The 51,257-nt window shown below is 52.4% G+C and carries 47 protein-coding genes (1 of these 47 only partly in view); 23 read left to right on the forward strand and 24 right to left on the reverse strand.

Annotated features, from left to right (window positions below):
• Together KKG35_05200 and argB are read right to left on the reverse strand one after the other, a co-directional pair.
• A protein-coding gene (locus KKG35_05200; GenBank protein ID MBU1737516.1) for an aspartate aminotransferase family protein crosses the window boundary here: on the reverse strand, nt 1-993 show its 5' portion. It extends 162 nt beyond the left edge of the window; only the first 993 of its 1,155 coding nucleotides appear in the window; its start codon is at nt 991-993; the stop codon falls past the left edge of the window.
• A 38-nt stretch (nt 994-1,031) separates the two neighbouring features.
• Nucleotides 1,032-1,913 (reverse strand): acetylglutamate kinase, encoded by an 882-nt coding sequence (argB, locus tag KKG35_05205; GenBank protein ID MBU1737517.1) that lies wholly within the window; start codon nt 1,911-1,913, stop codon nt 1,032-1,034.
• Nucleotides 1,914-2,474: 561 nt separating this feature from the next.
• Here argB and lptA point away from each other — a divergent pair.
• From lptA to rpoN, 3 genes are all read left to right on the forward strand, one after another.
• On the forward strand, nt 2,475-3,026 hold the full coding sequence (lptA, locus tag KKG35_05210; GenBank protein MBU1737518.1) for a lipopolysaccharide transport periplasmic protein LptA: 552 nt from the start codon (nt 2,475-2,477) through the stop codon (nt 3,024-3,026).
• A complete protein-coding gene (lptB, locus tag KKG35_05215; GenBank protein MBU1737519.1) occupies nt 3,023-3,763 on the forward strand; it encodes an LPS export ABC transporter ATP-binding protein in 741 nt (246 codons plus the stop codon). Before lptA ends, lptB begins: the two co-directional genes overlap by 4 nt.
• Nucleotides 3,764-3,838: 75 nt before the next feature.
• A complete protein-coding gene (rpoN, locus tag KKG35_05220; GenBank protein ID MBU1737520.1) occupies nt 3,839-5,305 on the forward strand; it encodes an RNA polymerase factor sigma-54 in 1,467 nt (488 codons plus the stop codon).
• A gap of 249 nt (nt 5,306-5,554) precedes the next feature.
• On the opposite strand, the gene KKG35_05225 is transcribed toward rpoN, so the two are convergent.
• On the reverse strand, nt 5,555-6,151 hold the full coding sequence (locus tag KKG35_05225) for a histidine phosphatase family protein (GenBank protein MBU1737521.1): 597 nt from the start codon (nt 6,149-6,151) through the stop codon (nt 5,555-5,557).
• 119 nt (nt 6,152-6,270) lie between these two features.
• Between KKG35_05225 and KKG35_05230 the strand changes: the two genes are divergently transcribed.
• On the forward strand, nt 6,271-6,915 hold the full coding sequence (locus KKG35_05230; GenBank protein MBU1737522.1) for a DUF3786 domain-containing protein: 645 nt from the start codon (nt 6,271-6,273) through the stop codon (nt 6,913-6,915).
• Nucleotides 6,916-6,967: 52 nt separating this feature from the next.
• On the opposite strand, the gene KKG35_05235 is transcribed toward KKG35_05230, so the two are convergent.
• From KKG35_05235 to KKG35_05265, 7 genes are all read right to left on the reverse strand, one after another.
• The gene (locus tag KKG35_05235) at nt 6,968-7,639 is read right to left on the reverse strand and encodes a hypothetical protein (GenBank protein MBU1737523.1); all 672 of its coding nucleotides are present in this window, start codon (nt 7,637-7,639) and stop codon (nt 6,968-6,970) included.
• A gap of 13 nt (nt 7,640-7,652) precedes the next feature.
• A complete protein-coding gene (locus KKG35_05240; GenBank protein ID MBU1737524.1) occupies nt 7,653-9,737 on the reverse strand; it encodes a hypothetical protein in 2,085 nt (694 codons plus the stop codon).
• Between the two features lie 70 nt (nt 9,738-9,807).
• Nucleotides 9,808-10,962, reverse strand: a complete 1,155-nt coding sequence (locus tag KKG35_05245; GenBank protein ID MBU1737525.1) for a tetratricopeptide repeat protein — start codon at nt 10,960-10,962, stop codon at nt 9,808-9,810.
• A 19-nt stretch (nt 10,963-10,981) separates the two neighbouring features.
• A complete protein-coding gene (locus KKG35_05250) occupies nt 10,982-12,247 on the reverse strand; it encodes a GAF domain-containing protein (protein ID MBU1737526.1) in 1,266 nt (421 codons plus the stop codon).
• A gap of 224 nt (nt 12,248-12,471) precedes the next feature.
• Nucleotides 12,472-12,858 carry a response regulator gene (locus KKG35_05255; protein MBU1737527.1) on the reverse strand — a complete coding sequence of 129 codons (387 nt, stop codon included), beginning with the start codon at nt 12,856-12,858 and terminating at the stop codon, nt 12,472-12,474.
• A 4-nt stretch (nt 12,859-12,862) separates the two neighbouring features.
• The gene (locus KKG35_05260; GenBank protein MBU1737528.1) at nt 12,863-14,080 is read right to left on the reverse strand and encodes a response regulator; all 1,218 of its coding nucleotides are present in this window, start codon (nt 14,078-14,080) and stop codon (nt 12,863-12,865) included.
• Nucleotides 14,081-14,915: 835 nt separating this feature from the next.
• Nucleotides 14,916-16,337 carry an MFS transporter gene (locus KKG35_05265; protein MBU1737529.1) on the reverse strand — a complete coding sequence of 474 codons (1,422 nt, stop codon included), beginning with the start codon at nt 16,335-16,337 and terminating at the stop codon, nt 14,916-14,918.
• A 283-nt stretch (nt 16,338-16,620) separates the two neighbouring features.
• On the opposite strand from KKG35_05265, the gene KKG35_05270 reads away from it, so the two are divergent.
• A complete protein-coding gene (locus KKG35_05270; protein MBU1737530.1) occupies nt 16,621-17,547 on the forward strand; it encodes a mechanosensitive ion channel family protein in 927 nt (308 codons plus the stop codon).
• Between the two features lie 33 nt (nt 17,548-17,580).
• Here KKG35_05270 and guaA read toward each other — a convergent pair whose 3' ends face one another.
• The 3 genes from guaA to KKG35_05285 all read right to left on the reverse strand — a co-directional run bounded on the left by guaA (nt 17,581) and on the right by KKG35_05285 (nt 21,676).
• Nucleotides 17,581-19,152, reverse strand: a complete 1,572-nt coding sequence (gene guaA / locus KKG35_05275; protein MBU1737531.1) for a glutamine-hydrolyzing GMP synthase — start codon at nt 19,150-19,152, stop codon at nt 17,581-17,583.
• Nucleotides 19,153-19,188: 36 nt separating this feature from the next.
• Nucleotides 19,189-20,655, reverse strand: coding sequence for an IMP dehydrogenase (gene guaB / locus KKG35_05280; GenBank protein ID MBU1737532.1), 1,467 nt, complete (start codon nt 20,653-20,655; stop codon nt 19,189-19,191).
• A gap of 91 nt (nt 20,656-20,746) precedes the next feature.
• Nucleotides 20,747-21,676 carry a hypothetical protein gene (locus KKG35_05285; GenBank protein ID MBU1737533.1) on the reverse strand — a complete coding sequence of 310 codons (930 nt, stop codon included), beginning with the start codon at nt 21,674-21,676 and terminating at the stop codon, nt 20,747-20,749.
• Between the two features lie 79 nt (nt 21,677-21,755).
• Between KKG35_05285 and KKG35_05290 the strand changes: the two genes are divergently transcribed.
• Nucleotides 21,756-22,397, forward strand: a complete 642-nt coding sequence (locus KKG35_05290; protein ID MBU1737534.1) for a threonylcarbamoyl-AMP synthase — start codon at nt 21,756-21,758, stop codon at nt 22,395-22,397.
• Nucleotides 22,398-22,427: 30 nt separating this feature from the next.
• Here the strand turns inward: KKG35_05290 and KKG35_05295 are convergent, their stop codons facing one another.
• From KKG35_05295 to KKG35_05320, 6 genes are all read right to left on the reverse strand, one after another.
• Nucleotides 22,428-22,712, reverse strand: coding sequence for an integration host factor subunit beta (locus KKG35_05295; protein MBU1737535.1), 285 nt, complete (start codon nt 22,710-22,712; stop codon nt 22,428-22,430).
• Between the two features lie 61 nt (nt 22,713-22,773).
• Nucleotides 22,774-23,697, reverse strand: a complete 924-nt coding sequence (gene sppA, locus KKG35_05300; protein ID MBU1737536.1) for a signal peptide peptidase SppA — start codon at nt 23,695-23,697, stop codon at nt 22,774-22,776.
• 18 nt (nt 23,698-23,715) lie between these two features.
• Nucleotides 23,716-25,446 (reverse strand): 30S ribosomal protein S1, encoded by a 1,731-nt coding sequence (locus tag KKG35_05305; GenBank protein ID MBU1737537.1) that lies wholly within the window; start codon nt 25,444-25,446, stop codon nt 23,716-23,718.
• Nucleotides 25,447-25,883: 437 nt separating this feature from the next.
• Nucleotides 25,884-26,819: a diguanylate cyclase gene (locus tag KKG35_05310; GenBank protein MBU1737538.1), complete on the reverse strand. Its 936-nt coding sequence runs from the start codon at nt 26,817-26,819 to the stop codon at nt 25,884-25,886.
• The gene (locus tag KKG35_05315) at nt 26,785-27,216 is read right to left on the reverse strand and encodes an NUDIX hydrolase (GenBank protein MBU1737539.1); all 432 of its coding nucleotides are present in this window, start codon (nt 27,214-27,216) and stop codon (nt 26,785-26,787) included. The genes KKG35_05310 and KKG35_05315 overlap by 35 nt, the downstream gene beginning before the upstream one ends.
• 19 nt (nt 27,217-27,235) lie before the next feature.
• Nucleotides 27,236-27,805 carry a hypothetical protein gene (locus tag KKG35_05320; GenBank protein ID MBU1737540.1) on the reverse strand — a complete coding sequence of 190 codons (570 nt, stop codon included), beginning with the start codon at nt 27,803-27,805 and terminating at the stop codon, nt 27,236-27,238.
• 298 nt (nt 27,806-28,103) lie between these two features.
• On the opposite strand from KKG35_05320, the gene KKG35_05325 reads away from it, so the two are divergent.
• From KKG35_05325 to bioF, 4 genes are all read left to right on the forward strand, one after another.
• Nucleotides 28,104-29,096 carry a nitronate monooxygenase gene (locus tag KKG35_05325; GenBank protein MBU1737541.1) on the forward strand — a complete coding sequence of 331 codons (993 nt, stop codon included), beginning with the start codon at nt 28,104-28,106 and terminating at the stop codon, nt 29,094-29,096.
• Nucleotides 29,097-29,217: 121 nt separating this feature from the next.
• Complete coding sequence (locus KKG35_05330; protein ID MBU1737542.1) at nt 29,218-30,528, forward strand: poly(A) polymerase; 1,311 nt, start codon at nt 29,218-29,220, stop codon at nt 30,526-30,528.
• Complete coding sequence (gene bioB, locus KKG35_05335) at nt 30,503-31,423, forward strand: biotin synthase BioB (protein MBU1737543.1); 921 nt, start codon at nt 30,503-30,505, stop codon at nt 31,421-31,423. The genes KKG35_05330 and bioB overlap by 26 nt, the downstream gene beginning before the upstream one ends.
• Nucleotides 31,411-32,598 (forward strand): 8-amino-7-oxononanoate synthase, encoded by a 1,188-nt coding sequence (bioF, locus tag KKG35_05340; protein ID MBU1737544.1) that lies wholly within the window; start codon nt 31,411-31,413, stop codon nt 32,596-32,598. Before bioB ends, bioF begins: the two co-directional genes overlap by 13 nt.
• Before the next feature lie 18 nt (nt 32,599-32,616).
• On the opposite strand, the gene mutM is transcribed toward bioF, so the two are convergent.
• Nucleotides 32,617-33,441: a bifunctional DNA-formamidopyrimidine glycosylase/DNA-(apurinic or apyrimidinic site) lyase gene (gene mutM, locus KKG35_05345; protein MBU1737545.1), complete on the reverse strand. Its 825-nt coding sequence runs from the start codon at nt 33,439-33,441 to the stop codon at nt 32,617-32,619.
• 344 nt (nt 33,442-33,785) lie between these two features.
• On the opposite strand from mutM, the gene KKG35_05350 reads away from it, so the two are divergent.
• Nucleotides 33,786-34,658 (forward strand): RDD family protein, encoded by an 873-nt coding sequence (locus tag KKG35_05350; protein MBU1737546.1) that lies wholly within the window; start codon nt 33,786-33,788, stop codon nt 34,656-34,658.
• 18 nt (nt 34,659-34,676) lie between these two features.
• Here the strand turns inward: KKG35_05350 and KKG35_05355 are convergent, their stop codons facing one another.
• Nucleotides 34,677-37,055: a methyltransferase domain-containing protein gene (locus tag KKG35_05355; protein MBU1737547.1), complete on the reverse strand. Its 2,379-nt coding sequence runs from the start codon at nt 37,053-37,055 to the stop codon at nt 34,677-34,679.
• A 251-nt stretch (nt 37,056-37,306) separates the two neighbouring features.
• Here KKG35_05355 and KKG35_05360 point away from each other — a divergent pair, with 251 nt between their 5' ends.
• On the forward strand, nt 37,307-37,900 hold the full coding sequence (locus KKG35_05360; GenBank protein MBU1737548.1) for a 5-formyltetrahydrofolate cyclo-ligase: 594 nt from the start codon (nt 37,307-37,309) through the stop codon (nt 37,898-37,900).
• Here the strand turns inward: KKG35_05360 and KKG35_05365 are convergent.
• On the reverse strand, nt 37,888-39,186 hold the full coding sequence (locus tag KKG35_05365) for a diguanylate cyclase (protein MBU1737549.1): 1,299 nt from the start codon (nt 39,184-39,186) through the stop codon (nt 37,888-37,890). The two genes, KKG35_05360 and KKG35_05365, sit on opposite strands and share 13 nt — an antisense overlap.
• Nucleotides 39,187-39,381: 195 nt before the next feature.
• Between KKG35_05365 and KKG35_05370 the strand changes: the two genes are divergently transcribed.
• The 11 genes from KKG35_05370 (at nt 39,382) to KKG35_05420 (ending at nt 49,051) form a co-directional block, all read left to right on the forward strand.
• A complete protein-coding gene (locus KKG35_05370) occupies nt 39,382-40,446 on the forward strand; it encodes a histone deacetylase (GenBank protein ID MBU1737550.1) in 1,065 nt (354 codons plus the stop codon).
• A 166-nt stretch (nt 40,447-40,612) separates the two neighbouring features.
• Complete coding sequence (locus tag KKG35_05375; protein MBU1737551.1) at nt 40,613-41,668, forward strand: response regulator; 1,056 nt, start codon at nt 40,613-40,615, stop codon at nt 41,666-41,668.
• A gap of 117 nt (nt 41,669-41,785) precedes the next feature.
• A complete protein-coding gene (gatC, locus tag KKG35_05380; GenBank protein MBU1737552.1) occupies nt 41,786-42,070 on the forward strand; it encodes an Asp-tRNA(Asn)/Glu-tRNA(Gln) amidotransferase subunit GatC in 285 nt (94 codons plus the stop codon).
• Between the two features lie 100 nt (nt 42,071-42,170).
• On the forward strand, nt 42,171-43,631 hold the full coding sequence (gatA, locus tag KKG35_05385) for an Asp-tRNA(Asn)/Glu-tRNA(Gln) amidotransferase subunit GatA (GenBank protein ID MBU1737553.1): 1,461 nt from the start codon (nt 42,171-42,173) through the stop codon (nt 43,629-43,631).
• A gap of 62 nt (nt 43,632-43,693) precedes the next feature.
• Nucleotides 43,694-44,845, forward strand: coding sequence for a histidinol-phosphate transaminase (locus KKG35_05390; protein MBU1737554.1), 1,152 nt, complete (start codon nt 43,694-43,696; stop codon nt 44,843-44,845).
• A gap of 4 nt (nt 44,846-44,849) precedes the next feature.
• The gene (gene cmk, locus KKG35_05395) at nt 44,850-45,524 is read left to right on the forward strand and encodes a (d)CMP kinase (GenBank protein ID MBU1737555.1); all 675 of its coding nucleotides are present in this window, start codon (nt 44,850-44,852) and stop codon (nt 45,522-45,524) included.
• A gap of 70 nt (nt 45,525-45,594) precedes the next feature.
• Nucleotides 45,595-45,939 carry a PilZ domain-containing protein gene (locus KKG35_05400; GenBank protein MBU1737556.1) on the forward strand — a complete coding sequence of 115 codons (345 nt, stop codon included), beginning with the start codon at nt 45,595-45,597 and terminating at the stop codon, nt 45,937-45,939.
• 42 nt (nt 45,940-45,981) lie between these two features.
• Nucleotides 45,982-46,914: a carbohydrate kinase family protein gene (locus KKG35_05405; protein ID MBU1737557.1), complete on the forward strand. Its 933-nt coding sequence runs from the start codon at nt 45,982-45,984 to the stop codon at nt 46,912-46,914.
• 42 nt (nt 46,915-46,956) lie between these two features.
• On the forward strand, nt 46,957-47,961 hold the full coding sequence (locus KKG35_05410; GenBank protein MBU1737558.1) for a hypothetical protein: 1,005 nt from the start codon (nt 46,957-46,959) through the stop codon (nt 47,959-47,961).
• Nucleotides 47,945-48,544, forward strand: a complete 600-nt coding sequence (locus tag KKG35_05415; GenBank protein ID MBU1737559.1) for an AAA family ATPase — start codon at nt 47,945-47,947, stop codon at nt 48,542-48,544. The genes KKG35_05410 and KKG35_05415 overlap by 17 nt, the downstream gene beginning before the upstream one ends.
• Before the next feature lie 75 nt (nt 48,545-48,619).
• Nucleotides 48,620-49,051, forward strand: a complete 432-nt coding sequence (locus tag KKG35_05420; protein MBU1737560.1) for a 4Fe-4S binding protein — start codon at nt 48,620-48,622, stop codon at nt 49,049-49,051.
• 4 nt (nt 49,052-49,055) lie between these two features.
• Here the strand turns inward: KKG35_05420 and KKG35_05425 are convergent, their stop codons facing one another.
• Both KKG35_05425 and KKG35_05430 read right to left on the reverse strand, forming a co-directional pair.
• Nucleotides 49,056-51,014, reverse strand: coding sequence for a DUF4445 domain-containing protein (locus KKG35_05425; GenBank protein ID MBU1737561.1), 1,959 nt, complete (start codon nt 51,012-51,014; stop codon nt 49,056-49,058).
• A partial coding sequence (locus KKG35_05430) for a hypothetical protein (GenBank protein MBU1737562.1) occupies nt 51,011-51,257 on the reverse strand: 247 nt, incomplete at its 5' end. The genes KKG35_05425 and KKG35_05430, both read right to left, overlap by 4 nt.

Here is a 51,257-nt window from a genome sequence, read left to right on the forward strand (position 1 = left end):
GATATACTCCGGTGAGAGGACCAGCCCCTGGATCAGGCCGAGGCCGCGAACGCTGATGGCGATTTCCGGGTAGCGGGAGACCAGGTCGGCAAGCCTGGCGGCAAGATATCCGCCTTTTTCTCGAACCTGTTCAAGGAAATCTCCGGCCAGCAGGGTTTTTACCACCACCGTGGCTGCCGCAGAAGCAATGGGGTTGCCACCGAACGTTGAAGCGTGGCTTCCCGGATCAAATGATGCCGCCACCTCTTCTCTGGCAAGCACTGCGCCGATGGGCAGGCCGTTGGCCATGGCTTTGGCAAGGGTCATGACATCGGGAGTGATTCCGAATTGTTCATAGGCAAAGAGGGTCCCGGTTCGGCCCATGCCGACCTGCACCTCATCAAAGATCAGCAGCAGGTTATGCTTGTTACAGAGGGCACGGATCGCCGCAAGATATTCTTTCTCCAGGGGGCGAACCCCGCCTTCTCCCTGTAAAGGCTCACAGAGGATAGCGCAGGTTTTCGCGGAAACAAGATTCGTCAGAGCTTCGATATCACCAAAGGGAGCATGGATGAAGCCGATCGGCAGCGGTTCGAAACCTTTGTGGAATTTTGGTTGGCCGGTGGCGGCAATGGCTGCCAGGGTCCGGCCGTGAAAGGAACTCTCAAGGGAAATAATCTCATACCGGCCTTCACCGCCGTGTTTGCGGGCAAGTTTAATGGCGGCCTCATTGGCTTCGGCGCCGCTGTTGCACATGAAAACCCGGTCGGCAAATGAGTGTGCGATCAGCAATTCGGCAAGCTCTGTCTGCGGCAGCGTGTGATAGAGGTTCGAAACATGAGCCAGTTTCCCGGCCTGGTTGCAGATGGCCTGCGTGACTGCCGGGTGGCAGTGGCCGAGGCTGCAGACCGCAATCCCGGAGAGAAAGTCGAGGTATTCATTGCCTTCGGCATCTTTGAGCCGACAGCCTTTTCCTTCGACCATCGCCACCGGATAGCGGCTGTAGGTATTCATGAAAAGGCGGCTGCTCTTTTCAATGATGTCGATATTTTTCACGCCACTATCTCCGTGCCGATTCCTTCATTGGTGAACAGTTCCAGGAGAACGGCATGTTCAAGCCGGCCGTCGATGATGTGGGCTTTGGGGACTCCCGCCCTGACCACGTCACGGCAGCAGGAGACTTTCGGGATCATCCCGCCGGTGACCAGGCCGGATTTAATTGCCAGGTCAACTTCACTGCAGGTCAGCGTTGAGATCAGGTTGCGATCCGTGTCCAAGACACCGTCGACATCGGTCAGGAGAATGAGCTTTGCGGCATTCAGGTTCGCGGCCAGGGCTCCCGCCACCAGATCGGCGTTGATATTGTATGACTGGCCATCCGGGCCGACGCCCACCGGGGCGATTACCGGAATGAAATCGCGTGCATCAATAGTGTTCAAGATGTCCGGGTTCACCTCGGTTACTTCACCGACCCGCCCGAGGTCAATGAGCTCCGGGGGGGCAGTGTCAACCTGGTCTTTCATGATCTGCATTTTTTTGGCCTTGATCAGATCGCCGTCGCGGCCGGAAAGGCCCACTGCCTTGCCGCCGTAGTAGTTGATCAGACCGACAATCTCCTTGTTGACCTTGCCGACCAGAACCATTTCAACCACATCCATGGTGGCGCCGTCGGTGACCCGCATCCCCTGAACGTAATCGGACTTGATGTTCATTTTGGCCAGAAATTTGTTGATCTGCGGGCCGCCACCGTGAACAATAATCGGATTCAGACCGATGTATTTCATCAGGATCATGTCCAGGGCGAAGTTTTTTTTCAGTTCTTCATCGACCATGGCGTGGCCGCCGTATTTGATGACAATTTTGCGACCTGAAAACTCCTTGATATAGGGAAGGGCCTCGATCAGGATTTTGGCTTTTTCGATAATCTTTTGCATGGTAGACGTTCTGTATCCGTTTGGATTTATCTTTTCCGCATCTGGTCACATCTTCCGGGTATTGAGACCGCCGGATGTTGCACGGGGAACAACAATGTTTCCGAGACCGGTGATTCTTGCCCGGCAATCATAATTACCTCCCATATAGATGTAAAGAATATGTTGGAGGGAGAGTTGTTTTTGCCGGAGAAAGGCGGTGTTTCTTAAAAGGTGTTATTCGGGTGTGTTGATGGCTGTCGAGCTGGTTGAACATTCATAGCGAAAGGCATTCCCCGCAGCTCATGGAAGCGACTGCAAGGAGACTCGGAGTGTCGCAGCTCCCCTTACCGGAGTCTCACGCTGTTCGCTATCTGCTGGGGGGATAGTGAGCGAATTTGATGTAAGTAGCTTTCCATACGGAGATTCCCCGTGGCTGAAGTCACACTCCGTTTGCTATCTGCCGCGGGGAGCTTCAATTGAAGCGCGGTCACAGAAGCGGGAAATAGCAGTTGCCCTGTTTACATTTATCGGTTCAGGAAGTAGATTGGGGCATTGTCCGGCAAGCAATTCTGGAGAGTGATAATGGGTCTGGTGAACAAAAAAATATGTATCCCGGTGCTGCTTACGGCCTGTTTTCTGGCAGTCCAGAATGTGAGAGCGGTAACCGCCGGCGACAAGGGTTCCAGCGGACCGATTCATATCGAAGCTGATCGGATGGAGTCGGAGCAGAACAAGAGCACCGTTCGTTTTTTCGGCAATGTTGAAGCGCGGCAGGTTGATCTTGTCATTCGTTCTGACGAAATGACCGTCCAGTATAAAAAGGATGAGGCCGGAGATGAGGCTCCTGTTGCGGCTGCAGCAACCAAGTCCATTGAAAAGTTGCTGGCAACGGGGCATGTCGAGATTATCAGGGAGGGTTGGGCGGCCACCGGTGACAAGGTGGATTATTTTTCAAGTGAACGAAAGGTTGTCCTGACCGGCAATACCAGAGTCTGGCAGGACAACAACATGGTGACCGGGGAAAGGATCACCCTCTATCTTGACGAGGGCAAAAGCATCGTCGAAAACAAGGGAGACACAGAGGGGGGCAGGGTCAAGGCTTTTTTCTATCCCGACTCCGGCCCCGGTAAATGATAAAGGAATTTCAATTGTCGGTTCTCGAAACGAAGTCCATCGTCAAGCAGTATAAAAAAAGGCGGGTGGTTGATGGTATCAGCCTCAAGGTGGAAACCGGAAAGGTTGTCGGCATGCTCGGTCCCAACGGTGCGGGGAAAACCACGTCGTTTTATACCATAGCCGGATTTATCAGGCCTGATTCCGGGGCGGTGTTGTTGGATGGCGAGGACATTACTTCACTGCCGATCCACAAGAGGGCGCTGAAGGGCATCTCATACCTGGCCCAGGATTCCTCGGTGTTCAAGAAATTGACCGTTGAGGAAAATGTGCGGATTGTTCTCGAACCCCTTGGTCTTTCCAGAAAGGAGATCCGTAACCGGATCGACCAGCTGATGGGTGATCTGAAGATCGGCTATCTCGCCAAGAACAAGGCCCATTCACTGTCCGGAGGGGAAAGACGCCGGACCGAGATCATGCGGGCCCTTGCCACCAACCCGAAATTCATTCTCCTGGATGAACCGTTTGCCGGGATAGATCCTCTGTCGGTCACCGACCTGCAACAGATCATTACCGACCTTAAAGAGCGAGGTCTCGGGGTACTCATCTCCGACCACAATGTGCGGGAGACCCTGTCGGTTTGTGATTTTGCCTATATCGTCAGCAGCGGTCGGATTCTTACCAGCGGCAGGGCGGAGGAAGTAGTGAACAGTGATGAGGCAAGACAGATGTACCTCGGGGAAAATTTTAAAATGTAAAAATACGATGGCGATTAATCCTGCGGCACTTTAAAACAGCTTGCCAGCAGAACGGTTAAGTAAGATAATACCCCCATGGCCCTGGAACTCAGACAACAGCTAAAATTAGCCCAGCAACTGGTGATGACCCCCCAGCTGCAGCAGGCAATAAAACTACTCCAGCTTTCCCGACTTGAACTGGCCGCGACCATTCAAGAGGAGCTCGACCAGAACCCGCTTCTCGAGGATATCGGTCTGTCAGCCGATCAGGAAAACGGAGATGCGCGGGAAAGGGAGGCGGGCGCCGAAGACTTTCAGTCCGACCAGGAGTTTACCCAGGTAACCACCGAAGTGAGGATGGACACCAATTCCTCCCTGCAGGAAATCAACTGGCAGGATTATGCCAATGAGTATGAGCCCCTGCCGTCATTTAAACCAAGCGAGGAAAGTGACCTCCCCTCAAGGCTGGATATTCTCACCAGCAAGCCTGATTTGCAGTCCCATCTGCAGTGGCAGCTGAACCTTACCGCCGTCGGCGACGAGGAGGTGGAAGTTGGGGAGTACATCATCGGCAACCTGAACCGGGACGGATTTCTGGAAGTTGATCTGGAAACCATCATGCAGGAAACCGGGTGCGATCACGATACTGCCGAGTATATGGTCGAGCTGATCCAGGATATGGACCCGGCGGGCATCGCCGCCCGCTCCATTCAGGAATCCCTTCTGCTGCAGCTGGAAAGGCTTGATCTGGACAAGAGCCTCGCGGCGACCATTGTCCGCGACCATCTCTCTCTGATGGAGACCAGAAATTACGCGGGAATCGTCAAGGCAACCGGTCGCAGCAAACAGAGTGTCCAGGAGGCGATCGATGTGATCGTCAGCCTCGATCCTTTCCCCGGCCGTCAGTATTCAGACGAGGAGCCCCAGTATATTACTCCCGATGTGTATGTCCACAAGGTGGACGGCGAATATGTGATCATGTTGAACGACGACGGGCTGCCCAGGTTGCGGATCAGTAATTTTTACCGGGATATTCTGAAGGGAGACAAGGCGGCGGGCGGGAGTACCAGAGAATATATCTCAGACAAGATGAAATCGGCGGCCTGGCTGATCAAGAGCATTCAGCAGCGGCAGCGTACCATTTACAAGGTGGTGGAAAGTATCATCAAGTTTCAGAAAGATTTTTTCGAAAGGGGCGTGGAACATCTCAAGCCCCTGGTGTTGCGGGATGTGGCGGAAGATATCGAGATGCACGAATCCACCATCAGCAGGGTCACCAACAACAAGTATGTCCACACCCCGCAAGGGACTTTCGAGCTGAAGTACTTCTTCACTTCTTCCATCGAGAGGCGGGACGGCGGGGACGCCATGTCATCGCTCAGCATCAAGAACCGGATCAAGGCGATCGTGCAGGAGGAAAACAGCGCGAAACCTTTGAGCGACAACGCCATTGCCGAGATCTTCGAGAAAGACAATATCAAGCTTGCCCGCCGTACCGTTGCCAAATATCGGGAACAGCTTGGGATCCTGCCTTCAAAGCTTAGAAAAAGCCCCAGATTCTAATAGATATCAGATAGATATCAGAAATATCCCGGTGGGGTGCGGTGCGTGTGTTCCCGCAAATCCGTCATTCCGGGTCTGGTCAAGATTCCAGTGAACCATAGCGGAAAGATAGATTCCGGTCCACGCCGTGAATAACGGAAAATGGGTTGGAAAATCAGGACTTTCACCCTACGGCTATAAGTCACGATGTCTCGCAAGCTCGCTTATCGGTACGAGCAGCCTCGCTGCTCAACTCAGCTTTATCAAGACCTACTCTCGTTCAGATACAACCTCAAGCTGCCCATTTTCTCTTTGCACCAGTTCGGTGATGGAGGCGTTGCCGATCTTGAGCGAGCGGAAGGCGCTGAGCGGGAGGTTTCGGTAGTGAAGGACAAGGGTGCGGAGCACGATCAGGTGGCTGACCACCACGATATTCCGCCCCGGATGTGCGGCGAGGATCTCTTCGGTTCCTTTGACGGCACGGGTTTGAACATCAGTTAAAGTCTCGCAGTATTCCACCGAAAACATTTCGGGAGTTTCCAGCCAGGTCGGGTATTCGGGCCCGAACCTTTCCCGGATCTCATCCTTGGTCAGTCCGTCCCAGTGGGCGATATCGATTTCATTGAAGGCGTCATGTGTCTCAAGCGGGGCATCGGTGGTCTTGCTGATGATCTCTGCCGACATTCTGGTCCGGGTCAGGGGCCCGCAATAGATATGGTTAACGCCAGTCCCGCGGAGTTTTTCCGCCACCCGGGAGAGCTGCAGCTTCCCTTCTGGATGCAGGGGTTCATCTGAACGCCCGGCAAAGATGTTGTTCAGGTTGGCACCGGTTGTGCCATGCCTGATCAGGAAAATTCTGGTACTCATAGATTGTTCCGGATGTTCATGATTGATAAAAAGTTGCGGCGCCATATTATATGGAGAAGAATTCTTTGTCAGTATAAATACCAGATTCTTTCAATAAACAAAGGATTGAAGGCAAACAGATGTCTGAGGTGAAGTCGCTGACCGGGCACGAGCATTCCTGGCGGCTTTTTCTGGAGCTTGATCCGGAGGAGTCCTGTATCGGGGCCGGCGCGAGTTTTGACAAGGAAACAGGTGTCTGTATGCTCAGATCCTTCGGGCAGGATATTATCATCTCCCTGCAGGAACGGAGGATTTTCGGAAAATCATCGATTGCTGATTATCTCCTGAACAGAACGGGCCATTTTTTTGATCTGGCTCTTCTGAAGTATCTGATCCTGGCTCAGGACATGACGAGCGCCGGTGAATTGATCCGCCCTTCGGAGGTAAAAGGTGGGCAGATATTCGTCACCGGGACCCATGTGTTGCCCGTGGAACGGATTGCGCTAAAATTCGGCGCCGATCCTGCCGGATTTATCGAAAGGGGAAAGCTGCTGGGCGGGGAAGTGTCGGAATACGGGGATGCGGCGGTCAAACTATTTCCCTTCCCGAAAATGCCGGTCACCCTGATCCTCTGGGTCGATGACGAAGAGTTCCCGGCCAGAGTTGACTTCTTTTTTCACAAGGGATGCGTTGACCTGTTTCCCACCGATGTGCTGTGGAGTATGGCAATGGTCACGGTTATGGCTATGGAGCAGCAAATCCAGACAGTTCTCGTTTCTCCCTGAATCAACGAATGTCCCTGGAAGTCAGCTGAGGCTGAAAATCCCATGGAGGCAATTATCCATTGAGGGTCGCGTCCCATACCGGAATGTCGAGAAAGTCAGACAGAATTCGGCTGTTTTCCCTGATTTGGTTAAGGTTTCCGTGGTCGATAACGTTGATTCGTTCACTGTTCTTGAGGACCAGATTTAATTCATAGCTATAGTAGGAAGTTTTCTGGCCCCGACAAAATTCCGAGAGAATCTGCAGGGCATGAATATCGCCGAATGTGGCGAAGAGCCTGGCCCCCTTTTTCTCAATCATTTTTGCAGGATCCTGTCGCCCTTTCCAGAAATACTTTCGCCTTCGATCGAATATGATCGGCGCGGTGGCGATGTAGAACAGGATGACCCCGCCAAGCGTGAAGAGGGTGACGACCAGAATGGGAACCAGGATTTCGCCCAGAGGAACATCCGGTTCCGATGAAAGAATCCGGGTCATTATGAAGATCAAAACGCCGAGCCCCGAGAGCAAAAAGACCAGATAGAATATTTTGGCGCCGATTGAAGGTTTGAACTCAATCCGGTCGGGGTCGACCCAAACCAGGGTGTGGGTCCGGAAGTTTGCTCCTCCGCTCCTGGCAGGGGACCATTTCGTTGCGATGGAGACCGGATCATTGAAGCGGGAAAGATCTACGGCGACGGGGTTTCTGGAATACTTCGCAAGTTTCCCGACCAGATCTTTCAGCATGCGAGTTTGTGTCCTAGCCTCTGCTTTTTCTGGCGGTCAGGCCAAGGGCCAGAAAGGGGGCGACGAAGAGGGCGGTCATGGTCAGGGCCTGCCGGAAAAAACCAGGGCTGCTCATGATGGCCGGGCCTTCCTCGCCGCTGAAAAGTATCAGGAGTACCGTCACTGCGACAAGACAGATGATTTCACTGAGCATCAGGAATTTACCGAAGGAGATGGCGGTTTCGATGATATTTTTCAGGCTGACCATCCTGTTGATGGTTTTTCGCAGAATCTGGAGCTCCTTTTGCGAGGTCTCCAGTAGTTCACGCGCCTGACCGAAAGAAGCGCCGGTGTATTTTTCCAGGTTGGCGTCGGCTTGCAGGATATTGCTTCTGGTAATTTTCAGGCCGGCGGCAAAATTGGTGAAAAACATCTGGTGCGGGTATTGCAGCCAGAACTTCTCACAGGACGTCAGAATGGCGTAGGATCGGCCGATTTTGTCCTTGAGTTCGGTGTTCATTTCACCCCGGATTCTCTGGCAGTTATAAACGAGCCCTTCGGCGCGGCCTTCCACTTCACGCAGGCCGTAATAACTGCCGCCGCCATAGAGTTTTTCCAGTCTGGCCAGAGTGCTTCTGTTGTTTTCCAGTTGGGGATCGTCTGCCGGGAGCCATTCTGCAAGATCCTCGCATTCGTTTCTGGCATTGCCCAGATTGTTGGCGGCTTTCTGGGCCTTGCTATGTGCGTTCGCGAAGAGCATCTCTTCGATCAGCCCCTGGATCGGCTTCAGTTCAGGATCAAGCAGGATGGAGATGAAGAGTCCCTGCTCGGAATCGGCAAGTCGCTGTAGTTCTGAAATGGATTTTTCGCCGAAGCCGCTTCTTACGGCGACCCGGACGATCGCGTATCGTGCTTCATAGCAGTTCCGGTCGGTGGACAGGGCGTTTTTCAGCTCCTGATCGGCCTCCCAGAGTTTGTTTGTCAGACAGAGATGTCTGGCCATGAGCAGTTTGATGTAGATGAGTTCCTTGTCCAGACTGGCAATCTCGGACGCCTTGTTGAGGTAGTGCTCCATGTATTTGGTTTCGTTCTGCTCAAGATGAACGAAGGCCATGCCGATTGAGGCATAAAACTTTTTCTGCCCCTTGGGGCGGTTCAGCTCTTTTTCAAATTGGAAGGCTGCGTCAGCAAGTTTGCCGACCCGGAGGCTGTCGAGACCGAGCTGCATCGTGGGGCTGTCGATCTTCAGGCTTTCGCTGTCGGTATCCAAGGCATCCTGCCAGCCGGCTGCACTGGAAAAGGTCAGCTGCCAAAGGAAGCGGGGCTGGTACACCAGGTTGGTATCAAGGAAGCCGGTAAGCACAATCAGAGACGCGGACTTTCTGAATTTTGCCGGGGAGACTCCGGCGGCGAGGACCGGCGAAAACTTCTCGGGATTTTTGAACACCTCGGGGGCCAGAGCGTTTATCTGCTCGAAGGGGAGGAAGCCGATCAGATCGAGCCCCATGGTGTTCATGGGCAGATGTTTTGCCGGGCATTGAAGCGGATCATGACTGGTCATGCCGCAGTAGAAGCATTCATGACGATCCCCGGCCAGAAATATCTCCCGGTGCTGGAAGAGCTTCTTGGTTTTGATGGCCAGATTCTCCTTAAGGTGGAGGAGATACAGCCCCTGGCCAACAGACTCAAAAGAGTGTTCCGGGAGCTGACGGCCGGCCATGACCGCATCCCACTGGTGTTTCAGGGTATTTGTGACATAGGTTTTTTCTTTTTCCAGAAAGTCCCAGATATCCGAACTTGCCTCCCTGATCGGCGGGGTCAACTCACCCGCTTTATCGAGATGAAAAACGATCTGGATCGGAAGAGGATCCTGGTCGACAGGCCAGCCGTGATCGCTCTTGATCTTCTCCAGGGTTTCCAGGACTGCGGCGAGGGCTGAAAAGGGGTGGTTGAATTTAAACTGCAGGAGTGTAGGGGAACTGCGCGGGTCTTCAATGCCGTGCTGTTTGAGAGAAGCGTGGAGATCGGCGGTGATGGCCTGCCATGTATCACCGACTATCAGTTGTCCCTGATAGGAGTGAATATGAATAATCACATGTGATGAGATTCCTGATTCCATTCAAATTCTCCGCCGGCCCTCAGGTGTAACGAGTCGGGCAGCTGTCGGCTTTTCCGGGGCACCGGGGTGGTCAGCATTTTGCCAGGAGCGCCCGGGCCTCCTTGTTGTCGGGATCCAGGCGCAAAACTCTTGCGGCCCACTTATCCGCTCTGACCGGAATCTTCATGGCCAGGTAGATCCTGGCCAGGGTCAGCATCACGTCGATATTTTCGCTCTGTTTTTCCATGGCCTTTTCGAGGACCCGGGATGCCTCCAGATAATCCTCCTGCATGTAAAGGCAGTTGCCGAGCTTAATGTTCAGGTACGTCCGCTCGGGGGCCTCTTTGAGTATTTCCCGGAAAGCCTTGACGGCCAGGGCGGGGATTTTGAATTCCTCGCAGACCATGGCAATTTCCTCCTTGGCCTCAAAATTACCGGTATTACTTTTCAGGACCAGGCGCAGGATCTTTTCCGCCTCCTTTTCCTTGCCCTGTTTAAAGAGGAGCCGTGCGAATTTAATGGCCCGGTCATAATGGCGGGGGCTGATCTCCATTGCCTTGTAAAAATTATCGATCGCCTTGTTCGTTTCACCCCGGCGGTGATAGATATGGCCAAGATAATGGTATGAGGTTACGTCGAGACGGTTGGTCGCGATGGCCTGTTTGAAATAGGTGAGGCTTTTATCCATGTTGCCGGATTTCAGGTAAAGACGTCCCAGTTCTCTGAATGGTCTGGACGAGATACTGGTCTGATCGATGGCTTTTTCCGCCTCGCAGATCGCCCCCGGCAGATCGCCTTTTTCTTCCAGGTTTCTGGCATTACGGAGATGGGTGGCCATGGCGGATGGGGAATTCAGGTTTCTGAGCAGTTCGTTGATTTTCTGTTCGAGAGAGGCGGTGACAAAAGGTTTGGTCAGATAGGCATCGACATCGTGTTCTGCCGCTTCAGCAACCACCTCCATATTGGCTTCGGCGGTGATCATCAGAAAAGGGATATCCCTGGTACTCTTGTTCGTCCGCACCTGGTCAAGGAGCTCAGTGCCGGACATGGTGGGCATATTGTAATCGCTGATGATGAAATCGATTTTAACCGAATCTTCGGTGAGAATCTTCAACGCCTCACGGCCATTACCGGCTTCATAGTGCTTTTTCCCATAATTGATGAGCTTCAGCATGGCCCTGATCGAGCGACGCATGTTGTCGATGTCGTCAACAATCAGAAAGTTCATTTTGTCGGGGGTCTGCATTACGGTTCCTTGGTTCCCGTCAGATCGGAAGAGTGAAGTAGAATCGGGACCCTTTGCCTGGATTGTTCTCGACTCTGATTGTGCCGCTGTGTTCTCCAATCGCCAGTTTGCAGAAGTAGAGACCGAGACCGCTGCCGATCAGATTGTCGTGGCGCGAAGAGAGTCGAGCATACTTGTCAAAGACAAGCTCCTTTTTCTCTTCCGGGATGCCGGGACCTTCATCTGCGATGGAAAAGACAATAAAATTTCCATCGGTTTTTGTGCAATTGGCGGTAATGGTCGATCCGCTCGGGGCGTAACTTAAAGCGTTGGTCAGGAGATTCTGCAGGACTCTCAGAATCAGAACGCGGTCTGCCTTCAATGCAGGCAGCCCTTCTGCCGGTTCACATCTGATGGTGATCCCCTTGTTTCTGGCAAGCCCTCTGATGCCGGTGGTGGCCTCTTCCAACAGGTTGCCCGGACGGACCTCTTCCTCGATCAGGCGCATTCTGCCATCTTCAAGCTTGTTGATACTCACCAGATTGGAAACCATCCTGACCGCCCGGTCGCAGCCGATCTGGGCGGACTCAAGGAATTCCCGATTCTGATCCGTAATGGAATAGGAGAGGATGTCGAGGTTTGCCACCACTTCCGACAGGGGCCCCTTGAGGTCATGGACCAGCATCCGGGAAAGGTCTTCCATCATGCTCTGCTGACGATGCAGGGCCATGTTTTTCTTACGGAGCTGACATTTCTGTTTACGTAAGTCGTCATTGAGGTTTTCCTTGATTACCAGCCAGAGGAGCAGGCTGCTGAATTCCAGAAGGTAGGTGATGTCTTCTTTGAACAGGTCTTTCGCCCCTGCCTTGTCGGTCACATTAATAACGCCGACGGTCCGATTTGCCCTGATGATCGGTACTGAAAGAAGCGACTGCTTTCGGTATTTTCCGCTGGATCGCCCCTGAAACCGTTTGTCTTTGGTGATGTCCGGGATGTAGAGGGGGGTGCAGTTGTTTGCCACCCAGCTCGCTACGGAATTAGGGTCGGATAATGGTTGCTTGATACCGATCAGTCCTTTACGGGTGGCCGCAGTCACAATCAGATTCTTTTTCTCCCGAATCATGATGGATCCCTGTTCCGCGCCAAGATAGTCAAGGATGATCCTGAGGATGTCTTCCTGCCGTTTTCTGAAGCTGCCTTTGCCGGCAGAGATCACATGGCTTATCCGGGAGATGCTTTCAAGCAGATGATTGGCCATTTTCAGGTCAATGGCAGATGGTTTGCCCGTCGTGGCTTTTTTGTTCATAAAGGATCCATGGTAAGAGTGTGGGGATTCTCCGGAATGCCCGTATCAGAAAAATTGTATCACAGAGGACAGGACAGAAAAAACACAAAAAAGAAAATCGGCCTGCGGTGTGATGAGTTGTTGTGCCGGGAAGAAGGTGCTTCGGTGTGGAGAAACAGGGGCGCTGCAGAGTGAGCGCGTATCGAGTCCCAGGGGAGTCGGTGAAATGCGGAGCAGCGGACTTTTCAATCCTTCTGATTGGGAAAGCGGGTCATAGCCTGGCAAATGATTTGCAGGAGTTCCGCATTGTCCCAGGGTTTGACGATGAACTTGAATATTTCTCCCGAGTTGATGGCTTCCATGGCGGTGGAAAGGTCGGCATATCCGGTCATCATGATCCTGACCGTTCCGGGTGAGGTGGTACGGATTTTTGTCAGCAGTTCGATACCGCTCATTTCCGGCATCCGGTTGTCGGTGAGGATGACATGGATTTCCTGGCTTTGGATCAGATCCAGAGCGGCTTGACCGCTCCCTGCGGTCAGGATCCGGAAGTCGCCATCCGCAAGAGCTCTTTTGAGGGCGGTGAGGATAGATTTTTCATCATCAACGATGAGTAAAGTTTTTGTCGTCATCTTTTCATCCTGTCCCGGCGGGTTTTTTTTCCGGTTTCGTGTTTTCATGACGGACCGGAAGCCTGACGGTGAAAGTGCTTCCTTTTCCCGGGGTACTTTCCACGGTAATGTCACCACCATGCTTCTGGATAATTTCGTATGAAATGCTGAGGCCGAGGCCGGTCCCTTTGCCGATCTCTTTCGTGGTAAAAAAAGGTTCGAACAGCCGGTTGATATTTTCAGGGGGGATGCCGCAGCCGGTATCGGTGATTGCAACGGTGATCCAGCCGTTTTCATGCCTGGTGCTGATCTTGATTTTGCCATGATCAGCAATACTGTGCACGGCATTCACCAGCAGATTAAGAAAGACCTGATTGAGTTGCTGGCCGTTGCAGGTTGTTTCCGGCAGGTCTGAATAATCCCGGGTCAGTGTCGCATTATGCTTTAATTCATTCCAGATCATGTTGATGGCACTGTCGAGGCTGGCATTGATATCCACCGGTTTGCTGGTAGCGTCATCTACCCGGGAAAATGTTTTCAGCCCCTGGACGATCCGGACGACCCGTTCTGCCCCTTCCAGGGATTCATTGATCAGGTCATGTGCATCTTGAAGGATATAGTCGATTTTAAGCTGTTTTTCTTGCTGTTTCACCCTGTCTGCCGCTTCCTCCCGCACCTGGGTCTGAAGAAAATCGATGTGTCTGGTCATCCGGTCGAGGTATTTCCGGAGAGTGCTTAAATTGCTGGTGATGAAGCCCAGCGGATTATTGATTTCATGGGCAACCCCTGCGGCCAGCTGGCCGATGGAAGCCATCTTCTCGTGCTGATATATCCGGCGGTGGGCATTCTTTAATTCATCCTGCAGAAGTCTGACCCGCATGCCGGCCTTGATTCTTGCCAGAATCTCTTCCGGTCTGGTTGTTTTTTCAATGTAATCATCAGCGCCGATCGTCAATCCCTCGACTTTTTCATTCAATGCCTTGTGGGTCGTATAGATAATGAAATAAACCCCTTTGAGAGCGGAATCGCCCTTGACCAAACGACAGAGTTCAAGACCATTCATAACCGGCATTTCCAGGTCTGAGAAAACGAGATCGATGTTTTTGTTTTTCTGGAGAAAATCCCAGCCTTCACGGCCGTTTATTGCCGTATGCACTCTGTAGCCGGCAGCTGTAAACAGGTTTTCGAGAAAGGAGAGAACCGATCTGCTGTCATCAAGGATGAGGATGGAACCGTTGTTCATGGCGTCAGCTGTCTCAGTTCTTTTTGCGATAAAAATCGAAAAGGATGAGGATGAAGAATTTCCCTGCAGGGATGGGACGATCCCACTAAAGTATGGAATATGTCCCGGGGAAAAGTCAAATTTTCGTTGCAGCGTGAATTTGGATAATGCGGACGTTTACTTTTTTCAGAGAAGAATTGACGTTTTCATGGTGCACAGTTGATGCCTCATTTGTTGTGAGGGAAGATCTATGGATTTTAAAACTGCCCGGATTTGAATTGATGAGGCTCCTGGCTCACAGGGGTGGCGTCGCTGAGACAAAAACGCCTGCTTCGGATGGTTGACACGATTAAACGCCGGGTTTTCCGGCCCAAGAGAAAGCCGCCCGTGATCAGATTGGTATAGCCTCAGGCTCGGTTGATGTCGCCCAGCATGACTGCGCCGACCAGGCGGCAAGATCACCCGGAGAGGCGGATCTCGACCTGCAGTACCTCTATTTCCTGTAAAACCGGGCTCCGAGTCGGGTAGGTTTGACCTGGCCGGGAATGCCGGTTTGTGTAGCCATCGCATTTGACGGCGATATTGCTTCCTCGGGTCCCCTGGTGGTGGCCCCGAAGGGGCAGGCCTGAGCTAGATTTCAGTGGATGTTCTGCAGGTGGTGTCCCGCGGATAATCTGCAATGTTCTTGCGCCATATATTATCTATCCAAAAAGGAATAATTCATAGGAAGATGTGAGGCTGCTTTTCGAGTGCAGAAAGCATTTATATTTAAAGGCTCCTGCTGTTTAAATATGAGTGATTGCACCTGTATCTGACTCGGCTGTAAACGTTTACAGGCGGCTGTCCAGCCAGACCGTTAAGACACGGGAGGCGGAGGGGAAATCTTTTTTTCAGATTCCAGTTTCTGGTCGCGGAAAAAATAGGTCATCAGGTTGAAGGTTGCCCCGGCTATGGGCTTAATGTGCGTGATGCGGAAAACAAGTTCCCGGCTGCGAATAGGTTCCACCTCTCGGACTTCGTGAAATATTTTCAGAAAAAAAGCGGCGGACAACAACCGCAGAATCCCGGAAACAAAAAAGATGAAAAGCAGCGGATAGGCAAAATGAAGCGGACCGATAAAAAAATCAGCCGGCAGCTGTTTGGCCACAAACCCTCCGGACATTGATCCGGCCAGAACAAATACACTGTTGATCACTCCCCGGTATGCAACACACCTCGCCCTTTTTGGCGGGGAGCAGGCATCGTAGATGAAGTTGGCGGCCGCGAGATTGAAGCCAGCCCAGACCATGCCTCCATAAATCTGGATGGAGCAGATATAGAAAATGTTGCTTGAAAAAAGCCAGCAGACTGGCACAATCGCGATCCCCCAACTGCAGACGTTCAAAATTTTCTTGTTGCCGAAGCGATCGCTGATCTCGCCCCAGTAGCGAAAAGTCAAAAACTGAAACAGGGTGGCGGTGCCCGAGACAATTGTGAATTCCAGATAACTGAACTGAAGGTCCCTGAGCATGTACAAGGCGAAATAGGGAGAAGAAAATGAAACGCTGAAATTCACCATGGCAAAGAAGAAAGTGAACTTCGCAAAATTCGACCTGGGCGCACGGCGTAGAAACTGCCAGAAGGAAAAGACGTCTTCAGGATGAACATGATAGGGAGGATCTTCGTAACGGCGAATCCAGAAAGCGGAATGTAAACGGGCCAGCATGGCAACAATAAAAACAGCGAGAAAACCAAGGGCTGCGAACTCCGCCCTCTTGAAGAAGTGCAGGACACTGCCGGCAATGAGCAGGCTGATAAAACTGCTCATTCCGGTAAAGCGGTTGCGGTTGCCGAAAAATCTGCCGCGATTGCCGGGCGGAACCAGATCGCCCATCAGACTGCTCCACACCGGGTGAATGCATCCGGTGGCAACATGGCTCAATATTGCCAGGCAGATCAGTGAGACTGCGGCAACGGTCCCCTGTTCGAAAAGAAAGGGAAGCAAGGCCATGGGCAGCCATAAAACAGCCTGGAAAAGGATCCAGAAAAAGATAACGGTTCTGCGGCTGCGGAACCGGTCAAGAGTCAGGGCGCTGATCCACTGAGCAATTGCTTCGAACACCAGAGGCAGAGCGGCGAGGAGACCGATCTGCAGGGTCGTTGCTTTCAGGAAAATGCCGAAGGCGCCGAGGTAGCTCTCACCGGCGCCGAGCATGACGGCATGAGAGATTCCGTCATGCATCGACGCCTTGAGGGCGTTATCTTTGCCTGTATGCACAGGTGAATGACTGTTTTTCATGAAGTGTGTTGATCGCCTTGCAAAGGGCTTACAAAAAAAAATCTTCAACAAACCAGTTAAACAAAAACATATTCCACTGGCAATTGATATTCCTTCCCGGGACAGAATGAAGTGTGAACGGTGTGCTTCCTAGGGCGGTGGGTTTTTGTTGCCGGAATGGTGAGCCGACGGCGTGTCAAGACTGACAGATTTCTGTATTGACTGGAAATGTCCGGAAAGGGATAATGACTGACGCGTTCCAGCGAAACAAGGCGCTCCAAAATGAGTGGAATGGAAGGTTTAAATGGATCGAATCACCGATTGGCTGCATAGATTCTCTAACCTGCCGGACAGTCAGCAGCGCATCATCTATTCTCTGTTGACCGTAATCACCCTCTGGATCATCCGTACCGTGGTAATCCGGATGATCTGGCGCCGCACCGAAGACGCTCATATCCGTTACAGATGGCAGAAAAGCACCATTTATATTGCCGTCGGCATCGGCATCATCATGATCGGTCGCATCTGGTTCCATCGCATGGAGTCCCTGGCGACTTTTCTCGGGCTGGTCACTGCCGGTCTGGCCATTGCTTTGCAGAGTCTTATCAAGAGTCTCGCCGGGTGGGCTTTTATCCTCTGGCGCAAACCCTTTTCGGTCGGTGATCGTATCCAGGTCAACAATTACAGCGGTGATGTGATCGATATCAGGATCTTCAAATTTACCCTGATGGAGATCGGCAACTGGGTCGATGCCGACCAGAGCACGGGCCGGGTGATCCATCTCCCCAACAGCATGGTTATTGATGAGGTGGTTGCCAACTACTCAAAAGGGTTCGAATTCATCTGGAATGAGATCCCTGTCCTGGTGACTTTTGAAAGTAACTGGGAAAAGGCCAAGGGGATTCTTATGGACATTGCGGGAAAGCACGGTGCCGACCTCTCCGCCACGGCTGAAAGCCGGATCAGGGAGGCGAGCAAGAAGTACATGATCTTTTATTCCAAGCTGACCCCGACGGTCTACACCACGGTCAAGGACTCCGGGGTGCTGCTGACCATCCGTTACCTTATCCCGCCGCGGCAGAGGAGGGGCAGCAATCAGGCGATCTGGGAGGACATTCTCAGGGCTTTTGCCGCGTGTGACGATATTGATTTTGCCTATCCCACCCAGCGATTTTATGACAATGCCGGGGAGGGCAAGGATGGGGCCAGAAAGGGGCCTGCCTCCCGGTGAATTGCGAAGTTCGAATGCAACGAGAACCGCCGGTCACTCCCACTCAATGGTTCCTGGGGGTTTGCCGGTGATGTCGTAGACCACCCGGGAAACGCCCCGTACCTCGTTGCAGATCCGGCGGGTGACATGATCAAGAAACTCGTACGGCAGATGGGCCCAGCGGGCGGTCATGAAATCGACGGTTTCCACGGCCCGTAACGCGACAACATGGGCGTATTGGCGGTTGTCGCCGACGACCCCGACTGATTTTACCGGCAGAAAGACCGAGAAGGCCTGGGAGGTTTTTTCGTAAAGACCCTGCCTGAAAAGCTCTTCGATGAAAATGTGGTCCGCTTCACGCAGGGTGTCGGCATACTCTTTATGGACCTCACCGAGAATCCGCACTCCGAGGCCTGGTCCAGGAAAGGGATGCCTCTGCACCATTTCCGAGGGCAGCCCAAGCTCAAGGCCGATTCTCCGCACCTCATCCTTGAACAGTTCCCGTAACGGTTCCACCAGCCCAAGTTTCATGTAATCCGGCAGGCCGCCCACGTTATGGTGGGATTTGATGACCTTGGCCTTGCCGGTTTTGGCCCCGGCTGATTCGATCACGTCCGGGTAAATGGTTCCCTGGGCCAGCCATTTGACATTGGTCAGTTTTTCAGATTCTTCCTCGAAGACCTCAATAAAGGTGTTGCCGATGATCTTTCGCTTCTGCTCAGGATCTTCAACGCCTTTCAGTTTGTCGAGGAAGCGTTTTTCGGCATCGACCCGGATGACTTTGACTCCCATATGTCTGGCAAAGGTGTTCATGACCTGGTCACCTTCATTGAGACGAAGAAGCCCGTTATCTACAAATACGCAGGTGAGCTTCGGGCCAATGGCCCTGTGCAACAGAGCAGCAACCACCGAGGAGTCCACCCCGCCCGAGAGACCGAGCAGGACTTCGTCATCTCCGACCTGCTTGCGGACCTGCTGGATGGAATTCTCAATGATGTTGTCCGGGGTCCAGAGGTTGCCGCAGCCGCATATTTCATGGACGAATCGTTCGATAATCCGCTGACCCTGTTTGGTATGGGTGACTTCCGGGTGGAACTGGAGGCCGTAGAAATGCCGGCTTTCGTCGGCCATCCCCGCCAGGGGGGCATTATCGGTCTCACAGATCGCGACGAACCCGTCCGGCAGGGTGTTGACCCGATCGCCATGGCTCATCCAGACATCAAGCAGGCCATATCCCTCGGGGCTTGCGTGGTCTTCGATGTCCCTGAGCAATCGGGAGTGGTTCCGGGCGCGGACCTGGGCGTAGCCATATTCGCGGTGGGACGCGGACTCCACCTGGCCGCCCAGCTGGGCGGCCATGGTCTGCAGACCGTAACAGATGCCAAGCACCGGCACCCCCAAGGAAAAAACGAGGTCGGCCGCTCTGGGGGTCGCCTCTTCATGCACAGATTGCGGGCCTCCGGAAAGAATGATGCCGCTAGGGGCAAAGTCACGAATGGCATCAGGCGCCAGATCCCACGGGAATAATTCGCAGTAGACTCCCGCTTCGCGCACCCGGCGGGCAATGAGCTGGGTGTACTGGGAACCGAAATCAAGAATCAGTATTTTTTCGCTATGGATATCCATCGAGCATCCTTCGGTGAGATTATCTTGTCAGTCCTGTTAACTGAGGCGGTAATTCGGGGCTTCCTTGGTGATGATAACGTCATGGACGTGACTTTCCTTGAGTCCGGCAGCGGTGATCTTCACGAAACGTGCTTTCTTGTGCAGTTCCTTGATGTTTTTAGCTCCCACATACCCCATCCCGGAGCGCAGACCGCCCATCAGCTGGTATATCATGGAGGACAAGGGCCCGGAGGAGGGGACTTTGCCTTCAATTCCTTCCGGGACAAACTTGGCGGAATTCTCGACATTGTCCTGAAAATAGCGGTCGCTACTGCCCTTCTTCATGGCGCCCAGAGAACCCATCCCGCGATACCCCTTGTAGGTGCGGCCCTGATAGAGAAAGGTCTCGCCCGGGGTTTCGTCGGTTCCGGCGAAGAGGCTGCCGATCATCACCGCATTGGCGCCGATGCCGATTGCCTTGGCAATGTCACCGGAAAATTTGATCCCACCATCGGCGATCACCGGAATGCCATACTTTTTGGCAACTTTGGCGCAATCATAAATGGCAGTCATCTGCGGAACGCCGACCCCGGCAACGATTCTGGTGGTGCAGATTGAGCCGGGACCAACACCGACCTTGATGCAGTCCGCTCCTGCCTTAATCAGGTCTTCGGCGGCTTCAGCGGTGGCGATATTTCCTGCGATCACCGGCAGGTCGGGGAAGGCTTTCTTTATCTTCCGCAGAGTGTTGAGGACGTTCAGCGAATGGCCATGCGCCGAGTCAAGGCCGACCACATCAACCCCTGCCTTGACCAGACGTTCAACCTGCTCAAGGAAGTTGCCGCCGATACCGATGGCCGCGCCAACCCGTAGCCTCCCCAGATCGTCCTTGGCGGCATCCGGATACTTTCTGATTTTCTCCAGATCCTTGATGGTGATCAGTCCCTGCAGGTTGTGGTCGTCATCAACCACCAGGAGTTTCTCGATCCGATGCTCGTGAAGCAGGGCCTTGGACTGTTCAAGGGTAATCCCCGGCTTTGCGGTCACCAGGTTCTTGCTGGTCATGACTTCATCGACCTTCAGGTCAAGATCGGAGACGAATCTCAAATCCCGGTTGGTGACGATCCCGATCAGTTTCCCCTTTTTTGAAAGAACCGGCACCCCGGATATCCGGTAATTGCTCATGATGGTATTGACATCGCCGACCGTCTGTCCGGTCCTCACCGTGATCGGATCGACGATCATTCCTGATTCAGACTTTTTGACCTTTTCAACTTCACGGGCCTGTTCTTCAAACGTCATGTTCTTGTGAATGATCCCGATCCCGCCTTCCCGGGCCATGGCAATAGCCGCCCGGTGCTCGGTAACGGTATCCATCGCCGCACTGACCAGCGGTATTTTCAGGGTTATCTCTTTGGTCAACTGGGTGGAAAGATCGACACTGTATGGAAGAACCTCTGATTTGGCTGGAAGAAGAAGAACGTCATCAAAGGTATACCCTGCTTTTATCTTATCATTATCCATGATTATTCTCCTTGCAGAGATAGGCTCTGGCTGTTGCAGCTTTCTGTAAAAATGTTTCTTCAGGCACGTCATGCCTGTAATGAATGATCGATCAGCTTTTAGTTCCATCCAGAAGAATGCCTTCCAGTAAACCCCAATCGCTGACTATCATACCGTCAACACCAATTGTTGCAATAATCTCCTGATATATTTTACAGCCGGAGACAATTATTTCTCCCCGGCCGGCTTCAAGACCGGGCAAAAGGGTGCGGTTTGCCACGCTGAGCGCGGACAGTTCGGCAGTCAATTTGTCGAGAGCTTTCCGCTGTACGGTAAAGCCGTGTACTTGCTGTTCATCGTAGCGGTCTAGCTGCTGGTCGAGCATGGCGATAGTGGTCGCAGTGCCGCCGGTGGAGATCAGCGATGCGGATTGCCGATCCGGGATCCCGGCAATGAAATCGGCAATCCGCCCATGCAGCAGGACGAAGGCTTCTCGTGTCGCCTGGGAGTCTTTTTCGGTAAAAGCAACGGCTCCTGCTGGGAGACTCAGGCTCTTCTGCAGAGTACCACTCTGATCGATATAGGAAACTTCAGTGCTGCCTCCTCCGACATCAACAATAAATACCGGGGGTGAAATTTTATTCCGGAGTCCTGCAAAAACCCCGTAGCAGGAGAGCTCTGCCTCGCGCATACCGGAAATAACATCGATTTTACAATTGAGTATCGCAGTGGCTTTTGCAACAAATTCAGAACTGTTGATGGCCACTCGCAGGGCCTGAGTGCCGCAGCAATAACAATCCTCGACGTTGTGTCTGTCCAGATGAGTCCGGAAGGTCCGCAAGGTTTCGAGGCCTGTGCGGATAGCGCTTGGGGAGAGAGCGCCGCTCCTGTCGAGTCCGCCGGCAAGTCTGACCGTGACCAGCTTTTTAGCCAGAGGGGTGAGGGCTTTTCCGGCCACTGATCCGATCAGCAGTCTGAAGCTGTTGCTGCCAAGATCAATGGCTCCGCGCGGGAGGGATCTCTTTTTTGCCGTTGCTTCCATGTTCCGGATGTTATATCATGCCTGACCATATTTTAGGGAGTAGATAAGAAAAATTACCGCAAGGGATCAGACTGGCTGTATGAGGCATGTGACACTATTAAACGTCAACCCCGACAACCCCCAGCCCAGGCTGATCAGCCAGGCAGTGGAATGTCTGCGGCATGGCGGGGTGGTCTGTTATCCGACTGACACGGTGTACGGGATCGGTTGTGACATCTTCAACCAGAAGGCGGTCAAACGGATTTATCAGATAAAAAAACGTTCCAAAGAAAAACCTTTCAGCTTCATGTGCTCTGACCTGAAGGATTTGAGCCGTTACTGTCACGTTTCAAATACCGCTTATCGGCTGATGAAAAAAAATCTGCCGGGGGCTTACACGTTTATTTTGCCGACTTTGAAGATCGTGCCGAAGATTCTGACCACCAGACAGAAAACGGTGGGAATCAGGGTGCCGGATAATGAGATCTGCCGTGCGATGATTGAGGAGCTGGGCAATCCGATTCTCACCACCAGTGCCGTTGTCGCAGATGAATCTCCGGTGATGACCCACGCTTATGAAATAGAAGAACTTCTCGGGAAACAGGTCGATCTGATTATTGATGGCGGCCCGGTCTATCCAACCCCTTCAAGCGTCATCTCCCTGGTCAACGATGACATTGAAGTGATTCGTGCCGGAAAGGGCGATGTCAGCCGGATTCTTTCCGGAAGCGATTTTGACTAGCTCGCTTCTCTCTTTTGCTCTCCGACAATCCTATTTCTTGCCGGCTAACGGATCCTTGAGGGATTTACTCATGGTGAAATGAAGGGTTTTCCGTTCCGGGATGTTCATGATTTCGCCAGTTTTAGGATTCTTGGTGCTTCTGGCCTTGCGCTTACGGATACTGAAACTGCCAAAACCTCTTATTTCAACCCGCCGTTCCTCAATAAGTGCGTCAACAATGCTGTCGAGCATGATGTCGACAGCCTTACCAATATCTTTTTTGAGATACCCGTCCATCTTGGCGGTAACTTCGTTGATCAGATCCTTTTTCAACATGGCTCATCCTGAAATTGGTTAAATTTATCTCAGGCCTCGGTATCGGTTGGACAAACTGCGCTCAATGAGCGATGGACCATTCATACGAGAGGACTGGTTGCAAAATATGCAAATTGTTTATAACAGAGCTGGTGTTATCACCGACCAGCAATTTGAGAAGTGAAAAGTTCTTTTCCGCCGGATATACCAGAGGCGGTGAGTCCTGTTTTATTCCACCAAGCTCAGCTGCGAGCCTGACGGCATCAGTAAAATTGCCGAACTGGTCAACAAGGCCTGACTCCAGGGCCTGTTCACCGGAAAAAATTCTTCCGTCGGCAAGTTTTCGTACTTTTTCCAGCGGCAGGTTCCTACTTTTGCCGACATCTCCGACAAACTGTTCATGAACATTGTCGATTATGTCCTGGAGCACCTTTTTTTCTTCGTCGGTCATCTGCCGGTTTGCTGCGCCGATATCTTTCAGCTTGCCGCTTTTAATGACCTCGGAACGGTAACCGAGTTTGTCAAATATCTCGGTCAGGTTTGCGAATTTTACAATAACTCCGATACTGCCGGTCAGGGTACCGCGACTGCTGACGATTTTTCTGGCGCCAAGGGCGGCATAATACCCCCCGGAAGCTGCGATGGAACCGAAGGAAGCAATAACCGGTTTCATTCGGTCGGTTCTCCGGACTTCGGAGAAAATTTCCTGGGAAGCCCCCACCGCCCCGCCGGGGCTGTCTATGCGGAGGACAATAGCTTTAATGGCTTTGTCTTTACGGAAAGAAGTCAGCTCCTCGATTGTTTTTTCGGGAGAGACAATAAGTCCTTTCAGTTCGACCACCCCGACCTTCCCGGAGCCGGGATGAAAAACTTCCGGCCCCGGTGAGTCGGTGAATATCGAAAGAAAAAAACTTATCCCGGCCCAGGACACCAGAAAAGTCCCTGCCACGATACCGGCCCAGAGAATGACCGGATTGATTTTGCCTGCCTGACCTTCTTTACTCATATCCAGACCAGGTCAGTATTACTCCTGCTCGGAGCCACTAGCATCCTTGTTTTCCAGCTCTTTGTTTATCAGGTCACCAAAGGTTGAAGGAGCCTTGCTGGCCTCTTTCTGTTGGTAATCACTGTAGTCTTCATGGCCGGAGTCGTCGGTCAGCGCTTTAATGGACAGGCCGATTTTCCGGTCCTTGGCTGAAACGTTGATCACCTTGGTTTCAATGGTATCGTTGACGTTGTACATTCCGACCGGAGTGTTCACTTTCTCCTGGCTGATTTCTGAAACATGAACCAGGCCCTCGATCCCCTCTTCAAGTTCGACAAAGACACCGAAGTCGGTCACATTGGTGATCTTGCCTGCGACAGTCGAACCAAGGGGGTATTTTTCAACCGCAGCCTGCCATGGGTCCGGCTCAAGCTGTTTGATGCCGAGAGAGAATCTTTCATTCTCACGATCGATCTTCAGAACAACAGCCTGAATTGTTTCGCCTTTGGCATATTTTTCAGAAGGATGCTTGATTCTCTCGGTCCAGGAAAGGTCGGAGACATGAATCAGACCATCGATCCCTTCTTCGATCCCTATGAAGATACCAAAATCGGTAATGTTTTTGATCTTGCCCTCGATGATCGAGCCCACCGGGTAGTTCTCTGAAACCAGATCCCAGGGGTTCGGCTGCAGCTGCTTCATGCCGAGGGAGATCCGTTTGGCATCGGCATCAATATTGAGAACCTGGATTTCGACCTTGTCACCAATCTCAAGCATTTTTGATGGATGACGGGCTTTCTTGGACCAGGACATCTCTGAGACATGGATAAGACCTTCAACACCCTCTTCAAGCTCGGCAAACACACCATAATCAGTGGTGCTGACGACTGTGCCGGTGGTTTTGGCACCGACAGGGTAGCGCTGCTGTACAGTTTTCCACGGATCATCCTTGAGCTGCTTGACGCCGAGAGAAACCTTGTCGCTCTCTTTGTCGTATTTCAGGATCTTGACCTCGATCTCCTCCCCGACCTTGAAAAGCTTGGATGGGTGTGAAACCCGACCCCATGAGAGATCGGTGATGTGACAGAGGCCGTCCATACCGCCGAGGTCAATAAAAATACCGTAATCGGTAATGTTGGTGATTGATCCTTTGACGATTGAATTTTCTTCAAGGGAAGAACGCATCTGGGCGCGAAGCTTGTTGCGCTCGTTCTCAAGAATTGCCCGGCGGGAGATGACAACGTTATTTCTCTTCCGGTTATATTTCAGCACCTTGAAATCAAAAGACTGGCCGATCAGGCTGTCCATGTCCTTGACAGGGCGCAGATCGATCTGGGAGTATGGAAGAAAGGCTGGAACTCCGATGTCAACGGAGAGACCGCCCTTGACCCGGTTGTCGATACGGCCCTGGATAGTGCCGTCTTCTTCCTGGATTTTGGCGATTTCTTCCCATACCTTGATGCCGATGGCTTTTTCACGGGAAAGCCTGATGCCGCCTTCAGATTCACGTTTTTCAACGAAGACGTCAAAGACATCGCCGACCTTGATCTCGACTCCTTCTCCGTCAATTTTGAACTCTGAAATGGAGATTGAACTTTCAGATTTGTCGCCGATGTCAATGATGGCGCGATCTTTCAAAATGCCAATGACTGTGCCGGTCACGACTTCTCCGACGTTTGCCACTTTCACCTCACTGTTTTCGAACATTTCGGCGAAAGATCCCACGGGGAATTCCGCAGGGGTTGTTGATTTTGTTTTTTTGGTTACCATTGAGACAATCCTCCTTCCGGTTGAATAGAAAGCGGTTTATATACCAGAGAGAACGACCAAAAACAACGTTTCTTTTGAAAAAAAGGGAGGAGTTCAGGAAAAAAAATCTGTTGCGCGCAAATGGTGGTAGCGCTCTGATTTTACGGCGTTATGATGGATTCTGAGCCTGCAGGATTGAAGCTCCCCGCGGCAGATAAGCGCTAGACTTCGAGCCACGGGGAATCTCCGTATGGAAGGTTACTTACATCAGATTCGCTCACTAACCCCGCAGCAAGCTGCGGGGAATGCGTTTCGCTATGCATGTTCAAGACGGTGGGCTATTGCCTGCTCCACGAGGGTGTATTTGTTGCAGGAACTTCGAATAAGGGAGAAAGAAGACAGATTTACACCCTTCGGGTATAAGTTTCGGACGAGCAGACAGGCTGCGCGACTCAGCTTTATGGCGGAGAGTCGGCGGCCGTTGTTTCATCGGAAAACATCCGATTCCTGCCAAGGCTTTTTGCGGTATATAGAGCTTTGTCGGCCCGGGTCACAAGGTCCGCAAGATCTTCAGCCCACAGGGCATTACTGCGGACAAATTCGGCCAGCCCGAGACTGATGCCGGTATTGGCAAAGGATCTCTGGTTGAAACAGGCAAGAATTCTTTCCCCGATTGCACATGCCTGCGCCCTGTTAATATGGGGAGAAACTATGGCGAACTCGTCTCCTCCGTATCTGAAGAGCAGATCAACGTCGGATCGGGTACATTTTCGCAGGATATCGCCAATGGCCATCAGGACCTTGTCACCTTCGGGGTGGCCGAATCGGTCGTTGTATTCCTTGAACTCATCCACATCAAGCATGAACAGGAAAATAGGATATTTCTGCCGAGAAGCACGGTGGGCTTCATCGTTTATTTTTTTGTCGAAAAAGCGGCGGTTGAAAAGTTCTGTCAGGGGGTCGCAGTTGGAAAGGTATTCGAGCTTTTTGATGAGTTTCTGCTCGTTTAATATTCTGTGGATCTTGGCTTCAAGCTCGTCCGAGTTGAAAGGCTTTGAAATGAAGTCATTGGCTCCGGCCCTGATCACATCCATGTAACTGAAGGTTCCGGTGTAACCGGTGACCACGATGACTGCCGTCTGCGGGTGACGTTTCCGGACATGGGCGAGCAGTTCCATGCCGTCAACCTCGGGCATCATCATGTCGGTGATGACCATGGTGAATTCATTTGTTTCCAGGAGGTCGATTGCTTCCCGCCCATTATTGGCGGCAATCGATTCGAAACCGAAAGATTTTATGGAAATGCCAAGCAGCTCCAGGACCAGGGGGTCATCATCAACGATGAGAATCTTGACGTTTTTATCCGAGTTTTTTTCTGGCGACGGTGTAGTCATGAATGATCTCTTTGTGGTCGAAAACCAGTTCCGGAAGTTTTTCCAGTGGGTAAACAACTGCCTCTGCCGCATCATCACCGGCAACCGGATTGCCTGCTGCCCGGGCCAGAAAAACCGTTGTGATCGTGTGTCGTCTGGGATCCCTGTCCGGATTGGAGTAAGTGTGCAGCTGGCAGACCAGTTCAACCGAAAGTCCGGTCTCTTCAAACGCTTCACGGACTGCAGCTTTCTCCAGGCTCTCCCCGTAATCGACAAATCCGCCCGGCAGTGCCCATCCGTAGGGCGGATTCTTTCTTTTTACCAGGACAATGCCGGATCCGTTTTCAATTATAACATCGACAGTGGGTGCAGGGTGAGGAAATTCTTTTATCTGGTGTCCGCATTCCGGGCAATTCATTTTTCAGTGCCTGTCAGGGTCATGAACAGATTCGGTCTATGGTCTGCCAGTCATCAACTGAGGCAAGATTGTGTTTGCCCCTGTTCCAGGGCTGGCTGAACACTATGGGGGTGATGGTTTGCTCGGCAGCCAGGGTGATGCAGGTCTGGTGCCGATCGTCAATGAAGTACTTTAGTCCCATGGCTTTGATATGGGCAGTTTTGGTGTCATGGCCGCCGCTTGAGATGAGCCTGATTGTGCGGCAGGTCTCCTGGGCAAGGTGGTCCTTGAGCCAGGCTGCGATAGGGAGGATGTCGGGCCTGGCGGTAATGAACGTCAGAGGAGCTTTTGCTGCAAGTCTTTCAAGAACCGGGATGCAGCCGGCCATGGGTTTCAGGCCCTCCTCCTGGGGGTTGTTGAGGAGACGGGCGAAGATGTCGTCAATGATCATCCGGTCGATATCCAGGCATTCTTCAACCATAAATTCGGTGATATCATCCGGGGAAACCATGATCGAATGCTCTTCACGGGCAATTCGGATGAAAGCCTCCATGGTGTCAGCCACCACGCAGTCGATGTCAAAGCCGATATGTCGGGAGTCAATGTTCATCAGGGACGAAGAGTAGATATTTTGCTAATAGTATCTGTTATCCTGCCTGAAGAGATGGCTTGAGTCAAGAGGAAATAGCGTGCCGTTTTATCTTCCGGTGAACAAACCCGGGTGCTCGAAAATTCATTTTTAGACGGATATATTACTATATGGTATACTCGTATTGTTGACAAAAAAGTGCAAACACGTCATAGTGCCGTTTGCTTTTTTGCCTGGAATTTCTCTAACTGGTTGTAGTTGAGGCGAAATTCCTTTTTCCGTTTTGACCACTTTGATTTTTCCGGAGCAGATACATCCAATGAAGTTGCCACCATTAACAATCGGCCCTTTTACAGCGCCGATTCCTCTGGTTCAGGGGGGAATGTCCATTCGCGTTTCCACATCTGCTCTTGCCATACCTGTTGCTGAATGCGGCGGGATTGGAACCATCGGCGGATCATCTATTCCGGTCGATGAGTTGATGGCGGATATCAGAAAGGCCAAAGAGGCCACCAAAGGGATCATCGCGGTGAACATCATGTTTGCGATGAAGAACTTTTATGAACTGGTAATGGCCTCTATTGAAGCCGGTGTCGACATGATCGTCACCGGAGCGGGGTTCTCCAGAGATATTTTTAAAATCGGCAAGGACACCAACACTCCGATCGTTTCGATCGTTTCCTCTGCCGCATTTGCTCGTCTGGCCGAAAAACTTGGCGCGGCTGCTATTGTGGTGGAAGCCAAAGAAGCAGGCGGACATCTTGGAACCGACAGGGCTCTGCGGGATATTTTCCCGGAGATCAGAAAAGTTGTGAGCAAAGTTCCGTTGATCGCCGCCGGAGGGATCACCAACGGGTTTGAAATGGCTGAAATGATGGACAGATACGGCGCAGATGGCGTGCAGATTGCCACCAGGTTTGTTCTGACCGAGGAGTGCTCCGTCGACGATAAATTCAAACAGGCAATGCTCGATGCACAGAAGGACGACATCTCTCTGATCAAGTCGCCGGTTGGGCTGCCGGGACGGGCAATTAAAACCCCGTTTGTCAAGGAGCTGCTTGATAATGAAGCCGGATTGAAAGCCAAGAAATGTGAGTACAAATGTCTGAAGAAATGTGATCACGTGTACTGCATTTCCGAACGACTCAATATGGCCCGGGTTGGCAATGTTGAAGAAGGACTCGTTTTTTCCGGTGAGAATGTATACAAGATGAATGAAATTCTGACCGTCCAGCAGGTTTTTGACCAATTTGTTTCCCAGGCTGAAGCGGTTTATCATGAGAACACCGAATGGCCTGATGACGCTGAATAAGGGGGAGCGCTCTGTTGCCCGCAACTTTTCAGAATTCTGATCCCTTCCACTATTTTTCCGGCGATAGCACAGCGCCTGCCGGTTGTAAGCCATTTGTCGCTCTGACTTCAGCAATCGGGATATGACGGAATTACCTCCCCCCAAGATTTTTACCAGGGACCAGCATCCCATTTCCAGGAACAACATTGACCGGGAAGCTCTGAAGGTGCTTTATCGCCTCAGAGATGCGGGATATTCTGCATATCTGGTCGGTGGTGGTGTCCGAGACCTCTTCCTGGGCAAAACTCCCAAGGATTTTGATATCAGTACCAACGCCCGACCCGGCGAGCTGCGAAAACTTTTTAAAAGCAGCCGGGTTATCGGTCGGCGCTTTCGGCTGGTTCAGGTTTTTTTCCGGGGGAACAACGTCATTGAAGTCTCGACCTTACGCTGTCGAAGCGAACACGACATTGATGGTCCTGATCAGGTTCTGCAGGCAAATAACACCTATGGGTCGGTAGCTGAAGATGCTTTCAGGAGAGATCTGACCATCAACTCGCTGTTTTACGAGATTGAGAATTTTACGGTTATTGACTATGTGGGCGGCGTTGCCGATCTGCAGAGCCGGATTATCAGGATCGTCGGCGACCCGGCCCGCAGAATCCGCCGGGATCCGGTGCGGATGATGCGGGCTCTAAGGCATGCGGCCAGAAGCGGATTCACGATTGAGGAAAAAACATGGCAGGCCATTCTCGAACACGCCGACCATCTGAAACAGTGTCCCGATTCAAGAATCAGGGATGAACTGCTGAAGGATCTCCGGGGTGGCGCCAGCAGGGCATGGTCTGAGCTGGCCATGGACAGCGGCCTTCTGCCGATACTTATCCCGCTCTATCGCCCCGAGGTTATAGCGAAAACCAGAGAACGGATTTTTTCCTGTCTCTCGGTTGCCGATCGACTCCAGGCAGGAGGGGCTATCCTGCCGGAACATCTTCTTCTTTCGCTCTTCCTCCTCCCCTGGGCGGAAAAGGAGCTGAATGTCCTGGCTGCCCCGATCAAAGGGCAGGAGGGGTTCAAGTTTGCCAGAACCTTGCGGACCCGACTTGACGAGGCACTCAAGGACCTGAACATCAAAAGAGTCCAGAAGGAATCCATCACCGGGCTGCTGTCAAACCTGCCCGTTTTTATCAAACACGCGAAAGATCATGAATTGCCGAAATGGCTGACCCGGAAAAGTTTTTTCAAGGATGGCCTGCAGTTTTACAGGTTATTTGTTGAAACGACCGGCGGACCTCCTGCAGAAGTAGAAATCGAGAATCCTCTCGACGAGCAACCCAGGAAGAAGCGAATGAGTCGAAGCAGAAATACAGGCAGCAGGGCTCCTGCTTTCACCAATACCAGAGGCGGCATATTCGGCCTGAAAAGAAATGATCGACCTAAAAGAAATCAATGAGGCCCGAGCGCTTTCTCTTCCGGAGCTGATGCGTCTGGCTCTGGAGAAAAAGCTGGCCAATCGCGGACATCAGGTTTCCCTCTGCAGCATCATTAATGCAAAATCAGGAAAATGCAGCGAGGATTGCAGTTTCTGCGTCCAGTCGGCCCATTTCAGGACTGATGCGCCTGTCTACCCTCTCAAGGACAGCGAAGAGATCGTTGCCGCAGCAGTTGAGGCCCGAAAGATTGGCGCTTCCCGCTTTTCCCTGGTAACCAGTGGTCGGGGCATGAAAGGAGAAGAGGTCAGAAGGGTCGCCGGAATGATCAGGGAGATCCGTGAAAAGGTCGGGATCAAGGTTTGCGCGTCTCTTGGCATAATCGGCCGGGAAGATATGGGGCTCCTCAAGGATGCCGGGATGAGCAGGTACCACCATAATCTTGAGACTTCAAGGGAGTTCTTCCCGAAAATTGTCTCCACTCATACTTTTGACGAGAGGGTGGAAACGATTCTGGCCGCCCAGGAAGTGGGGGTGGAGGTGTGCGCAGGCGGGATTTTCGGCCTCGGTGAAAGTGAGGACGATCGGATCTCCATGGCCGTTACCCTCAGCGAGTTGCGGGTGGATTCGGTGCCGATCAACGTTCTTGTCCCGCTGCCCGGGACTCCCCTTGAAAACATGAACCCGCTGACACCGGAACAGGTACTGAGGTCAATTGCGCTTTACAGGATCATCCATCCGGATGTGCCGATCAGGCTTGCCGCCGGCAGGGAGTCGGTGTTGCAGGATTTTCTGGGGATGGCCTTTATGGCTGGTGTTGATGGGATGATGATCGGAGGGTATCTCACCCAGAGAGGGCGGCAGCCTGAAGATGATGAAAAGTTTGTCGCTGCGATCAAAAAGATATGGACTTCCTGAATCGATGGCTGCTGAATGCTGAAAAAGAAGGCCTGTGCCGGGAGTTGACTCCGGTCAGCAGAGAGGTCGGCCGGCCGATTTCAGTTGCTGTTCGTGAAGGGTTTCAAAGCCTTTTTGATTTCTCTTCCAATGATTATCTTGCATTGTCGCACCATCCGGCGCTTTCAGCCGCAGCCCTTGAGGCACTCAATAAATACGGCACCGGTGCCGGATCTGCCCGGTTGATGAGCGGTGATCTTGAAATCTTCCATCAGCTTGAAAATGAAACAGCCCTCCTGAAAGGGAACGAGGCCGCCCTGTTGTTCGGAAGCGGGTATCTTGCCAATGTCGGGGTGATCCCGGCCTTGGTGGGTCGTGGTGATACCATCTTTACCGACCGCTTGAATCACGCCAGTATCTATGACGGGTGCCGTTTGTCCGGCGCCCGACTTGTCCGGTTCAGGCATAACGATATCGATCACCTTGAAACGATGCTCCGGAAGAACAGCGGTGCCGGAAGATCCCTGCTCATCGTCGAATCGGTGTACAGCATGGATGGTGATATCTGCCCGCTTGCTGATCTTGTCGCCCTCAAGAACAGATTTTCTACTCTGCTGATGGTGGATGAGGCACATGCCACCGGGGTTTTCGGCAGCAGTGGCGGAGGGGTGATCAGCCGGGAGGGGGTTGAACAGGATGTGGATGTTGCCATGGGCACCTATGGCAAGGCCCTTGGAAGTTATGGTGCTTACGTCTCCGGAACCGCCCTGATGATTCGCTTTCTGCTGAACCGGGCCCGCAGTTTTGTTTTCACGACGGCGTTGCCCCCGGCGGTTGCCGCAGCGTCATTAGCTGCGGTGCGGCTTGTGAGGAATGAACCTTCGCGGCGGGAAAAACTCTTTGTCAAGGCGACCTGTTTTAAAGAGGCCCTGCGGAATGGAGGGGTGTCAGGGATCCCCGGTCCATCGCAGATTGTGCCTCTGATGGTGGGGGATAATCATCAAGCTGTTTTGCTGGCCGATGAGTGCCGGAGGCAGGGGGTTTTTGCCACGGCGGTCAGGCCGCCAACGGTACCGGCAGGGGAAGCCCGGCTGCGTTTTTCCGTGACTCTGCATCATTCACATCAGGATCTGATCGATACGGCCGGGAAAATTGTCTCAATCAGTGAAAAGCTTTCCATCCCCCTTTCTTTTTAAAGGGAGTGGGCGCAAAGGTTAATTTTTCTGACATGCCGGGCAGAAAAAAGTCGCCCGACCACATAGAACAGACCGTTGGACGGGGGTCCCACATTTTTTACAGGGCATTCCGTTTCGGCCGTAAACCGAAAGTTTGACCTGGAAGTATCCTTTTTCTCCGCTGCTGTTGACGTAATTGGCAATAGTTGTCCCGCCATTCTTGATGGCAGCCCTTAAGATCCGGCGGCTCTGCCTGACAATTTCCAGCCACTCTTTCGGATTCAGGTCACAGGAATGTTTTTCCGGGTGAATACCGGCGGCAAACAATGTTTCACTGGCATAGATGTTTCCTATGCCGGGGACAACGTGATTGTCCATGAGAAAAGCTTTAATCGCACCCTTGCGCTGCTTCGCCTTGTCAAGAAGATATGCTGCGCAGAAGGAAGGTGAGAAAGGATCGGGCCCGAAGTTTTCGAATACTCTTTCCGTCTCCTCCCTTGTGACTGTTGCCTGGATTGATCCGAACCGGCGGGTATCGTTAAATCGCAACTCCATGCCGTTGTCGAGAAGCCAGAACCCGTGGTCGTGCTTTCGGGCTGGCGTATCCGCCGGGAACAGGCCAAGGCGCCCGGTCATCCCCAGGTGAATGATCAGACAACAATTGTTGGTGAAATGAACAACGATGAATTTTGCCCTGCGCCTGATTGCCCGGACAGGACTCCCGGTAATCAGTTCGGATGCTATCCCCAAAGGGTAGGGCAGACGCAATCTTGAATCGCTGTAGCTGATTTTCCGGATTGTATGTCCGGTAAGGAGAGGGGCCAGGCCCCGGCAGACCACTTCTACTTCTGGAAGTTCAGGCATGTAATCCTCCGGGTGCGGTTGCTGTCGATCAACGACAGTGAGTTGTCGGGGGGGACTCATTCAGTGCAGAACCCCGTGAAGGGAAAAACAAGCACAAGTCTTGCCGTCATGAAAATAAATATGCAAGTGATTTAAATTCTGCTATGTTAACCCCTTTATATCCTTGGTAAACATAAAAAAACATAATATCTCGTCCGATGAAAGCTGTCGGGTTGAGCATCCTGAACGGCATGGAAGGCATCATGCCGAACGGAGCTCATGTTCAGGTGCACTGAAGGTTCTGGGGGGAATCTTCGGGACTAATCGTTTGTCGGTGGGACCGGCGAATATTACAGGAGAAAAAGATGATAGTCAGATGTCCCGAGTGCGGCAGGAAGGGGAAGCTCGATGACGGATTTGCTGGCAAGAGGGTAAGCTGTCCTGCTTGTGCCGTAACCTTTGTTGCCGAGGCAGTTAACGGCACGGCAAAGCAGACAAAATGGTATTACGCGGTAGGTGACGAGAAAAAAGGTCCTGTGAATCAACAGGTTTTTGATTCGCTGGTCAAAGACGGGACCATTGGCGCAGAGACTCTGGTCTGGTGCAAGGGCATGGACAACTGGCTCGCATATAATGAGTCACGCATGTCGCTTGCCGCCGGAGATCAAGTCTGCAGTGAATGTCTGAAAAGTTTTCAGCCTTCAAAAATGATGGATCATGAGGGAAGGTTGGTCTGTGAGAGATGCAAGCTCGCTCTTCTCCACAAGAAGCATGAACTGCAGGATGAGGCGAATGTTCAGCCGGGGGATTCTTCCGGTCTGGTCAGCGGTGGACTCGGGAGCAGATTCATGGCCAAGATTATCGATATGATCTTCATGCTGGCTATTGGCGGCATGGTTGAAGGGGTAAGTCGAAAATTTTTCTCTGACTATTACGTGGCAGGGACTCTGAATAATGCTTTTGCCATTACCCTTGTTGTCAACATGCTCCTGGGTGTTTTTTATATTACCTGGTTTGTCGGAAAATTCGGCGCAACGCCCGGCAAAATGGTTGCCAGGCTGAAGATTGTGAATGGGGATGGAGCGAAGATTGGATATGGCCTGGCGTTCGGCAGATATTGCGGGGAGTTTATTGTTGTCGCCCTGACCCTGATGATCGGATATCTGGTTGCCCTTTTTGATAGACGGAGAAGAACCCTGCATGACCGCTTATGCAATACCTGGGTAGTGAAAGCCTGAAAAGATTTTTCTGAAAGGTTATTTCCCTTTGCCGACTTGCCCGCAGCAGTTGTCAGTTGAATCCTGATTTTCAGAAAATGCGGGTAGGGAAAATGCTAGCCCGCCTCCGCTCAGCCCGCAACAGGAATCCTGCGCTGAAGAGTTTGCAGTTCTTCCCTGGCTGTCAATGACAAAGAACTCATCCCCCAATCCGATTGTGCTCTCGATCTCAACTGTCGCCTTGACTCCTTTTGCCAGAAAAACTCCGCCTGGCAAACAGACTCCTTCCAGAGGGCCGCGATAGATGACCTCACATTTTCTTGTGGCGGCCGGTTTATGGCAGCTGAAGGTAAGGGAGTAAAACCGGGTATCGCCAACCATCCGATACGGGAATCTCTTCAGGAGCTGTGTCGCTTGAAAACCAGCGGCTCGCAACATGGCCAGCAGGTGTATCTGTTGCAGGGCGCCCCCCAGGCATTCGCCACGGAATTGTTCATTGTTTTTGATCTGCACGGGTACGGAATGATCCGTTACGATATCCGAAACAACCAGGCGGCCACCCGGCTTGAGAATCCGGAAGATCTCATGGAGGGTCCCCCGTTTATCGGGACTCAGGTTGATCACGCAGTTCGAAATCACCACGTCTGCTTCACAATCCGGCAAAGGAATGTCTTCAAGAAAACCGTAGGTGAATTGCAGATTATCGTAGCCAAGCTCTTCAATAACTGAGAGTTTCGATTTTTCGGCCAGATCAAGCATTTCCCGGGTCATATCTATACCGAACACCCGACCTTCTCTGCCGACTGCCGCCGAGGCCAGAAAGCATTCCACGCCGCTGCCGCTTCCTAGATCCACCAGGGTTTCTCCTGGTTTAGGCTGAGCGTCATGAACCGGGCTGCCGCAACCGTACGATCTGTTTCTGGATGCGGACGGGATAAAATCCAGACCGCTTCTGGCCGGGATAAAGGGGTTGACGATTTCCTTGTTTGTGGTCTCGGCCGCTCTGGCATAGAATTCTCTGACCGAATGATGCCCGTGGTCACCGGCCAGCGAAATAACACAGTTGCAGTGGGTGAGTGAGACGTCCTGCCCTCCATCGGGGCAGTCGTGCCGCACATCACCCATCCTGAGTCTGATCTCACCTGGATTCCGGATTGGGTATTTTTCGCTTCGGGTGGCAATCAGCCAAAGGGCAATTGATTCATATAATGGAAGATAGGGATCATGGCCGGTAAATTTTCCTCCTCGCATGTAACTGTGATCGATGTCATCGCCCCCGGTGATAAAGCGTAAAGGGCGGTCAGCTGAGGAGTCAAGAACGGTTGCTTTTCTGACCGCTTTGAAAACAGGGCTTTCCTGCCAGACATTTTTCAGGCCGGAGGCAAGATTGCCGCAGACAATTTCCGGGAGACCGACCATCGCCGGGGATGGGTATATGTTGCCGTCTGGTCCGATGGCCAGAGATTCCCAGCCCGCATTGCTCATATCAAACCTGGTTCCGGGAGAGCTGAAGACCTGACTGCGGATATTTTCGATGTTATCGATAATGACCGCGTTTTTTTCCGCTATCTGATGGGCTTTGACAAGTTCCGGAAAAATCTTTGCCGGATCAACGAATTGTTCCGGACACCCATTTCCTCTTACGAAATGCCAGAGGAAATGAAGATTGGAAATGTTCTTTCCGGCGGCAAGTTCAGTGATGGCCGGGAGATCCTTGTAGTTAATTCTGTTGACGGCCACCGACAGGGTAGCAGGGACATCTCTGGCGGCCAGAGTCTCCAGAGCAGACATGAGTCTTTTATAAGTGCCCTTTCCCCTGAGAAGGTCGTGATGGTCAGCCAGCCCGTCCAGACTGATCTGCAAATGCAGCCTTTCTGTATCAAGCCGGGCGATAAGTTCGATATTCTCTTCAAGGAGAAGACCATTGGTCAGGATGACCACATGGGTCTCCGGATCAGTAAGAAGTTCTTTGACCAGTTCGGGAAAACCAGGATAGACAAAGGGCTCTCCACCGGTGAAATAAAACAGGGGGCTGCCCATCTCTCTGGCCTCCTGTATCCCTTTTGCTAAAAGGTCGGGGTCGATGGACTCTTCCCGCTTTGGAGATGACGAGAACAGGCAGTGTTTGCAGGCAAGGTTGCATCTGTTGGTCAGATGAAACCAGCACTCTTTCAGGCCGTTCAGGCTCAAATGCGATGATCTGCCGAGATAGGGATGGGTCTCACCACATGCGGTCTGCAAAGCGAGCAGCTCCAGAGAGAGCGGATGACCGGAATTTCCCAGAGGATTTCGAAGCAGTGCGTCGGCGGTAGGCCCCGGAACGAACCAATCCGGTTTTTCCGGGGCCACAAAAATCGGGGTTTTATCGTAGAGGAGGCGTTGCCAGCGGGAAAGGGGGTTCTGCTCTGTTTCTGTCATCTCTTGTTTCGCTGTGTTCTGTTATGTTAGTATTCCGGCAAAGACATTTTACCTTTAAATTCCAAATATCAAGTGATAATGGATTGAGCTTTGCCGGTCAACTATTACAAGCCGATTATCTGTATTAAATCCAGGGAGGCTCATCACAGTGAGCTGCTGAGAATGGATCCAGATGGTTATTTGTGCCCCCTACACGGGTGTAAGTGTATAACTTTGGGTGTTCAAACGATTGTCACGGGATGTGGCCCGATATGAAAGATCACAGACGTGAGCGGCTGACGGCAAGGGATGGTTTAAGCAAGGCAGAGGTGATTCGGATGAGCGAGGCGGCGACTGCCAACCTTTTCCGGATCAAAGAGATTGCTCCAGGCAGGATGGTGATGTTCTATGCCAGTTTCAGGTCGGAGGTCGAAACCTTCAGGGCGATGAAGGTTGCCCGGGAAAGGGGGATCAGAGTTGTTCTGCCGGTTTCCGATCCCCTCCATAAAACGCTGACCCCGCGCCTGATTGCTGATCTGGAAAAAGATCTGAAACCCGGATACTGTTCAATTCAGGAACCCGATGCGTCCAGAACCGCCGAGGTTGCTGCTGCCGAGATTGATGTTGTGGTTTTGCCCGGCAGCGCTTTTGACCTGAACGGCGGTCGCCTTGGTTATGGCGGCGGGTTTTATGACCGGTTTCTGGCGGCGGATGACTGCCGGGCGCTACGTGTCGGACTCGGTTTTGAATTGCAGATTGTGGAAAAGCTTCCGCTTGAAATCCATGATCAACCGCTTGATGCCCTGGTGACCGAACAAGGGGTGTACCGATTCGCGGGGCACATGAGCGGGGCTTACTCGATGTAGTGGACCTGGTTTCTTCCCTCCTGTTTGGCGATATAGAGGGCGTTGTCGGCTCTGTAGATGAGGCCGTCAAGCGAATCCCCGGATTTCAACGCTGAAACGCCGAGGCTGACAGTCAGCCGGAAGATCGCACCATGTTCATCCTCTGTCATCTCCATCGCTTCGATCATTTTACGGATTCGCTCTGCTGTTTCCACCGCTTTCTGCAGATCAGTAGTCGGCAGGACCACCAGAAACTCTTCCCCTCCGTAGCGGCAGACAATATCATAATTCCGCAGGATGGAGACAAGGATGTCCGACACCTGCTGGATCACAACATCTCCGACCTGGTGGCCGAAGTTGTCATTAATTTTTTTAAAATAGTCGATATCGAGGAGCAATATCGAAAGCGCCTGATGCCTGCGGAGTGATCTGGAGATTTCCTGCTGGAATCGCCTGATACCTTCGCCTCTGTTCAGGAGGCCGGTCAGGGAATCGGTTGTTGCGAGCTGGTAGAGTTTTTCTTCGGACTTCTTCAGGTCCCTGATGAACCGCTGGGCGATGTAGATAATGACCGAGAGTAAAAGGGTGAGCAGGGCAATGGCGGAAACGACGGTATAGATCAGGGTTTCGGTTATTTCGTGTTTGAGGTTTTCTGCCGGGATCGAGATGCTGATGCCGCCACGGATATCTCCGACCTCGTAGCCGACATGACAGTCTATACAGGATTGTTCGGTATGGAGAGGGGCCATGTATCTAAACATCTGCCCGCTGGGGGTTTTCTCAAATCTGTAGAATTCGGCGGGTCCTCTTTCAAAAATGGTGAGGGCGGTTTTTTCAAAGCTGTCGGGCGTATTCAGCTGGCTCAATGGATTTAAGCTGGTGATATTGATTTCAAAGAGCCGTTCCTCCTGCCCGAGCTGGGATATCTTCCGGGTGATTGCGGCGTGACTGCGCAGCAGATAGGTGTTGCCGTCGCTGTCGGTTATGGAGGTTTTCAATCCCTTGATATCGGCCAGGCTCGGATTGATCCACATGCCGGGGCTTTTCTTGACATAAACCCCGTTTTCCTTGATGATCCAGTGACGGGTCTGAACAATTTCCTGAAAGAATGCCCGCGCCTCATGGAGAAGCCGGTCTTTGAGAAGTTTCTGGGTTCTCGCCTGAAATCCGCCGAAAATGGTGATGATCAGAACAAAGCTGACAATGGAAATGATCCCGACATATCTTTTAACGAAATCGGAACTGGAAAGAGATTTTGTCTCCTGATGCTCAACTGCAGGTTTTGAGAGTGGATTTTCAGTGGGCATCCGATTACGTTCTCTGGCTTGTATTAGAAATCCGGCGCAGGATAATCCGCAAAAATAACTTATATAATCTATTAATGCAAATAATGTCGCTCGCGCAGCCGGCAATGATCGTCAACGGCCCCGCACGTTTCGCAGAAAGGTTGTGCGGTAACTTTTATAAGGGTAAAATCAAGTATGAACAGTACGGAGAAAGAAATGTCTACGACGGCAATCATGAGGGATCAGAGATTTCTGGAGCATGACCCAGGTTTTAACCATGTTGAGTCGCCCGATCGTCTTGAGGCAATCTACAGGGGGCTTGATCAGCGAATCACGGGAGAGGGTTTTGTCTTTCCGGAACTCGAGATGGCCTCCGAAGAGACGCTGGCCCTGATTCATACTCCGGATCATATTGCCAGAGTTGCGGCAACGGCTGGGCGGCCATTTGAGAGTCTTGACCCCGATACCGGCACCTCTGCGGGATCCTATGACGCCGCGAGGCTTGCCGCCGGGGCAGTTGTCCAGGGTTGCCGGATGCTTTCAGCGGGAGAAGCCGATGCTGTTTTTGCTCTGGTCAGACCGCCCGGTCACCATGCCGAAGCAGACCGGGCGAAGGGTTTTTGTCTTTTCAATAATGTGGCGGTCGGAGCCGCCAGCGCGATCCATGATCTTGGTCTGGAACGGGTGCTGATCATCGACTGGGACCTGCACCATGGAAACGGGACCCAGCATTCGTTCTATGATACAGATCAGGTCCTGTATTTTTCCACTCACATGTTTCCCTATTATCCGGGCACCGGGGCCCTGCAGGAAATCGGCTCGGGCAAGGGGCGCGGCTTCAATGTCAATGTGCCTTTATCCGGTGGGCAGAGCGACAGTTCCTATGCGGCAATCTTCAATGACGTGCTGACCCCGATCGCCAGGCAGTATAAGCCAGAGATGATTCTGGTCTCGGCCGGATATGATATTTATGTTGAGGACCCTCTGGGGACGATGGCGGTCAGTGACGCCGGATTCGGATACATGACCAGGGTGGTCAGGACTCTTGCCGATGAACTGTGTGGAGGTCGATTGCTGCTGACTCTTGAAGGTGGTTACAATCTCAAAGGGTTGCGGGATGGCGTCCTTGCCTCACTCGGTGAGCTTTCCGGGACTGAGTTCCTGGAGGGAATTCGGAACAGGGTCGATGTTCTGGGGGGGGCACATTTTGGGAACGGCCGTTTGCCTGATGGAGCACTTGAAATTTTACGCAGGGAATTTTCCTCTTTCTGGGATTTTTAAACCCGCTTGAGTTGCCATTCCAGTCTGACCAGCTTGATTCCAATATCTCGTTTTAATAAAAAGGTTTGTAATCGGGAAATTATTTTAGATATACTTTTCCAGGGGGCAGAATCGTTGCCCAAAACCATTACAATCCCTGAACACCGTTTCGAAGAAGACATCATAAATGGACAGAGAAACCAAGATACTGATTGCAGATGATGACAGCCTGGTTCGTGAGGCGGTCGTCAAGATCCTTGAAATGTTTGGTTACTCGGTAGTTTCCAGGCCCAGCGGCGAGGAGGCCCTGGCAGCGCTGACCAGTGATTTTGATGTCATTATTCTGGATATCAATATGCCCGGAATGGACGGGTTTCAGACAATGTCGGCGATCAATGAGAAAGGGTACGGGATCCCGGTTCTCTTTCTGACCGGCGCCGGCAGTATGGAGTATGCGGTAAAGGCAATCAATCTCGGGGCGTATGATTTTATTTCAAAGCCCATAGAAGATCTTGATCTCTTCAATGTCAAGATCCAGCGAGCGATCGAGAAGAGGATGTATGTCCAGCAGGAAAGGGTCTACAAGGCGAATCTGGAGAAAGAAGTCAGGGAGAAGACCAGGGAACTGGCCGAGAAGAACGACCTCCTTGAGGAATACAGCAATAATCTTGAGATTTCCGCCGTAAGCGCCCTCGCCACCTTACAAGTGGCGCTGGAGGAAAAAGACTGGTATACCGCCGGCCACACAACCCGGGTGACCGAATATTCCAAGCGAATCGGTCTGGCATTGCGAATCCCGGATGATGAGCTCATTGTATTGCAGAGGGCTTGCAGAGTGCATGACATCGGCAAACTGGTGATTGATAACAGCTGTATCGGCAAGCCCGGACCGCTGACCGACGAGGAATGGCTCACGGTAAAAAAACACCCGGAAATCGGGGAAAACATCATTAAACCGCTTGGTTTCCTGAGCGAAGAGGGGGATATTGTCAGGCACCACCATGAAAGGCTTGACGGGAGGGGTTATCCTGACGGGCTGGTGGGGGAAGAGATCAATCTCCTGACCCGGATTATCACTGTTGCCGACAGTTACGATGCGATGACCTCCAAACGAAGCTACAAAACCAATATGAATCGGGATGAAGGGATCATGGAGCTGAAAAAATGTTCTGGTACTCAGTTTGATCCTGATATCGTGAAGATTTTCAGCGAAGTTCTACTGAAGGATCTCCCTGTCACTTAATGTTTTTCGCACGTCCTCATTCGGAGCCCGGCAATGACGTTCGGCCCCGTGTCCCCGGCCTTTCTCCAGCCAAAGATTGTTTGACTTGACTAGTTATTTGCGTTAATTGTTCTCGGCATGAAGATAACAGCTGAAGAAGTGGAATATGTTTCAAAACTGGCCCGGCTTGAATTGAGCCCTGAAGAGACCATTGAGATGGCAGGTCAGCTTGATCGCATCCTGGCCTATGTTGACAAGTTGAATGAACTTGACACGGGCAGGGTTGAACCCACAACCCACGCCATATCTATCACCAATGCTTTCCGGGAAGATGTCCTGAAAGATTCGCTGACCCAGGAAAAGGCGTTGGCAAATGGTCCGGCCCGGAACGGCGAGTCTTTTGTTGTGCCGAAGGTGATTTAGATCTTTTTGTAAAAGTACATTTTAATTCAGGAAGCGGATCTCTTTGTAAAGGATCCGTTATTTTTTGTCCGGCAACCAATCCGAGATAATTCACAGAAAAATGAAACTATATTCCCAGACGATTCACGAACTGAAGAAAGGCCTCGCCGCAGGAGAATTTTCTTCCACTGACATCACCTTGTCCGTTCTGAAAAGGATTGACCAGATTGAAGGGAAGGTTGGGTCGTATATAACCCTGGACCGGGAAAATGCGTTGCGAGGGGCTGAAGAGGCAGACCAGGCTATCTCAGCCGGCGAGAACGGAGCGCTTTGCGGTATTCCGCTCGCCTTGAAGGATATTGTGTGTACCGAAGGTCTTCGGACAACCTGTGGTTCGAAAATACTTGATGGTTTCATTCCTCCTTATGATGCGACCGTGGTCACCCGTCTAAAAAATGCAGGCGCGGTTATCCTCGGCAAAGCAAGCATGGATGAGTTTGCGATGGGCTCTTCAAACGAGACCTGCGCCTTCGGGACCCCCCGCAACCCCTGGAGTCTTGAGCATATCTGCGGAGGTTCAAGTGGTGGATCCGCCGCCGCAGTTGCCGCTGATGAATGTATTGCTTCGATTGGTTCGGATACGGGTGGATCGATTCGGCAGCCTGCATCTCATTGCGGGGTTGTCGGCCTGAAACCGACTTACGGCAGGATCTCGCGATATGGCCTGATCGCCTATGCCTCGTCACTTGATCAGCTGGGGCCTTTCGCGAAAGATGTTCGGGACTGCGCTCTCATGCTGCAGGTCATGAGTGGCTACGATGAGCGGGATTCCACTTCGGTGAACACCCCGGTGCCCGATTATGGCAATTCGCTCAACAAAGGTGTTGTCGGGATGAAGGTTGGTGTCCCCAGGGAATATTTTGTCGAGGGGCTTGATCCTGAGGTTGACCGGGCGGTTCGGGAGGGGATCCGGCTTCTTGCCGAAGCCGGGGCGGAGATTGTTGACGTTTCCCTGCCCCATACGGAATATGGGGTTGCCGCCTATTATGTCATTGCCCCTGCCGAGGCAAGCTCGAATCTGGCACGATATGACGGGGTCAGGTTCGGTCATCGGGCAGCCGATTCCGGATCTTTACTGGAGATGTATCGCAGGACCCGGTCCGAGGGGTTCGGCGGTGAGGTGAAGAGGCGGATCATGATCGGCACCTATGCGCTTTCGGCCGGTTACTACGATGCCTATTATCGTAAGGCATTGCAGGTCAGGACCCTGATCGTTGAGGATTTCCGCAGGGCATTCGGCCAGTGCGATATTCTTGTTTCACCGGTGGCACCCACTCCGGCATGGCGGATCGGCGAAAAGATCAATGATCCATTGAGCATGTATCTTTCCGATGTACTGACAATTCCCTCCAATCTGGCAGGGGTTCCCTGCATGTCTCTGCCCTGCGGTTTCAGCAGAGGTGGCTTGCCCATCGGGATCCAGATTCAGGGCCCGCATTTTGCCGAGGAAAAGATTTTGCAGGCTGCCTTCAGGCTTGAACAGGATCTTGGTATCGCAGGCAGGAAAGCGACCGGTATTTAAATCAAGACAACTACTTTTCAGATCAGTGAGCGGAGCCCGATTTTGCCGGGCCGGGTGGCATGATGAAAATTAAAGTTCCTGAGAATATCGAAACCCTTGTCCCGTATCCACCTGGAAAACCCATTGAGGAACTTGAACGGGAATACGGGGTCAGCGGGTCGATAAAGCTGGCATCGAACGAAAACGCACTCGGTCCGTCACCAAAGGCAGTTGCCGCGATTTCTGCAGCACTCGGCAAACTGCATCGCTATCCCGATGGCAGCAATTATTATCTTGCCGCCGGGCTGGCCGAGAAGCTTGGTGTTCTTCCCGAACAGATCGTTTTCGGCAACGGTTCCAATGAAGTGATCGAACTTCTGGTGGCAACCTTCATGGAGCCGGGAAATGAGGTGATCACGAGCCTGCCGACTTTTCTTGTCTATCAGAAAATGGTTCAGGCCCGGGGCGGGGTCAACAGGGTGGTGCCTCTTAAGAGTGTTGGAGAGGTCGAAAAGTCCGCGCCCGGAACAGGCTGGTCCCTTGGAGTGGCACATGACCTGGAGCGAATTGCCGACGAAATCAATGAACGGACCCGGCTCATTTTTCTCGACAACCCGAACAACCCGACCGGAGTCGCCTTTTCCGCGGCAGAGTTCGAGGCATTTCTTTCGCGGGTACCCGAGGGGGTGGTCGTGGCGCTTGACGAGGCGTATGTGGATTTTGTCGACGCAGAAAAAAAAATCGATGTTCGCAAATATCTCAATGGCACGAAAGCGGTAGTCGGGTTGAGGACTTTTTCCAAGGCTTACGGGCTTGCCGGGCTCAGGATAGGTTTCGGTCTGATGAATAGTGAGATAGCCGGGTATCTGCACAGGGTGAGACAGCCATTCAATGTGAACCTTCCGGCCCAGATTGGCGCCCTGGCGGCCCTGGATGATGACGAGCATTACCGCAACACCATGACCATGACCGGGGATGGAATCGCCTGGTTGACCAGGGAGATTTCGGCACTCGGTTGCCGGGTCTTTGAAACCAATACCAATTTCTTTCTGGTGGATGTGGGGTGCGACGGCCGGAAGCTCTATGATGCCATGCTTCGTCGGGGAGTCATCATCCGCCCTATGGCTGCCTACGGCTATCCCGATTTTATCCGGATTACGGTGGGCTTAGCGGCGGAAAACCAGCGTCTGGTTCGTTCTCTTGCTGCAGTTCTGGCTGAACTTAAAGGGGTCTGAGGCTGTGGCTGGAAGCCGGATTGTAACCATCGACGGCCCTTCCGGGGCCGGGAAAAGTACGATCAGCAGTCTGCTTGCCGCAAAACTGGGATTTGCCTATCTTGACACCGGAGCCATGTACCGGGCTGTCGGTTTGAAAGTCCACAACAGTGGGATAGACCCGGAAGATGAGGGAGCGCTCGAGTCACTCCTTGATGAGCTGGATCTGAAACTTCAGGCAGTTGCCGGCGGCACGAGTGTCCTGCTCGATCAAGAGGATGTTTCAGGAATGATCAGGACGCCGGAAATGTCGATGATCGCATCAAGAATTTCAGCACTCCGGCCCGTTCGGGAAAAACTCACCGCCCTGCAGCGCGAGATCGGCGGGAAAGGTGAGGTTGTTACTGAAGGGCGGGACATGGGAACAGTGGTTTTCCCCGATGCGCGCTGGAAATTCTTTCTCGATGCCTCGCCTCAGGAAAGAGCTCGGAGGAGGGTCCTCCAGCTGCAGGAAAAGGGCCAGGTATTTGATGAAGGGCAAATTCTTGAGCAGATTGTGCAGAGGGATGAGGCCGATAGCGCCCGGTCGCTTTCTCCGTTAAAACCTGCCGAAGATGCAGTGATTGTTGATTCTTCCAAAATGACTATTGATGAAGTCATCCATTTCATGGTGAAATGTATACAAGCTGCTGATCGCTGAGCCCGAAAGCTGCCGGGTATGATATGCTGCGAAGAGAGTGAATACATTAACCTGGAATGTGGAGGCAGTTATGGATGATGATACCCGGCGTTTAAAAAGGCGGCACCTGATCTTTTATCTTGATGTCTACGATGAGAGTGGCGAGATCCTTGGCCATCTGGTGGACATTACGACCAAAGGGATCAAGCTGGTAAGCAAGGACCCGATCAAGACCGGCAAGGAGTACAAGTTGAAGATGCAGTTGCCGGAAGAATATTTTACCGACCAAGACCTGCATTTCACCGGGCGGAGCCTATGGGCCGATAAGGACATCAACCCTGATTTTTTCGCTACCGGGTTTGAAATCTCCGGACTCGATAATGCTGCCCGGGTCATCATCAGCAAACTTATTAACGAGCTGGGGTTCAACGACTAACCCCCCCAGTATGGATGTGAAATAAAAGAGGGACCGGTTTTTATGCAAGCGCTTATCTGTGGGTCATTTGCTTTTGACAATATCATGGTTTTCCATGACCGTTTCAAAAACCATATTCTGCCCGACAAGGTACATATTTTAAATGTCAGCTTTCTGGTGCCGGAGATGCGGCGGGAATTCGGCGGATGTGCCGGGAATATTGCCTTCAACCTGAACCTTCTTGGTGGGAACGCCCTGCCCATGGGGACGGTCGGGGAGGATTTCGGGCCTTATGCAGCATGGATGGACAAGTGCGGGGTCAGGCGGGATCATGTCACGCAGATTGCCAACACCTTTACCGCCCAGGCCTTTGTCACTACGGATATGGATGACAACCAGATCACCGCGTTTCATCCCGGTGCGATGAATTTCGCGCATGAGAACAAGGTCTCCCAGGCCCTGGATGTCTCACTCGGGATTGTCTCTCCGGATGGCAAGGATGGCATGATCCGGCACGCCGAAGAGTTTGCTGAAGCAGGGATTCCCTTTATTTTTGATCCCGGTCAGGGGTTGCCGATGTTTGACGGGGATGATCTCCTGCGTTTTATGGATCAGGCAACCTGGCTGACTGTGAACGATTATGAGTGGCAGCTGGTCCAGGATCGTACCGGGCTCAATGAAAGCGGGATTGCCGAGCGGGTGAAGGCTCTCATTATCACCAGGGGCGGAAAAGGGTCAATGATCCGGGTTGGCAGCAAGCAGTTTTCAATTCCGACGGCCAGGGTGTCACAGATGGAAGATCCTACCGGCTGCGGCGATGCTTATCGGGCCGGTCTTCTTTATGGGTTGATGAACGATCTGGACTGGGAAACGACCGGTCGGCTGGCCTCTTTGATGGGCGCCATCAAGATCGAGCAGCATGGGACCCAGAATCATGGTGTCGCCGCCGAGCGCATCTTTGAGCGATTTAAAAACGAGTTTGGATATGCCATCTGAGAGACCCGATCACTAAATATTGAACACCTTTGCCGGAACATATTGTATACATTTATAAACTCCCTCCTGAAGGCTGAGGCCTACCAACACGATACCGGCGATATCAAGCTGGTACAGACCCACATTTCATACGTGCTGCTCGCCGGTGAGTATGTCTACAAGATTAAAAAACCGGTTGATTTTGGATTCCTTGATTTCAGCACTCTTGCCAAACGAAAGCATTACTGTACCGAAGAAGTGGTTTTGAACCGCCGACTGTGCCCGGATATCTATCTCGAAGTGGTGGAGATCAAAGAGCTGGCAGGGTGTTATTTCATGGGCGGCGATAAGGGAGTGCCGGTTGAATATGCCGTAAAAATGGTGCGGATGCCCGATGAGAGGATGATGGAGCGGGTTATTGGTGCCGGTCTTTTTACTGCGGAACTGGTCGATGCCCTTGTTGAGACCCTGATCCCCTTCTATCAACATGCCGCCCGGGGGACTGAGATTGATGGATTTGGCAGTGTCGATGTGGTGCAGGCAAATATTCTGGAAAATTTTACTCAATCTGAGCCCTTTGTCGGCTGTCCTTCCCTCAGCGAGGAGGAGTATGGAAAGATTCGCTTGTATGCCCTTGATTTTCTGACCAGAAAAAATGTTTTTGCCACACGAATCAGGGAGGGATGGATCAGGGATTGCCACGGGGATCTCTACTCTGCCAACATCTGTCTGGCCGATAAAATATATATATTTGACTGTATTGAATTCAGCCGGCGGCTTCGCTGCTGTGATGTGGCAAGTGACATTGCCTTTCTGGCCATGGATCTTGATTACCATGGTCTGGATGAATTATCTGAAAGGTTTGTGATGAAGTTCGCTGAAAAAGCGGCGGATCCGGGGTTGTGGGCAGTGTTGAATTTTTATAAATGTTACCGGGCCTGTGTGCGGGGAAAGATCGGTTTATTGACAGCTCATGATCCGGATGTGAACGAGGAGACAAGGCGCGGTGGACTTGTACAGGCAGCCCGATATTTTGAACTGGCAATGAGCTATGCAGAGACCCCCTGATATATGGGTGTTTTTCGGGATGATTGCGACAGGGAAAAGCACTCTCGCCGAAGCCTGGGCGAAAAGACACCACCTTGCCCATTATAATTCCGACCGGCTCAGAAAAGAGCTGGCCGGACTTCCTCCCACGACGAGAGAAGTGGAGGCACCGGGACAGGGTATTTACTCGCGCGATTTTACCCTGAGGACCTATAACGAATTGCTGGATCGGGCAAGAAATGAGATTGCTGCCGGGAACAGTGTGATTCTTGATGCGTCTTATCAACAGAAAAGTGAGCGTGATCGGGTCAGGATGCTGGCCGCAGATCATGGCACAAGGATATGTTTTGTTTACTGCATTTGTCCGGAAGATGTGGTAAAGGAGCGTCTTGTAAAAAGAAGCAGGGATCAGGAGGCGGTCTCGGATGGAAGATGGGAAATCTATCAGGCCCAGAAAGAACGATTTGCAACACCTGATGAACTCCCTGATGATATTCTGATCAAAATTTATACTGACCAGCCGATAGATGCCCTGCTGGATCATCTTGAAGCAATGTCGGTCGGTCTCGGTAAAGCTCCGGGGCGGATGGACAGTGCCGGTTAATTTCGTGTACTTGATGCCGGTCGGCATAGCTGTTTATGCCTTTTTCCGAGCAGGCAAGGTTGAGGGGAAAGAAGCATGTATAATCGTATGTTTGTTCTCAGGTTTCCAAAAGAAACCATCGATCAGCCTCTGATCTGTAAGCTGGTCAAGCAGTTTGGCGTGGATTTCAATATCCTCAAGGCCGATATCAACCTGCAGCAGGAGGGGGTGATGGTCCTTGAACTGATGGGGCATAAAGCAAAAGTCGATGAAGGGATCGGGTACCTGAAAAACAGTGGCGTTGCAGTTGAACGGGTCGCTGCGGGGATCCGGCGTGATGACGACAAATGCTTCCAGTGCGGAGCATGCACCGGAATATGTCCCACCGGGGCACTGTACATCAGCAGACCGGACATGGGGGTGTTGTTTGATCCCAATAAGTGCAGCGGCTGCGGACTTTGTGTCAATGTCTGCCCGGTTCGGGCAATGTGTGTTTCCCTGGAGCATTCTATTGCCCTGCAGGGATAATCTGTTATGGGTTGGATTTTTTCTCGAGTTTGACTGCCGTTGCCGGGAAAAGTGCCAGGTCGGTATGCGGCATGAAAAGTGAGGCCATGTACTGATTGTGAAAACTGTTTACTTCTGAAAGTTCAAAACTGGTCATTCTGTTGACCACCTCAACCACATCCCGGCGGATATGGTTGCTGAGCTCACTCATTCTCCCCCCCATCAGGGAGCCGTTGCCGACGTACAAGACTTTTCCGGGGTCCACTTCAGGCAGAAGGCCGATGGTCATGGAGGCGTCAAGGTCGATAAAACTGCCGAAGGCTCCGGCCAGGATGATCTGCTCGAGATCAATGATCTGCAACCCCACTTCCTCCACCAGAGTTTTGACCCCGGCGTAGATCGCTGCTTTGGCACGAATGAGGTTTTCGATATCGACCTCATTGATGGTGATATCGTGCCCGCAGGTGTTTTCATCCTGCCATGACAGAACATATTCATATCCGCTCCTTCCCTCTCTGATTCGTGGGGATTGATGCCGACGGGAAAATTTGCCCTGCCGGTCGATCACCCCGGCCAGTAACAGGCTGGCAACGATGATCAAGAGCCCTGAACCGCAGATGCCGATCGGTGGCTTGTTGCCGATGGTGATGTTCATCGGTTCCAGGGTTTCCTGATCAATACTGAAGTCCTTGATGGCGCCCTCGGCAGCCCGCATTCCGTGGGTGATGCCACCGCCTTCAAAGGCCGGACCCGCAGAACAGGCGGCGCAAACCAGCCACTCCCGGTTGCCGATGACGATTTCGGCGTTGGTGCCGATATCGATGTACAGGGTCAGTTTGTCGGTCCGGTAAAGCCCGGAGCCCATCACTCCGGCCACAATGTCTCCGCCGACATAGCTGGAAATAGCCGGGAAAAACAAGGCTACACAATGCTGGGGGAGATCTATGCCGATGTCTCCGGCCCGCATCGGCGGGAAAAACGTGGAGACCGGAACATAGGGTGCTCGACGGATGGAGTGGGGTTCTATCCCCAGGAAGAGATGGGTCATGGTGGTGTTTCCGGCGAGGGTCACGGAGGTGATTTCATCCCGGTCCACGGTAGCCTTGGTCAGCAGGTTCCTGATAATTTCGTTCACGGTCTCGACCGCCCGGGCGGAAATCTCCTGTAAGCCCTGTTCGTTCTCGGCATAGATGATCCGGGTGATCACGTCCTCGCCGAAACTGATCTGGCTGTTGTATGCCCCTTCCCCGGCAAGAATCTTGCCGCTGGTGAGGTCAATCAACTGACCGTAGATGGTTGTCGTGCCGATATCAAAGACGAGGCCGAAGCTGCGCCGGGTCCAGTTGCCGGACTGAATGTTGACCATGAAATTCTTGCCCCTGCCGGCCCTGACCGGGCGCGCCAGCGTAACGGTTACCCTGAAATCCTCTTCCCGGATCACTCTTCCCAGTTTTCGGAGCACCGATAAGCTGATGACCATGGCCCGTTCATCGTATTGGTTGCTGAGTCCCTGGATCACCCTCTTGGCGTCCGCCATGTTGTCGACAGCGGAAGGACGGGGCAGTTCGAGGAAAAGCTTTTCCACCGGTGGCTGGAAAATCCCTTCCCGCCGAAGTTCTTCGATGTCGAATTTATGAAGACTGGCCTTGTTGCGCTCGGATACCGCTGTGGTAAGGCCTCCGGCAAGACTGCCGGACTCTTTGGGGATTTCGATGGTGATATCGGAAGTCGGGATGGAAGTGCAGGCGTGACGGAGGCCGGTATCGTATTCGGTGCGAGTCAGCTTTTCACTGGTGCCTCCGGCTACCGTCCCCTGGACCAGCCTGACCCGGCATTTTCCGCAGACTCCGCTGCCGCCGCAGGAGGCGTTGATATGAATACCTGCGCTTCTGGCCGCTTTCAGAATGGATTCGGTCCCCGCAGCGTCCACGGTAATGCCGGCGGGCAACAGGGTAATTTTCCAGGAGTGCGGGGCTAGAGTCATAGGGCGGATTCCGCCAGGTTCAACTCCTTGAGTCGGGCAAGAGAGTAGACCGGGCCGTCTTTGCAGACCAGTTGCGACCCCATATGGCAGTGACGGCAGATCCCGACCCCGCATTTCATATACCGCTCAAGAGTGGTGATAATTCTGTCGTCCGGATAACCCATGCCGCTCAGTTCGGGGAGAACGGCGCGGATCATCAAGGGAGGGCCGCAGACCAGGGCATAACCACCGGCCTGATCGGGG

It is taken from the genome of Pseudomonadota bacterium, assembly GCA_018823285.1.
GTDB lineage: Bacteria > Desulfobacterota > Desulfobulbia > Desulfobulbales > JAGXFP01 > JAHJIQ01.

Bases quoted from the DNA above. Each gene is read 5' to 3' on its own strand.
- KKG35_05225 (MBU1737521.1), bottom strand. From the start codon at position 6,151: ATGAGTACCAGAATTTTCCTGATCAGGCATGGCACAACCGGTGCCAAC.
- KKG35_05285 (MBU1737533.1), bottom strand. From the start codon at position 21,676: ATGGAAGCAACGGCAAAAAAGAGATCCCTCCCGCGCGGAGCCATTGAT.
- argB (MBU1737517.1), bottom strand. From the start codon at position 1,913: ATGCAAAAGATTATCGAAAAAGCCAAAATCCTGATCGAGGCCCTTCCC.
- rpoN (MBU1737520.1), top strand. From the start codon at position 3,839: ATGGCCCTGGAACTCAGACAACAGCTAAAATTAGCCCAGCAACTGGTG.
- KKG35_05315 (MBU1737539.1), bottom strand. From the start codon at position 27,216: ATGAATTGCCCGGAATGCGGACACCAGATAAAAGAATTTCCTCACCCT.
- gatA (MBU1737553.1), top strand. From the start codon at position 42,171: ATGAAACTATATTCCCAGACGATTCACGAACTGAAGAAAGGCCTCGCC.
- KKG35_05320 (MBU1737540.1), bottom strand. From the start codon at position 27,805: ATGAACATTGACTCCCGACATATCGGCTTTGACATCGACTGCGTGGTG.
- KKG35_05250 (MBU1737526.1), bottom strand. From the start codon at position 12,247: ATGAACAAAAAAGCCACGACGGGCAAACCATCTGCCATTGACCTGAAA.
- KKG35_05325 (MBU1737541.1), top strand. From the start codon at position 28,104: ATGAAGTTGCCACCATTAACAATCGGCCCTTTTACAGCGCCGATTCCT.
- KKG35_05255 (MBU1737527.1), bottom strand. From the start codon at position 12,858: ATGACGACAAAAACTTTACTCATCGTTGATGATGAAAAATCTATCCTC.
- KKG35_05240 (MBU1737524.1), bottom strand. From the start codon at position 9,737: ATGGAATCAGGAATCTCATCACATGTGATTATTCATATTCACTCCTAT.
- KKG35_05375 (MBU1737551.1), top strand. From the start codon at position 40,613: ATGGACAGAGAAACCAAGATACTGATTGCAGATGATGACAGCCTGGTT.
- KKG35_05370 (MBU1737550.1), top strand. From the start codon at position 39,382: ATGTCTACGACGGCAATCATGAGGGATCAGAGATTTCTGGAGCATGAC.
- KKG35_05350 (MBU1737546.1), top strand. From the start codon at position 33,786: ATGATAGTCAGATGTCCCGAGTGCGGCAGGAAGGGGAAGCTCGATGAC.
- KKG35_05230 (MBU1737522.1), top strand. From the start codon at position 6,271: ATGTCTGAGGTGAAGTCGCTGACCGGGCACGAGCATTCCTGGCGGCTT.
- sppA (MBU1737536.1), bottom strand. From the start codon at position 23,697: ATGAGTAAAGAAGGTCAGGCAGGCAAAATCAATCCGGTCATTCTCTGG.
- KKG35_05260 (MBU1737528.1), bottom strand. From the start codon at position 14,080: ATGAACAACGGTTCCATCCTCATCCTTGATGACAGCAGATCGGTTCTC.
- KKG35_05400 (MBU1737556.1), top strand. From the start codon at position 45,595: ATGGATGATGATACCCGGCGTTTAAAAAGGCGGCACCTGATCTTTTAT.
- KKG35_05235 (MBU1737523.1), bottom strand. From the start codon at position 7,639: ATGCTGAAAGATCTGGTCGGGAAACTTGCGAAGTATTCCAGAAACCCC.
- KKG35_05305 (MBU1737537.1), bottom strand. From the start codon at position 25,446: ATGGTAACCAAAAAAACAAAATCAACAACCCCTGCGGAATTCCCCGTG.
- KKG35_05245 (MBU1737525.1), bottom strand. From the start codon at position 10,962: ATGCAGACCCCCGACAAAATGAACTTTCTGATTGTTGACGACATCGAC.
- KKG35_05265 (MBU1737529.1), bottom strand. From the start codon at position 16,337: ATGAAAAACAGTCATTCACCTGTGCATACAGGCAAAGATAACGCCCTC.
- KKG35_05365 (MBU1737549.1), bottom strand. From the start codon at position 39,186: ATGCCCACTGAAAATCCACTCTCAAAACCTGCAGTTGAGCATCAGGAG.
- KKG35_05420 (MBU1737560.1), top strand. From the start codon at position 48,620: ATGTATAATCGTATGTTTGTTCTCAGGTTTCCAAAAGAAACCATCGAT.
- mutM (MBU1737545.1), bottom strand. From the start codon at position 33,441: ATGCCTGAACTTCCAGAAGTAGAAGTGGTCTGCCGGGGCCTGGCCCCT.
- KKG35_05405 (MBU1737557.1), top strand. From the start codon at position 45,982: ATGCAAGCGCTTATCTGTGGGTCATTTGCTTTTGACAATATCATGGTT.
- lptA (MBU1737518.1), top strand. From the start codon at position 2,475: ATGGGTCTGGTGAACAAAAAAATATGTATCCCGGTGCTGCTTACGGCC.
- KKG35_05295 (MBU1737535.1), bottom strand. From the start codon at position 22,712: ATGTTGAAAAAGGATCTGATCAACGAAGTTACCGCCAAGATGGACGGG.
- KKG35_05355 (MBU1737547.1), bottom strand. From the start codon at position 37,055: ATGACAGAAACAGAGCAGAACCCCCTTTCCCGCTGGCAACGCCTCCTC.
- KKG35_05425 (MBU1737561.1), bottom strand. From the start codon at position 51,014: ATGACTCTAGCCCCGCACTCCTGGAAAATTACCCTGTTGCCCGCCGGC.
- bioF (MBU1737544.1), top strand. From the start codon at position 31,411: ATGGACTTCCTGAATCGATGGCTGCTGAATGCTGAAAAAGAAGGCCTG.
- KKG35_05270 (MBU1737530.1), top strand. From the start codon at position 16,621: ATGGATCGAATCACCGATTGGCTGCATAGATTCTCTAACCTGCCGGAC.
- guaB (MBU1737532.1), bottom strand. From the start codon at position 20,655: ATGGATAATGATAAGATAAAAGCAGGGTATACCTTTGATGACGTTCTT.
- lptB (MBU1737519.1), top strand. From the start codon at position 3,023: ATGATAAAGGAATTTCAATTGTCGGTTCTCGAAACGAAGTCCATCGTC.
- KKG35_05415 (MBU1737559.1), top strand. From the start codon at position 47,945: ATGCAGAGACCCCCTGATATATGGGTGTTTTTCGGGATGATTGCGACA.
- guaA (MBU1737531.1), bottom strand. From the start codon at position 19,152: ATGGATATCCATAGCGAAAAAATACTGATTCTTGATTTCGGTTCCCAG.
- gatC (MBU1737552.1), top strand. From the start codon at position 41,786: ATGAAGATAACAGCTGAAGAAGTGGAATATGTTTCAAAACTGGCCCGG.
- bioB (MBU1737543.1), top strand. From the start codon at position 30,503: ATGATCGACCTAAAAGAAATCAATGAGGCCCGAGCGCTTTCTCTTCCG.
- KKG35_05310 (MBU1737538.1), bottom strand. From the start codon at position 26,819: ATGACTACACCGTCGCCAGAAAAAAACTCGGATAAAAACGTCAAGATT.
- KKG35_05330 (MBU1737542.1), top strand. From the start codon at position 29,218: ATGACGGAATTACCTCCCCCCAAGATTTTTACCAGGGACCAGCATCCC.
- KKG35_05290 (MBU1737534.1), top strand. From the start codon at position 21,756: ATGAGGCATGTGACACTATTAAACGTCAACCCCGACAACCCCCAGCCC.
- KKG35_05390 (MBU1737554.1), top strand. From the start codon at position 43,694: ATGAAAATTAAAGTTCCTGAGAATATCGAAACCCTTGTCCCGTATCCA.
- KKG35_05360 (MBU1737548.1), top strand. From the start codon at position 37,307: ATGAAAGATCACAGACGTGAGCGGCTGACGGCAAGGGATGGTTTAAGC.